Origin of the sequence: Micromonospora sp. NPDC048830 (genome assembly GCF_043198215.1) — a bacterium.
Lineage (GTDB): Bacteria > Actinomycetota > Actinomycetes > Mycobacteriales > Micromonosporaceae > Micromonospora.
In genome coordinates, this window is sequence record NZ_JBICUP010000044.1 from 1 (window position 1) to 50,929 (window position 50,929).

The 50,929-nt window shown below is 70.4% G+C and carries 46 protein-coding genes, 2 tRNA genes and 1 pseudogene; 10 read left to right on the forward strand and 39 right to left on the reverse strand.

Annotated elements, in window-relative coordinates; genetic code table 11:
* The first annotated feature begins 300 nt into the window (after window positions 1–300).
* Both ACGFIZ_RS27800 and ACGFIZ_RS27805 read left to right on the forward strand, forming a co-directional pair.
* The gene (locus tag ACGFIZ_RS27800; protein ID WP_393424088.1) at window positions 301–555 is read left to right on the forward strand and encodes a type II toxin-antitoxin system Phd/YefM family antitoxin; all 255 of its coding nucleotides are present in this window, start codon (window positions 301–303) and stop codon (window positions 553–555) included.
* Window positions 552–926: a type II toxin-antitoxin system VapC family toxin gene (locus ACGFIZ_RS27805; protein ID WP_393424091.1), complete on the forward strand. Its 375-nt coding sequence runs from the start codon at window positions 552–554 to the stop codon at window positions 924–926. Before ACGFIZ_RS27800 ends, ACGFIZ_RS27805 begins: the two co-directional genes overlap by 4 nt.
* 352 nt (window positions 927–1,278) lie before the next feature.
* Here the strand turns inward: ACGFIZ_RS27805 and ACGFIZ_RS27810 are convergent, their stop codons facing one another.
* From ACGFIZ_RS27810 to ACGFIZ_RS27830, 5 genes are all read right to left on the reverse strand, one after another.
* Window positions 1,279–1,842, reverse strand: coding sequence for a dihydrofolate reductase family protein (locus tag ACGFIZ_RS27810; RefSeq protein WP_393424094.1), 564 nt, complete (start codon window positions 1,840–1,842; stop codon window positions 1,279–1,281).
* A gap of 516 nt (window positions 1,843–2,358) precedes the next feature.
* Complete coding sequence (locus ACGFIZ_RS27815; protein WP_393424097.1) at window positions 2,359–2,652, reverse strand: type II toxin-antitoxin system RelE/ParE family toxin; 294 nt, start codon at window positions 2,650–2,652, stop codon at window positions 2,359–2,361.
* 20 nt (window positions 2,653–2,672) lie between these two features.
* On the reverse strand, window positions 2,673–2,957 hold the full coding sequence (locus ACGFIZ_RS27820; RefSeq protein WP_077938803.1) for a type II toxin-antitoxin system Phd/YefM family antitoxin: 285 nt from the start codon (window positions 2,955–2,957) through the stop codon (window positions 2,673–2,675).
* A gap of 258 nt (window positions 2,958–3,215) precedes the next feature.
* Entirely contained in the window at window positions 3,216–4,574 is a 1,359-nt protein-coding gene (locus tag ACGFIZ_RS27825; RefSeq protein ID WP_393424100.1) for a DUF2786 domain-containing protein, read from the reverse strand.
* A 150-nt stretch (window positions 4,575–4,724) separates the two neighbouring features.
* Complete coding sequence (locus ACGFIZ_RS27830) at window positions 4,725–6,062, reverse strand: helicase-associated domain-containing protein (RefSeq protein ID WP_393424103.1); 1,338 nt, start codon at window positions 6,060–6,062, stop codon at window positions 4,725–4,727.
* Between the two features lie 276 nt (window positions 6,063–6,338).
* On the opposite strand from ACGFIZ_RS27830, the gene ACGFIZ_RS27835 reads away from it, so the two are divergent.
* Window positions 6,339–6,593, forward strand: a complete 255-nt coding sequence (locus tag ACGFIZ_RS27835) for a type II toxin-antitoxin system Phd/YefM family antitoxin (RefSeq protein ID WP_393424106.1) — start codon at window positions 6,339–6,341, stop codon at window positions 6,591–6,593.
* Window positions 6,590–6,964, forward strand: coding sequence for a type II toxin-antitoxin system VapC family toxin (locus ACGFIZ_RS27840; RefSeq protein WP_393424109.1), 375 nt, complete (start codon window positions 6,590–6,592; stop codon window positions 6,962–6,964). The genes ACGFIZ_RS27835 and ACGFIZ_RS27840 overlap by 4 nt, the downstream gene beginning before the upstream one ends.
* Window positions 6,965–6,992: 28 nt before the next feature.
* Here ACGFIZ_RS27840 and ACGFIZ_RS27845 read toward each other — a convergent pair.
* The 7 genes and pseudogenes from ACGFIZ_RS27845 to ACGFIZ_RS27875 all read right to left on the reverse strand — a co-directional run.
* Window positions 6,993–7,484 (reverse strand): annotated as a pseudogene (locus tag ACGFIZ_RS27845) (hypothetical protein); the annotation flags it as partial.
* A 50-nt stretch (window positions 7,485–7,534) separates the two neighbouring features.
* A complete protein-coding gene (locus ACGFIZ_RS27850; protein ID WP_393424112.1) occupies window positions 7,535–8,548 on the reverse strand; it encodes a carbohydrate kinase in 1,014 nt (337 codons plus the stop codon).
* A 26-nt stretch (window positions 8,549–8,574) separates the two neighbouring features.
* Window positions 8,575–10,032 (reverse strand): mannitol dehydrogenase family protein, encoded by a 1,458-nt coding sequence (locus ACGFIZ_RS27855; RefSeq protein WP_393424115.1) that lies wholly within the window; start codon window positions 10,030–10,032, stop codon window positions 8,575–8,577.
* A 282-nt stretch (window positions 10,033–10,314) separates the two neighbouring features.
* A complete protein-coding gene (locus ACGFIZ_RS27860) occupies window positions 10,315–11,331 on the reverse strand; it encodes an ABC transporter permease (protein ID WP_393424117.1) in 1,017 nt (338 codons plus the stop codon).
* Window positions 11,328–12,086 (reverse strand): ATP-binding cassette domain-containing protein, encoded by a 759-nt coding sequence (locus ACGFIZ_RS27865; protein ID WP_347670456.1) that lies wholly within the window; start codon window positions 12,084–12,086, stop codon window positions 11,328–11,330. The genes ACGFIZ_RS27860 and ACGFIZ_RS27865 overlap by 4 nt, the downstream gene beginning before the upstream one ends.
* Window positions 12,086–13,060 (reverse strand): sugar ABC transporter substrate-binding protein, encoded by a 975-nt coding sequence (locus ACGFIZ_RS27870; protein WP_393424120.1) that lies wholly within the window; start codon window positions 13,058–13,060, stop codon window positions 12,086–12,088. Before ACGFIZ_RS27870 ends, ACGFIZ_RS27865 begins: the two co-directional genes overlap by 1 nt.
* A gap of 78 nt (window positions 13,061–13,138) precedes the next feature.
* Entirely contained in the window at window positions 13,139–14,128 is a 990-nt protein-coding gene (locus tag ACGFIZ_RS27875) for an alpha/beta hydrolase (RefSeq protein ID WP_393424123.1), read from the reverse strand.
* A gap of 131 nt (window positions 14,129–14,259) precedes the next feature.
* Here ACGFIZ_RS27875 and ACGFIZ_RS27880 point away from each other — a divergent pair, with 131 nt between their 5' ends.
* Window positions 14,260–15,408 (forward strand): helix-turn-helix domain-containing protein, encoded by a 1,149-nt coding sequence (locus ACGFIZ_RS27880; RefSeq protein WP_393424126.1) that lies wholly within the window; start codon window positions 14,260–14,262, stop codon window positions 15,406–15,408.
* A 74-nt stretch (window positions 15,409–15,482) separates the two neighbouring features.
* On the opposite strand, the gene ACGFIZ_RS27885 is transcribed toward ACGFIZ_RS27880, so the two are convergent.
* Entirely contained in the window at window positions 15,483–16,457 is a 975-nt protein-coding gene (locus ACGFIZ_RS27885; RefSeq protein ID WP_393424129.1) for an alpha/beta hydrolase, read from the reverse strand.
* Window positions 16,458–16,498: 41 nt separating this feature from the next.
* Window positions 16,499–16,855, reverse strand: coding sequence for a hypothetical protein (locus tag ACGFIZ_RS27890; protein ID WP_393424132.1), 357 nt, complete (start codon window positions 16,853–16,855; stop codon window positions 16,499–16,501).
* A 275-nt stretch (window positions 16,856–17,130) separates the two neighbouring features.
* Here ACGFIZ_RS27890 and ACGFIZ_RS27895 point away from each other — a divergent pair, with 275 nt between their 5' ends.
* Window positions 17,131–17,505 (forward strand): type II toxin-antitoxin system VapC family toxin, encoded by a 375-nt coding sequence (locus ACGFIZ_RS27895; RefSeq protein WP_393424135.1) that lies wholly within the window; start codon window positions 17,131–17,133, stop codon window positions 17,503–17,505.
* Window positions 17,506–17,694: 189 nt separating this feature from the next.
* Here the strand turns inward: ACGFIZ_RS27895 and ACGFIZ_RS27900 are convergent.
* The 3 genes from ACGFIZ_RS27900 to ACGFIZ_RS27910 all read right to left on the reverse strand — a co-directional run bounded on the left by ACGFIZ_RS27900 (window position 17,695) and on the right by ACGFIZ_RS27910 (window position 20,368).
* Window positions 17,695–17,768, reverse strand: a tRNA-Ile gene (locus ACGFIZ_RS27900).
* Between the two features lie 223 nt (window positions 17,769–17,991).
* Window positions 17,992–20,121: an MMPL family transporter gene (locus tag ACGFIZ_RS27905; RefSeq protein WP_393424138.1), complete on the reverse strand. Its 2,130-nt coding sequence runs from the start codon at window positions 20,119–20,121 to the stop codon at window positions 17,992–17,994.
* Between the two features lie 171 nt (window positions 20,122–20,292).
* Window positions 20,293–20,368 (reverse strand) — tRNA-Asn (locus tag ACGFIZ_RS27910).
* A 288-nt stretch (window positions 20,369–20,656) separates the two neighbouring features.
* Here ACGFIZ_RS27910 and ACGFIZ_RS27915 point away from each other — a divergent pair.
* The gene (locus tag ACGFIZ_RS27915; protein ID WP_393424141.1) at window positions 20,657–21,043 is read left to right on the forward strand and encodes a hypothetical protein; all 387 of its coding nucleotides are present in this window, start codon (window positions 20,657–20,659) and stop codon (window positions 21,041–21,043) included.
* Between the two features lie 231 nt (window positions 21,044–21,274).
* Window positions 21,275–22,084, forward strand: a complete 810-nt coding sequence (locus tag ACGFIZ_RS27920; protein ID WP_393424144.1) for an ROK family protein — start codon at window positions 21,275–21,277, stop codon at window positions 22,082–22,084.
* A 105-nt stretch (window positions 22,085–22,189) separates the two neighbouring features.
* On the opposite strand, the gene ACGFIZ_RS27925 is transcribed toward ACGFIZ_RS27920, so the two are convergent.
* The 18 genes from ACGFIZ_RS27925 to ACGFIZ_RS28010 all read right to left on the reverse strand — a co-directional run bounded on the left by ACGFIZ_RS27925 (window position 22,190) and on the right by ACGFIZ_RS28010 (window position 42,445).
* Window positions 22,190–23,200 (reverse strand): sugar phosphate isomerase/epimerase family protein, encoded by a 1,011-nt coding sequence (locus ACGFIZ_RS27925; protein WP_393424147.1) that lies wholly within the window; start codon window positions 23,198–23,200, stop codon window positions 22,190–22,192.
* Window positions 23,201–23,518: 318 nt separating this feature from the next.
* Window positions 23,519–24,598, reverse strand: a complete 1,080-nt coding sequence (locus ACGFIZ_RS27930; protein ID WP_393424150.1) for a polyprenyl synthetase family protein — start codon at window positions 24,596–24,598, stop codon at window positions 23,519–23,521.
* Window positions 24,599–24,611: 13 nt separating this feature from the next.
* Entirely contained in the window at window positions 24,612–26,021 is a 1,410-nt protein-coding gene (locus tag ACGFIZ_RS27935; protein WP_393424153.1) for an alkaline phosphatase family protein, read from the reverse strand.
* Entirely contained in the window at window positions 26,018–27,202 is a 1,185-nt protein-coding gene (gene eboE, locus ACGFIZ_RS27940; RefSeq protein ID WP_393424156.1) for a metabolite traffic protein EboE, read from the reverse strand. Before eboE ends, ACGFIZ_RS27935 begins: the two co-directional genes overlap by 4 nt.
* Window positions 27,202–28,074 carry a TatD family hydrolase gene (locus tag ACGFIZ_RS27945; protein WP_393424159.1) on the reverse strand — a complete coding sequence of 291 codons (873 nt, stop codon included), beginning with the start codon at window positions 28,072–28,074 and terminating at the stop codon, window positions 27,202–27,204. The genes eboE and ACGFIZ_RS27945 overlap by 1 nt, the downstream gene beginning before the upstream one ends.
* Before the next feature lie 2 nt (window positions 28,075–28,076).
* Entirely contained in the window at window positions 28,077–28,751 is a 675-nt protein-coding gene (locus tag ACGFIZ_RS27950; RefSeq protein ID WP_393424162.1) for an EboA domain-containing protein, read from the reverse strand.
* Between the two features lie 27 nt (window positions 28,752–28,778).
* Window positions 28,779–29,708, reverse strand: a complete 930-nt coding sequence (locus ACGFIZ_RS27955; protein ID WP_393424165.1) for a sugar phosphate isomerase/epimerase family protein — start codon at window positions 29,706–29,708, stop codon at window positions 28,779–28,781.
* The gene (locus ACGFIZ_RS27960) at window positions 29,705–30,550 is read right to left on the reverse strand and encodes an SCO3242 family prenyltransferase (protein ID WP_393424168.1); all 846 of its coding nucleotides are present in this window, start codon (window positions 30,548–30,550) and stop codon (window positions 29,705–29,707) included. Before ACGFIZ_RS27960 ends, ACGFIZ_RS27955 begins: the two co-directional genes overlap by 4 nt.
* Window positions 30,547–31,701 (reverse strand): inositol-3-phosphate synthase, encoded by a 1,155-nt coding sequence (locus ACGFIZ_RS27965; protein WP_393424171.1) that lies wholly within the window; start codon window positions 31,699–31,701, stop codon window positions 30,547–30,549. Before ACGFIZ_RS27965 ends, ACGFIZ_RS27960 begins: the two co-directional genes overlap by 4 nt.
* Window positions 31,702–32,221: 520 nt before the next feature.
* Entirely contained in the window at window positions 32,222–33,448 is a 1,227-nt protein-coding gene (locus tag ACGFIZ_RS27970) for a Gfo/Idh/MocA family protein (RefSeq protein WP_393424174.1), read from the reverse strand.
* Between the two features lie 20 nt (window positions 33,449–33,468).
* Window positions 33,469–34,527 (reverse strand): substrate-binding domain-containing protein, encoded by a 1,059-nt coding sequence (locus ACGFIZ_RS27975; RefSeq protein ID WP_393424177.1) that lies wholly within the window; start codon window positions 34,525–34,527, stop codon window positions 33,469–33,471.
* 125 nt (window positions 34,528–34,652) lie between these two features.
* Window positions 34,653–35,786: an ABC transporter permease gene (locus ACGFIZ_RS27980; protein ID WP_393424180.1), complete on the reverse strand. Its 1,134-nt coding sequence runs from the start codon at window positions 35,784–35,786 to the stop codon at window positions 34,653–34,655.
* Window positions 35,783–37,294, reverse strand: a complete 1,512-nt coding sequence (locus ACGFIZ_RS27985) for a sugar ABC transporter ATP-binding protein (RefSeq protein ID WP_393424216.1) — start codon at window positions 37,292–37,294, stop codon at window positions 35,783–35,785. The genes ACGFIZ_RS27980 and ACGFIZ_RS27985 overlap by 4 nt, the downstream gene beginning before the upstream one ends.
* 189 nt (window positions 37,295–37,483) lie before the next feature.
* Entirely contained in the window at window positions 37,484–38,662 is a 1,179-nt protein-coding gene (locus tag ACGFIZ_RS27990) for an ROK family protein (protein WP_393424183.1), read from the reverse strand.
* Between the two features lie 290 nt (window positions 38,663–38,952).
* Complete coding sequence (locus tag ACGFIZ_RS27995) at window positions 38,953–40,014, reverse strand: YihY/virulence factor BrkB family protein (RefSeq protein WP_393424186.1); 1,062 nt, start codon at window positions 40,012–40,014, stop codon at window positions 38,953–38,955.
* A 63-nt stretch (window positions 40,015–40,077) separates the two neighbouring features.
* Window positions 40,078–40,887 carry an ABC transporter permease gene (locus ACGFIZ_RS28000; RefSeq protein ID WP_393424189.1) on the reverse strand — a complete coding sequence of 270 codons (810 nt, stop codon included), beginning with the start codon at window positions 40,885–40,887 and terminating at the stop codon, window positions 40,078–40,080.
* An 11-nt stretch (window positions 40,888–40,898) separates the two neighbouring features.
* Window positions 40,899–41,696, reverse strand: a complete 798-nt coding sequence (locus ACGFIZ_RS28005) for an ABC transporter permease (RefSeq protein ID WP_393424192.1) — start codon at window positions 41,694–41,696, stop codon at window positions 40,899–40,901.
* Window positions 41,697–41,929: 233 nt separating this feature from the next.
* Window positions 41,930–42,445, reverse strand: coding sequence for a M23 family metallopeptidase (locus ACGFIZ_RS28010; RefSeq protein WP_393424195.1), 516 nt, complete (start codon window positions 42,443–42,445; stop codon window positions 41,930–41,932).
* A gap of 210 nt (window positions 42,446–42,655) precedes the next feature.
* On the opposite strand from ACGFIZ_RS28010, the gene ACGFIZ_RS28015 reads away from it, so the two are divergent.
* The gene (locus ACGFIZ_RS28015; RefSeq protein WP_393424198.1) at window positions 42,656–43,402 is read left to right on the forward strand and encodes a M23 family metallopeptidase; all 747 of its coding nucleotides are present in this window, start codon (window positions 42,656–42,658) and stop codon (window positions 43,400–43,402) included.
* Between the two features lie 181 nt (window positions 43,403–43,583).
* On the opposite strand, the gene ACGFIZ_RS28020 is transcribed toward ACGFIZ_RS28015, so the two are convergent.
* From ACGFIZ_RS28020 to ACGFIZ_RS28035, 4 genes are all read right to left on the reverse strand, one after another.
* Window positions 43,584–44,210 carry a putative toxin-antitoxin system toxin component, PIN family gene (locus ACGFIZ_RS28020; RefSeq protein WP_393424201.1) on the reverse strand — a complete coding sequence of 209 codons (627 nt, stop codon included), beginning with the start codon at window positions 44,208–44,210 and terminating at the stop codon, window positions 43,584–43,586.
* Window positions 44,211–44,254: 44 nt separating this feature from the next.
* A complete protein-coding gene (locus tag ACGFIZ_RS28025; protein WP_393424204.1) occupies window positions 44,255–44,764 on the reverse strand; it encodes a helix-turn-helix domain-containing protein in 510 nt (169 codons plus the stop codon).
* Between the two features lie 108 nt (window positions 44,765–44,872).
* A complete protein-coding gene (locus tag ACGFIZ_RS28030; protein WP_393424207.1) occupies window positions 44,873–45,391 on the reverse strand; it encodes a hypothetical protein in 519 nt (172 codons plus the stop codon).
* Between the two features lie 106 nt (window positions 45,392–45,497).
* Window positions 45,498–49,043 (reverse strand): BTAD domain-containing putative transcriptional regulator, encoded by a 3,546-nt coding sequence (locus tag ACGFIZ_RS28035; protein WP_393424210.1) that lies wholly within the window; start codon window positions 49,041–49,043, stop codon window positions 45,498–45,500.
* Between the two features lie 187 nt (window positions 49,044–49,230).
* Here ACGFIZ_RS28035 and ACGFIZ_RS28040 point away from each other — a divergent pair, with 187 nt between their 5' ends.
* Window positions 49,231–50,703, forward strand: a complete 1,473-nt coding sequence (locus ACGFIZ_RS28040) for an FG-GAP-like repeat-containing protein (RefSeq protein ID WP_393424213.1) — start codon at window positions 49,231–49,233, stop codon at window positions 50,701–50,703.
* Window positions 50,704–50,929: the final 226 nt, after the last annotated feature.

Genomic DNA, 50,929 nt, shown 5'->3' on the forward strand with positions numbered 1-50,929 from the left:
AGTTCCGGGCGGTCGCGACCAGGTACGACAAGCGCGACTACATGTACCGGGCCACCGTCGACATCGCCACGATGAAGATCTGGCTACGCGACCTCGCCCAAGATCGACGAGACACGGCCTAGTTTCGAAGGACCCACGAAGGCAGATCCGCAGCGTGGAAAAGCGCCCTCAACAGGTCGTTTTGCCCAGTTCGCCGCCCTCGGGCAGTGCCCGACACCCCGACTCGACCAGCCGCCTACGGACCCGTGACGACATCCGACCAGGCAGGCTAAGCTGTTAGCTAACCGAGGAGGTTGCGTCATGTCGGCCGACGCCGTGCACTACAACATGCATGATGCCAAGACCCACCTGTCGCGCATCATCGAACGGGTGGAACGCGGCGAGGAAGTCATCATCGACCGGGCAGGCACTCCGGTAGCGAAGGTCGTGCCGCTGGTGCGGCGCGCCAACCGCACCGCAGTCGGCTCTCTCGCCGGTCAGTTGGATCTCTCCGGCGACTGGGACTCACCCCAGACCAACGCCGAGATCGCCGCTGACTTCGGCATCGACGTATGACCCTGCTGCTGGACACTCATGTCGCGCTGTGGGCCATCACGGGCGATGCGACTCTCGGCGACGAGTTTCTCGATCGGCTACGCCACGACCCGGACATCTTCCTCTCCCCGGTCACCCTCTGGGAGATCACCATCAAGCAGCGCGCGGGCAAGCTCGCCGGCCCCCCTGACCTGGCCGAGCGGGTAAGGGACATGGGCTTCCGCGAACTCCCGGTAACCCACGCCCACGCCATCGCCGCCGGCCGCCTGCCACCGCATCACCGCGATCCCTTCGACCGCATGCTGGTGGCACAGGCGACCGCCGAAAGGTTGACTCTGGCCTCACGCGACGCGTCGATAGCGCTGTACGACGTGGATGTCCTGAAGGTGTGAGGGGCGACCCCCACAACTGCTGAACCGGTGCCCCAGGCACGGCGGATCCAGCGCGGACGCACGAAAATTCACCCCTCCCGTCGCGCGATCGGGCCCGGGTCGGCCCTACGGATACCCTCGGCTGAGTGGAGCCAGATCCTCAGGACGCGCAGCCACCTGCGTCTCGCTCGAACGGCATTCATCGCCGATGCCCCGAATGCCGTCGGCAGTGCCAAGCAACCGGGCGCACGGCAAGGCGTGTCTTGTGCCATACACGGTCTGTGATCCGGAACGGGTATCGCAATCGCCTCGAAACACAGCGCACGAGATCCTCGGGCGGCCCGAAGCCCGGGCCGACCCGAGGTTGGGGTACTCAGCGCCTGGTCTCGTACCTGGTCAGGACCACGCCGCCAGGGAACGTCCGGGTCTCCACCAGGGTCAGGTTCACCCAGTTGTCCAGGGCCGCAAAGAACGGCGTGCCGCCACCTACCAGGACCGGATGGGTGACGATCACGTACTCGTCGATCAGCCCGTCCCGCATGGCCACTGCGGCGAGTGTGGCGCCGCCGATGTCCATGGGGCCGCCGTCCTCGGCCTTGAGCCGGGTAATCTCGGTGACCGCGTCGCCGGTGACCAGGCGGGTGTTCCAGTCGACCGTGCTGGTCGTCGAGGAGAAGATCACCTTCGGCATGTCCCGCCAGCGGCGGGCGTACTCGATCTCCGCCGGTGTGGCACCCGGCTGCTGGTCGGCGGTCGGCCAGTGGGAGCTCATCGTCTCCCACAGTTTGCGCCCGTACAGCGCCGTGCCTGTCGCCCCCACCCGGTCGGACCACCACTGGAACAGCTCGTCGCTCGGCACACTCCAGCCGAGGCCGTCGCCGGGCGCAGCGATGTAGCCGTCCAGGCTCAGGTTCATGCCGAAGGTCAGCTTGCGCATGGTGTCAGCCTCCCGTGAGTCGGTACTCGGCGTACAGACCAACACGGCGCGGAGAAATCATCGGTCAGGCCACACCGAGGGCCGGTTCACCACCACGCCACTCAGCGCGCTGATCCCGGCAGGTGCGGATGTCAGCTCGTTCAGCGTTATCGGAGATCCGGTCGCTTGTGCACACGCTCCGCGGACGATGACGGCTCGCGGCTTGTCGAGTTGGCTCGGGTCGGTCCGTGGGTCGATGTCGAACACCACCGCGTCCGCTGGGGCTCCGTCCACACCAAGCCCGGCAGCCCGAGGTAGGACCTGGCAGCCCACGAGGCGGCGGCGAGCGCCTCATGTGGTGATACGCGCCGGCGGCTATCAGCGCGCGAATCTCATGGGCGATACGACCGTGCGGCCGCGAGTCGCGACCCACTGCCACTGAATCCGCCCAGCTCGCCTCGCTGAGGGCCCAGCCAAGGAGTGTCATGCCGTCGCGGCCACAGCGGCGGCATCGCCGGACCCGACCTGGAAGGTGTCCTACGAACCGTAGGCGTCACGCCGGTGGCGGATCGAGTGGATCTCCACGACTCGTTTCGCCTCGTTGATCCGATAGACGATCCGGTACGTGCCGCGCCGGGCGGAATGGAAGCCGTCGAAGGGTTCGTCGAGAGGCTTGCCCACTCGATACGGGTTGATCGCGATCGCTCGCTGGATGGTTTCCGTCGCCGCAACCGCCACCTCCAACGGCAGGTCCTCGTGCAGATTGCGGCGAGCCTGCCGGGAGAACATCACCGTGTATGGGCTGAGCGGTTCGTTGGTGCGGTCGTCCACCCGCTTGCCCCCCGGAGGCATCAGGCTGCCCTGCTTCGACGCCGCTCCAGCTCGGCACGAACCTCGTCCACCGAGAACGTGTCGCCGGCTGCGAAATCCTCCCGCGACTGGCGCAGGTCTGCGAGGGTCTCGTCGTCGGACAGCAGGTCGAGCGTTTCCCGCATCGACTCGTACTCGGCCACCGAGATCAGCATCACGTCGGCCCGGCCGTTACGGGTGATCGTGAAGTGGTCATGCTCCCGGGCGACCCGGTCGGCGAGTTCGGCGATCCGGGCCTTGGCTTCCGTGATCGGAATAGTCTCCATGCCAACCACTTTAGCGACCGGTCGTGATTATGGTCAATCCGAATCCTTATCGCGACCCGGCTCCTGCCCGCTCGTTGAGCGTCCGGGCCAGCAATCGATGCCTCGGAGGACCATGGCTGTCCGGCCCCGCCCCGCCACCCCTTGTCGCCCAGGCTCCCCGACTCTGGCACCGCCGCGGCCGAGCGTCGGTGCCCGAGCAACGTCGGTTGACAGGGCTCTCTTGCCGAGGCCGGTCGACGGGCTCGACACAACAGCCGATTATTCGTGTGCGACCGGTTGCCGCCTGTGCAGTGAAGCCCGGTCGGCCGCGGCCCGGCCCGAGGCCCAGCCCTCCCGGTTGTTGATAGCCGTCGCATGCTCTGTCAGGTCGGGGAACTGCCTCTCGAAGGCATCACGCACCGCGTCGTCACGCGCAGCGAGTACAGGCAGCAGCTGGGCGGCGCCCGCCGACGCGGTCATCTCCCGGTCCACCCCCTCGGTGGCGGCGCTGAGCCGTTCACCGATCCGCGACGCGTACGCCGTAAGGAATGACTGCCGGAACGATCGGGTCGTGTTGCGTCCGTACTTGTCAATGCTCGGCTTGGCCTGCGTCATCGCCCTCGTCGCCTGCACGAGCAGCGAGGTGAACAGCAGTTCGGTCGACTCCAGATCGGCCGGAAAGCCGACGATGGTGGTGAAGCCGAACCGCTTCATCCACACCGCCCGACAACTGTTGGCCTCCGCGACGACCTGCAGCAGCAGCGTCTTCGGCGCCTCGTACGGATTGTCGATGCTCACCCGCCGGGTCACTGGTTGGTCGCGTTCGCCCGACGCAGCGACGAGCAGGGCGTGATCGATGCGATGACGGGCCATCAACTCCTGTGCCTTCGCCGTGAAGGCGTCGGCCTCCTCCGGGAAATCGGTGGACTCCGCCTTGGCCAGCAACGCCCGGACCCGATCGATCATCCGCTGATCGAGGTCGTCAGGCGGTACCACTGCGGCGGACATGGCAGTGCCCGGCATCGGGCCGACCTGCTCGATCGCCGGCAGCGTCGCGAGAAGATGAAGTACCTCGATCATGGTGGCGATCACCCCGGCGCGGTCGAGGGCCTGCCGTTCGCCCCAGGCGGTCACATAGTGGTCGTCGTGCTCCCACCACACCTGCGCGTCGAGGGCAGCCAACTGCGACTGCCACCGCCGATCGACCGTCGCCGTGGAATAGCTGCGCATCTGCGCCGCGATGGCGTCGACCATGAGCCGGCCGTGCCGCGTGGTGTACTCGCGGCGGGCCACCCGTGCCAGCTCGGCCGGCTGCCAGCCGCGCTGCCACGCGTGCTCAACCTCGCGAAGCAGGAAGGCCAACAAGGCCCGGTTGACGACCTGGATGCCGGTAGCACCGCCGGGGCCAGTGGTCAGCAGGGCGCGGCAGCGGTCGAGCTCGGCGGTCTCGTCGCGGTGCTGGGCGTGGACCGCCTGGTCGATGATCTGTTCGGCGATCCGACGCTGGGACGGAACATGTGGCACGCCGAACAGGCTCAGCGGGTCGTCGGGGCCGGACTTCCCGGCGGCCCTTCGACGCTGAGCCGCCTCCGCGGCCTTCCGCTTGGCCTTGTGCCGTTCACGACTGTTCTTGCCCACTGGCCTCTGCCCGGCTCGACGATACGAAACCCACAGAGGCTACCAACCGGGCCGACGGGGCAGCCCACAGCGCGACGACGAGAGCAGCGGGTCGGGCCAATGAGTGGGTACGAGACGCCGTCTCGGTGGAGATCGCCTCGTCAGTCCGGGCTATCGGACTGGTAGGGCATAGCCCAGCGCCTGTAGTGCCCGGCGGAAGGCCGGTTCGTGTTCCGCCGTGACGGCGAGGTGCCGTTCGCCGATCGGGGTGCAGAGCGGCCGGAGCCGGCGGTCGTGGTGGATCAGTGCGGCCAGTGCCGGATCGGCGCATTCGATGAGGCGCACCTGACCCAAGTCACGTAGCCGCCCGACGCGAGCCGTCACGTCGTCGAGCAACACCAACAGGGTGGCGGGCAACTCCGACTGCTCCATACGATCAACCAGGAAGTCGCGGAGCTGTTCGGCGGTGCGACCGGCGGCGACGGCGGCGAGTACGGTGTCCGGGGTGAGCGCCCAGACCCGCTCGGTGGTCCGTTTCGCATAGGCGTCGAGGACGAGGCGGTCGGCCGGGCTCAGCTCACCGGTGGCGACCACATCCAGGTTGGACAAGACCTTCAGGCTACGAATGGGTGCTGCGTCTACCGGCGTCCGGTACGACGCGGTCAGGTCGAGAGCGTACGCCCCGAGCCCGGTCAGTCGCAGCGCCCGCAGTCCGTCGTAGCGGCTCAGGTAATCGAGATCCTCGGCACCCCAGTTGCCGTGGTAGTCATCGCGAGCACCGGCCGGCTCGTCATAGGCGATGTCGACAAGGCCCAACGTGGCCGCGTACTCGAAAATGACCGCGAGGGTGTATCGACCCTCCAGGATCTCCCACTCACCGAATCCGGCATAGCCGAGACTGCCGTACTGAGCGTCGACCAGGTACAACTTCCACAGCGCCCGATCGCTACGCGCGACCGTCGGCGACAGGCCCGCAGCACGCATCGAGGCGAACAGGTCATCCACCTCGACCCAGACACCGGGGCGGCAGGTGGCCAGCGCCGCCGACACCCGCTGCCGCCGGGTCTTCGCCGAGGTCAGCACGTTGGTGGCGCGCTGGCCCTTGATGTGCTCAACCCGGCTCAACTCGTCAAGCACCGCCTTGCCGACCCAGGAACGCCACAGGCCCCTGATGACCTCCGCAGCCGGTTTCCCAAGTGCCGACCGGCCCCGGGTAGTCAGCTGAAGTTTCCCGCCCACCACATCGGCCAGGCCGCCGGCCTGCACGAGCAGCGGCCACGCGTACGCAGCGATCGCCTCGTCCGGGTAGAAGTCGCCGCCCGACAGCGCATCGGCGATCATAGCGACACTGGCCGCAGCCGGGCGTCGGGTCTTGTCACTGCAGCGCAACCGCCCCGAGTCACACAGCCGCAGCACGGCGTGCACATCAGCCAACGCATGACGCTCGGTCGGGCGCAGCTCGCCCGCCTCCGGACAGTGGTCGATCAGTGCGGCCACCGCTTCAGACATGCGGCAATCCTAGTCACCGCCTGCGACAGACAGGCCATCGGCTGATCACGGCGACGGACGGTTCGCACATAAGATCATCTGTGGGCCGGAGGTATGCCGGAGGTACCACCATGCGAACCACACCGCCAACGTCGCTGGCGACCCACTATCACTGAGTTTGCCCAGCTCACGGGCATCGAGCGGTACCCGACGACCCGACCAGACCGGCCGCCTACGGACCCGTGACGACATCGGATTAGGCAGGCTAAGCTGTTAGCTAACCTAGGAGGTTCCGTCATGTCGGCTGAGGCCGTGCACTACAACATGCATGATGCCAAGACCCACCTGTCGCGCATCATCGAACGGGTGGAACGCGGCGAGGAAATCATCATCGACCGGGCAGGCACTCCGGTAGCGAAGGTCGTGCCGCTGGTGCGGCGTGCCAACCGCACCGCAATCGGCTCTCTCGCCGGTCAGTTGGATCTCTCCGGCGACTGGGACTCACCCCAGACCAACGCCGAGATCGCCGCTGACTTCCGCATCGACGTATGACCCTGCTACTGGATACTCATGTCGCGCTGTGGGCCATCACGGGCGATGCGACTCTCGGCGACGAGTTTCTCGATCGGCTACGCCACGACCCGGACATCTTCCTCTCCCCGGTCAGCCTCTGGGAGATCACCATCAAGCAGCGCGCGGGCAAGCTCGCCGGTCCCCCTGACCTGGCCGAGCGGGTAAGGGACATGGGCTTTCGCGAACTCCCGGTGACCCACGCCCACGCCATCGCCGCCGGCCGCCTGCCACCGCATCACCGCGATCCCTTCGACCGCATGCTGGTGGCACAGGCGACCGCCGAAAGGTTGACTCTGGCCTCACGCGACGCGTCGATAGCGCTGTACGACGTGGATGTCCTGAAGGTGTGAGGGGCGACTCCCACAGCCGCTGAACCGCGGCGAAGCGTGCCGGGTCGTTCCGGCCGATCCGGGTCCGCTCGGCCAGCACCACGGTGCGGCCCGCCGCCGCGATCACCGCGCGGCCGGCCGCCGCCAGCGCCGGGTCGGCCGCGCTGAGGCCCCGCACGGAGCAGCCCGAGGGGCAAACAAAGGCCACGTCGACGTACAGCGATGCCCAGGTACGCAGGGCCCACGTGTCCGTGGCCGTCAACGTGTCGCCGCGCAGTCGGCCGCCGACAAGGAACGCGGTGATCGTCCGGCGGGCGGGCAGCCGCGTGATCAGGGCGGGCAAGTTGACCACCACGGTCATGGCGCGGTCGTGGGGCAGCATCGCCACCATCCGTGCGGTGATCGCCCCGGCGTCCACGGCGATGGTGCCACCGTCGGGTATCGCGTCGAGTGCCGCCGCCGCGATCCGGCCGGCGGGGTCTTCGGCGCGGTCCGCGGCGGCGCTGATCCGGGCTGGCGGCCGGGCCCAATGTGTGTTCACCTGACGGGGCGAGACGGCTCGAGCCAGCCCTCGAACAGCTGCGTGGTCGATCAGCTCGCTTCCGAAGTATGGGCTGCGACGTCGCGGTACCTGGGCAGCTCGGCGCCACGGTGGGACACGGTGTAGGCCGCGGCGGCCGCAGCGAGGGCGCCGAGCCGGTGCAGTGCGGCGGGTGGAGTTTCGAGCAGACCGAGGATCAGCCCGGCCATGTAGCTGTCCCCGGCGCCCACCGTGTCGACCACGTTGACCGCGGCCGCCCTGATGCGCACGGTGTGCCCCGGCACGTGGAGCGTGGAGCCGGCGGCGCCGCGCGTCACGGCGACGAGCCGGGGACCGGCGTCGACGATGTGCTCGGCGACCGCGTCAAGCGTGCGGCCGGGATAGAGCCAGTGGGCGTCCTCGGCGCTGAGTTTGACCACGTCGACGAGCGACGCCACGGCCTCGAAGGTCACCCGGGCCGGGACGGGGTCGGCGCCGAGGACCGCAGGGCGGACGTTCGGGTCGAAGGTCAGCGTCGCCCGCCCCCGCAGGTCACGAAGCAGCGCGCGGACCTTCCCGGCACCCGGCTCCAGGAAGGCTGCGATGGAGCCGGTGTGCACGACGGTTGCCTCGTCGGGGATCGCGGCCGGGTCGATGTCCCAGTCGATGTCGAAGGCGTAGCTCGCGTCGCCAGCGGCGTCGACGGTGGCCGTCGCGGTCGCGGTCCGTCCACAGTCGATGCTCGCGGGCAGCACGTCGACGCCGGCGCTGGCCAGGTGCGCCAGCAGGAGCCGGCCGCGGTCGTCGTCGCCGATCCTGGTGAGCAGCGCGGTCGGCACACCGAGCCGGGCGAGGCCCCGGGCGACGTTGGCTGGGCTGCCGCCGGGGACCTCGTCGGTACCGTCGGGACGGACGATGACGTCGATCAGCGCCTCGCCGATCACGAACGCCCGGACGGGGCCCGTCATGCCGCCACCGCCCCGGTGTGCCACAGCGAGCCCGGGCGTGAACTCGACCCGCTCGGGGCCGGCGGCCACCCAGTGGGCCTCGGCACGCGACCACGGGTCCGGTAATGCGGGGGACATGGCATTCCTCTCAGGACGGGTGACGGTCAGGAGACGTCAGCGGACGAGCCGAGGCGGGCCGCGAGGGCGGCGGCGATGCCGCCCGCTCGGATGTCGCGGTAGCTCGCGGCGAACGCGTCGGCGAAGACCGGGCGTTCGGCGAGGTCGCCGAACAGATCGGTGTCGCGCAGGAACCCGATCGGGTCCACCTGCTGGCGTCGCACGGCCGCGGCGACGGCGGCGTTCTGCCGGTCCGGCGCGCCGGGCTCGTTGACGTCTGCGGCGAACACGGCCCAGCCCGCGACGACCAGCGCGGCCATCGGCGCCGGCTGGCCGAGCCGGGCCCGGTCGTGCACGACCGGCAGGAGAAATTTCGGGATCCGGTCGGAGGCGTCGGTGGCCAGCCGGGCCAAGGTGTCGCGGACATACGGGTTGGCGAACCGGTCGAGGAGCGAGCGCTTGTAGGCGGCGAGGTCGATGTCCGGCACCAGCCGCAGCGTCGGGGTGGCCTCCTCGTCCATGTACCGGGTGAGCAGCTCGACCAGCCGGGAGTCGGAGGCGGCCTCGTGGGCCAGACGGTGTCCGAGCAGGTAGCCGGGGTACGCCAGGGCCTGATGGCTCGCGTTGAGTAGCCGCAGCTTCATCAGTTCGTAGGGTGCGACGTCCGCGACGACCTGGACACCGACGCGTTCGAAGGCGGGCCGCCCCAGCGTGAAGTGGTCCTCCAGGACCCACTGGACGAACGGTTCGCACAGCACCGGCCAGGCGTCCTCGACGGCGAACTCCCGGGCGACGTACGCCCGGTCGGCGTCCGTGGTGACCGGCGTGATCCGGTCGACCATGCCGTTGGGGAAGGCGACGGTCTCGTCGATCCAGTCGGCGAGACCTGGGTCGCGCAGCCGCGCGTAGGCGACGAACGCCTTGCGGGCTACGTCGCCGTTGCTGGACAGGTTGTCACACGACATGACGGTGAAGGGCGGGATGCCCCTGGCGCGACGGCGGGCGAGGCCCTCGACGACGTAGCCGAAGACGGTGGCCGGCGCCGCGCCGGGTCGCAGGTCCTGCCGCACGGCGGGGTTCGATCCGTCGAACTCGCCGGTGGTGTCGCTGGTGTTGTAGCCGCCCTCGGTGATCGTCAGCGAGACGATCCGGGTGGCCCGGTCGGTCAACCGTTCCAGCACCCGCTCGGAGTCGTCGGGTCCGAGGAGGTACTCGACGATCGCGCCGATCGTGCGGGCGCTGCTCGACCCGTCCGGCCGGCGCTCGATCAACGTGTAGGTCGTGTCCTGGCCGGCAAGGGCGTCCCGCATGCGCCGGTCGCCGGGCAGCAGGCCGACGCCGCAGATCGCCCAGTCGAGGTTCTCGCCCCGCTCGAACAGCCGGTCCAGGAACATGGCCTGGTGCGACCGGTGGAAATTCCCAACGCCGAAGTGAACAATCCCGACGGAGAGCCCGGATCGGTCGTATCTGGGCCGCCCACATCGCGGATCAACGTGATTTGGCATCGATGCACCTCGATTGGATTTCGAACGGCGCGCCTGGCAGCCGAGTGGATTTGGCTGGCCCCACCCGCTCGGTCGGTAGGCGAGCTGGATGTCGCCGAGAGAGAGGTGTGCTACGGTGCCGCGCCGGCGGATCGCGCGGCGGTACCGCGTTTGGGCGACCGGCTCCGATAGTCGTTGCCGGCGTCACCGCTCGCTGGCCGACAGCTTGGCGTCGCGATGAGCGTCTCGAAGTCGGAGACCTTTGCGAATTTCGAGAAACTGGGTTGTTAGGCGCCTCACCTGTCATCGCCTCCGGTACAACCGCACGCGACGGAGGTGGTCCAAGGCGACTGCACCGACGAGAATCGCGCCGATAATGATGCTGTTGTATGTCGGCGGAACGCGGGTGAGCACGAGGGCATTGTCGATCAGCGACAGCAGTACGCTGCCGATCGCAACTCCTTGGATGCTCCCCAGACCACCCAGCAAGCTGACGCCGCCGATCAGCACAGCAGTGATGACCATGAGAGTTGAGGTAGCGCCACCGGCATTGACCTGGCCGGATCCGACCCGCGATGCATACAAGATGCCGGCAGCCCCCGCCGTGATTGCGGCAGCAGCGTAGACGGCGAAGTCCAAACGGCCAACGGGTAGACCGTTGCCGATCGCAGCACCGCGATTGCCTCCCAGCGCGCGGATGTTCACTCCAAAGGCCGTGTGCTCGAGCAGAAACCAGGTGGCAAGACCAGCGAGCACCGCAAAGATGACCGTGTTCGGGATCCCCGCGACACTGCTCTGGGCCAGAAGCTCGAATTCGTACGGGAGCGGGACCACGTCGAGGCCGTCCGTCAGTTGAGTCGTCACCCCGACCAGGACGTAGAACACTCCAAGAGTCGCAATGATTGGCGGTACGTGCCAGTAAGTGATGACGCAGTAGTTTACCGCGCCGACGACGACACATATGGAGAGCCCGATAAGAATGGCGAGAGGTACCGGAACACCAGAAGCCAGGAGTTTCGCCGTTACGAGTCCCCCGAGCGTGAAGGTGGCGCCCACGGAAAAGTCCAGCCCTCCCCCGATGACGAGCAGGGCGGACCCGCACGCCATGACGAAGTAGATGACGCTGCCTTCGAGGACCTGCAAAATGTTCGAATGCGTCAAGAAAAGGGGCGATCGCAAGGACGCCACAAACCCAATCGCTAGGACGACCAGGAGCAACGACACCTCCTGCCGCGCGAATACGCGACGTAGCCCAAGCAGAGTCGGAGTGGCTTCCTTCATCCGCGCGTCTCCTGCGGCCGTGGGTGCAACGCTGGTCATGCCGGGGCTCCATCCGTGTCCGGACCGATCGCGCCTGTGATCATCCCGATGATTTCCGAGCGGGTCGTGTCAGTGACCCGTCGGGTGCCGACGGTTCTGCCGAGCCGAAGGACGGTAATGCGGTCTGCGCGTTGGAAGACGAAGTCGATGTCGTGGCTCACGCACACAATTGCCTTGCCTTTGGGCTTGAGCTCATCGATGATTTCGCCCACGTGAGCTGTCTCCTGCACACCGAGGGCGGCAGTCGGCTCGTCGAGAAGCATAAGAGGCTTGTCGAGTCGAACGGCCCGAGCGATGGCGATGATCTGCCGTTGGCCACCGGACAAGAGCCCGACGGGAGTGGAAACGTCGGTCACTCGGACCTTGAGATCCGCCAAAACTGTGCTCGCCTCTCGACGCATTCGCTTCCGATCGAGGATACCGAAACGCTTTGGCAGCCGACCGAGGGAAAGGTTCGTCGCGATGTCGAGGCACTCGACAAGAGCCAGGTCCTGATACACGACGGCGATGCCATGATCAGTCAGATGTGACGCGGATCGGCGCTGCGGAAGAGGCTCACCAAGGAAATGAACCTCACCCTCGTCCGCATTGTGGATGCCAGTAATGATCTTGATGGCGGTCGACTTTCCAGCCCCGTTGTCACCGACGATGGCATGCATTTCCCCGGGGAATGCAGTCAGCGACATGTCTACGAGCGCGGAGACGGACCCGAAGAACTTCTGCACGTGGCGCAGTTCCAGCACGGGCTCGCTCATCAGTTCCAACCCTTGTTCAGGTACTCCTGGAGGTTGTCCTTGGTCGCAATGACGTCCGCGACCTCGATAAGGGGCACCTCCTTGCCTCGGGATGCTTGAACGACGCCGTCGACGGCGCGCTTGGCTAGATCGCACAGGTCCTGCAGGTACACGCCGATGGCGTAACCGTCGCGAACCGCTTCGGGACCGCCGTTGGCGTTGTTGATCACGAGCAGGTGAACGCGGTCCTTAAGCCCCCTGGACTTGATGGCGGCGACAGCGCCCTGCGTCATGATTCCGGTGTTCGAAGCGACGATGTCGATGTCTGGATGCGCTGTCAGAAGGCTCGTGACCTCAGGAAGCGCCTTCGAGGCGTCGGCGCCGATGTAGACCTCACCCACAACGGTCACGTTATCGGTGTTCTCCGCAGCCTTCCTAACTCCGTCGATCCAGGACTTACCCACGCCCGTTGGTGCCTCGGCGACGAGGCCGACCACATGCTTCCCCGGAAGGGCGGCGATGGCGTCGACGTATTTTTTGCCAATCACTCCCCAATCGACCCCTGCATTGACGGTCGCTCCGCTCTCCGGGGAGCCATCGCCATACAAGGTGGCTGTGAGGGCACCCGAGTTCTGAGCCTGCTTGAGAACCGGACCGAACGCGCCGGAGGCTGGAAAGGTCACGATCGCGTCCCTGCCGGCGGCGACCGCGTCCTGGATTTGCTGGATCATCACCGTCGCGTCGGCAGGCTTCGACGCCGGAGGGCCGCTCTCTGTGTAGTCGATCCCCTGCGCCTCGGCTTGCTCGCCCATGCAGTCGCTGATCTGCTTCCACACGTTGGTGTCCGGCAACGGGTTGACGAACTGAAGCGTCTTGATGTCTTGAGTCCGCGTCGGGGTGTTTGATTCCTTCTTTGGAGTGGAACACGCTGTCAAAGCGACTCCCATCGCGACAGCTAGGGCCACGATTCCGGTGTGTGGTGTGCTATTCTTCATCTTGCTTTCTCCTGGTTTCCGTGTCGTCCGCCGATCCCTTGTCTGGTTGCGGCGGCATGAGTCGGTTTGGGTGTCGACCTATCGAAAGGCGGCGGTCAACACCTCAGCTTGGTGCTGCCGGGCAACTTGCCCCATCCGCGTCGTGTGGAATGTGTCGAACGAGTGATAGGTGCGCGAGTAGAGGTGAAGGCCCACGGGGACCCCCGCGGAGAGCAGTCGCTGCGCGAAGTGAAGGCCCTCATCGCGCAGTGGGTCGAACTGCGCGATCGCGATAAATGCCGGCGGACACCCGGTCAGATTCTGAGCGGAAGACGGCGAGGCCCAGCGTGGTACCTCGCCGCGATCTCCAAGGTAGTGATGCCACATGACGGGCAACATCGACGCCTTGAGTATCGGCGTATCCGTGTATTCACGTGCCGACACGGTTGTCATGGATGCGTCCAGCACCGGGAAGAGGAGCATCTGCAGGACCAGGCGAACGGAGAACGCTCCGTCGCCGGGAAGTGGCAGGTCAGGGGTCTGGGGCACGCCTTCACGGGAGTCCCGCAGACACAGGACGGTTGCCGCAGCGAGCGCTCCCCCAGCGCTCAGGCCGCCGATTGCCACGCGCTCCCGATCGAACCCGTGCACGTCAGCTTCACGGCCCAGCCAGTCGAGGACTGCCAGGCAGTCCTCGAGCGCCGCCGGGAATCGGGCCTCTGGGGCGAGCCGATAGTCGACCGATACGACTGCACACTTGGCTGCTTCGGCGTACTGGGCGCATCGCTCACGCTCGGTATGGAGTCCACCCATGATGAAGCCTCCACCATGCAGGAACACCAGCACCGGAATTGGGCCGCCCGTTGCCTTTGGCCGGCTCGGGCGGTGCAGAGCGACCGAGAGCTCCGAGCCGTCGGGGCGGCGCAGCTGGATCCGCTCGTAGTCGTCGGCACGTGAGCTTCGGCGTAGCTCGCCGATGATCGTCCGTTCGATCTCCCTCGCTCCTTCTGGGTCGCGAAGGTCGATCTCGGGGAGCAAGGTGGCCAGCGCCGCAAGCTCAGCATCGATTGGCCGCTTCGGCGCCATCATGCGCTCCTTCCACCGGCGCAGGGCACTTCCAGGCGACAGCCCCGGAGCGGCTCTCGGCCGCGCGGGGACGACTGAACGCGATGTCGAGGAAACAGTGGGCACGTCGGGGCTGTCTGCCCTATCATGCCTGCGTGCAGGGCCTTTTGCGCAAGGTCGCGGATCTTGACTCGGACGCTGAGCGGGGCATCCGACTGATCGAGTTCTTCGACCAGCTTGTCGTCCACGGCGCCGATCTCGAGGCGATCGTTCGGGCCACTGCCGTGCTCGCGGAGGGCACGGCAGGGGCGATCGTCGGTCGCCACGGAACGGCGTGCGCTGTGGACGCCGACGGTGAACTCCAAGAGCCGTGCGGTCCCTCGGAGGACGCGATCGTCGCCGAGGTACGCCTCGAGGGCGGCGACATCGGCCGTGTGTGGGTTGAGCGACCGGGGGCGAAGCGTGACTGGGACGACCTGATCGTCGACCGAATGGCGTTGACTGTCGCCGCAAGCCAGAGCCGGTCCAAGCACACGACGACGCCCTCGCCCTTGGGCCTCAGCAACCCCGCGATCGTGCAGGTACTGCTGGACGAAGACGCGACCGAGGTGGATCGTTCGAGGGCGGTACGACTCCTCGGCTTCTCCCCCGGGCAACTCGTCGACGTGATCGCGCTGAGCGCACGTACCGACATGCACCAAGCGATGACCAATATCCGTGCCGAGATGGCCCACGCGACAGGGCGTCACGTCGCAGGCACTGCCCTGTCCAGCACCCTCGGTGCGCTCATCGTCGCGTCGGGGCCGCTGGGGGACGGGATCCTTGGCAAAGACGTCCTGGCGTGCATCGGTGACCCCATGCCGGTTGAGGAGTCCTCCAAAGCGTGGCGCTCGGCTCGTCAGGGCGTACGGTTCGCCTCGCTCGCCGTCCGACAAAACGTAGTGCGTGTGTCGGATCTGGGCTGCTTCCTTCTTCTCTCCGAGCTGCCTCCAGGGATCGTGGCTGCCAATCGCGATGTTGTGGCCATGTCCGAGCTCGCGTCTCTCCGAGACGGCGGCGCGGACATCCAGTTGCTGCGCACGCTCTGCGTGTCCGGATCTGAGCGCGAGACGGCCAAGGCTCTGCACATGCACCACAGCTCCGTCGCTTACCGATTGAGCCGGGTCTCGACGGTATTGCGATTCAACGTCCGGCTTCCTGAGAGCCGGGATCGCCTCGGCCTGGCACTGCTCCTTTGGGGTCTGCATGCCGGCCCGGTTGGGGCTGCCCGAAGTGGGGCATCTGAACGGAACGTTGGCGCCTAGGCGGAGCGGTCCATCCGTCGTGCGTTCGGGACCGCAAGGGCAAGATCGGATCCATCGACAGCGCATGGTGCTGCTCAACCTTGAGGGCCGCTGTCGATGACGTCGGCAAAGTGGAACAGGAACTGCTCCACGGCCGCCGCGGCCACAGGAATTCTCCCGGTCATTGTGATGAACCCATGCGGAAGTCCTGGTGACCGGAGATGTTCCGCTCGGACGCCGCTGAGTCGCAGCCTGGCCGCGTATGCATGGCCCTCGTCGCTCAGCGGGTCAAAACCGGCAGTGACGACGACGGCTGGCGCCACGCGGGATAGATCGGCTTCCACGAGGGGTGCCGCAGTCGGGGTCGCCCACGTTCGCCTGTCCGGGAGGTAACACGCCCAGTACATGGCCATGTCGGCGCGAGTCAGCAGATATCCCTGCGCGTACTGGTCATGGGATGGATGGCCTTGCGTCGGGTCTACCGCCGGATAGATAAGAAGTTGGCCGACCAGCGGGATGCCAAGGTCCCGGCACGCGATTCCCACTGCGGCGGCGAGGTTCCCTCCTGCACTGTCGCCGCTGACACACAAGCGTTCGTCGGGCCAGAGGCCGTGCAGCTTCTGGACTACGCCTAGGCAGTCCAAGAAGGCGGCTGGGTATGGGTGCTCCGGCGCCAAGCGGTAGTCGACGGCGACGATCTTGCACCCCAGGCGATGGCTGAACCAGCGCAGTTCCGGGTCCAAGGTGTCAAGGTTTCCGAGGACCCACCCACCACCGTGGAAGTAGACCATCGTCGTCGCCGGCCTGGATAGCTCGACCGGCTCGTAGATCCGGATCGGTGTTGAGTGGGGAAGTTTGAGAGCATCGTCTCGGACATCGACTTGCCACGACGCGAGGTCGAACGGGCCGCGCATCCGGTCGACCGCCGGATCGAATTTTGTCCTCGCTGCCGCAACAACGCTGTGATAGTCGCTTGTGACGCTGTGGTCGCTTGTGTCGAGGTCGAATATCGGCGCTTGCTCCGCCTCGCGCAGCAGGGCAGCAACATCTGGATTCAGCAGCGAAGGCACCTGGTTCAACCATCCATTCGCAATGGAGACGGAGCCGGCGGTCACGAGCGGGCCTTGAACCCGTCAGGCTTATTGGCGATGGCCCGCTGGATACGGTCGAGTTGGAAGGTGGCGATCACCGCTCCGCCACTCGGACCCATGTCGGTATGGTCGATTCCCCGAGCCTCAGCGGCTTTTCGCATGCAGTCACCGATTGCCTTTCGGGCGGCGTAATCCCGCACCGGACTAACGAAGACCAGCGACTCAGGTTTTCCGCGGTCAGCAGCTGCGGCCGGCTCGGTGTCAGAGTCGTCCTCGAGCCCCGTGCTGCAGACGCCCGGCATTAGTCCCAAAATGCCGCTGATAGCGATTGCCCGCGTCGAGCGCAGTTGAGAGCTGGACATTTCGAGACCCTTCACGGTGGGGAATGGCGCCCATCTCGGCACGCAAGCAGCCTATGAGCCCGGACGGCCAAGCCATACCGCCATATGGAGGACGTTGTGACTTACGTCTCCGCCAAGTGGCGGAAGATGCGGACGCTCGGCCCTGGGAGCCGACACACCGCCAGCGGCCTGGGTAAGGCCCCAGCTTCCACAGCTGCTGCACTTTGGTGCTGCACGTGGCCTGATCTCTCCGGCGACTGGGACTCACCCCAGACCAACGCCGAGATCGCCGCTGACTTCGGCATCGACGTATGACCCTGCTACTGGATACTCATGTCGCACTGTGGGCCATCACGGGCGACGCGACTCTCGCCGACGAGTTCCTCGATCGACTACGCCACGACCCGGACATCTTCCTCTCCCCGGTCAGCCTCTGGGAGATCACCATCAAGCAGCGCGCGGGCAAGCTCGCCGGTCCCCCTGACCTGGCCGAGCGGGTAAGGGACATGGGCTTCCGCGAACTCCCGGTAACCCACGCCCATGCCATCGCCGCCGGCCGCCTGCCACCGCATCACCGCGATCCCTTCGACCGCATGCTGGTGGCACAGGCGACCGCCGAAAGGCTGACTCTGGCCTCACGCGACGCGTCGATAGCGCTGTACGACGTGGATGTCCTGAAGGTGTGAGGGCGACTCCCACAACTGCTGAACCGGTGCCCCGGGCATGCGGATCCAGCGCGGACGTGCGGGAATTCACGCCTCCCGTCGCGCGATCAACGTGGCGGTGGCCTGACCACCACACCCGACCGCCGCAGCGGCTCCCGCTACCCGTACGAACCACAAAACGCAGGTCAACAGCGATGTCAGGACTTGAAGTGGGGCGGGCGGGACTCGAACCCGCGACCGAGGGATTATGAGTCCCCTGCTCTAACCGGCTGAGCTACCGCCCCGCAGCCGCGCCGGATCGTAACCCGCCCGGTGGATCACCGGCCAGAGTGAAACAGCGCCGCGCGCACCCTCGACGTCGCACGATGGCTACGCGAGGATAGCAGTACGCAGCAGCGCCACGCCGTCCCCTTCGTACCCGGTCGGGCCGTTCCTCCGGGCACCCCAACCGGCCCGCCGCAGGCGACCGACAAAGCCGTCAGCCCGCCGACGATCACGACGTCGATCTCAGCGCGCATGCCGGGCCGCCCGTCGCGCCGCGCGGGCCCGCCGGCCCAGCCGGCTCGGCCACCACACCGGCGGCCCGATGTCGTACGACAGGGCGGGCACCAGCAGCGAACGGACGACGACGGTGTCGAGCAGGACCCCGACGGCCACCGCGACGCCCAGCTCGACGAGGACCACCAGCGGCAGCACGGCGAGCGCGGAGAACGTCGCCGCGAGCACGATGCCGGCGGAGGTGATCACGCCGCCGGTGAGGGTGAGGCCGGCGAGCACCCCGGGCCGGGTGCCGCGCCGGACCGACTCCTCCCGGACCCGGCTCATCAGGAAGATGTTGTAGTCGATGCCGAGGGCGACGAGGAAGACGAACGCGAACAGCGGGAACGACTGGTCGACGCCGGGGTAGTCGAGGGCGTACCGGAAGATCAGCCCGCACAGGCCGAGCGTGGCGAGGAACGACAGCACCACGGTCGCGATGAGCAGCACCGGGGCGAGCAGGGCGCGCAGCAGCAGGGCCAGCACGACGGCGATGACCGCGAGCACCACCGGGATGATCACGTTGCGATCCCGGGCGGACGCGTCGGCGGTGTCGACGTTGACCGCGGTGAAGCCGCCGACCACCGACTGGGAGTCGGGCACCCGGTGCACCGCCTTTCGCAGCTTCCGCACGGTCCGCTCGGCGCCGACGCTGTCGGGCCGGTCGGTCAGGGTGGCCTCCAGCTGGACCCGGCCGCCGACGACCGCGGGTGGGGCGTTCGCCTCGGGCGGTGCGGCCGAGCCACGCCCGGCGACCGGCCGGACGGACGCCACCCCGGGCACCGCCTCGGCGACCCGGGCGACCTGCTGGGCCGTCTCCTGACTGGTGAAGATGGTGGCCGGGCTGCCCGCGCCGGCCGGGTAGTGCCGGGAGATCGCCTCCTGCCCGGCGACGGAGTCGGTGCGCGTGGTGAACAGCTCGCTCTGGCCCAGGGTGGTGACGTGCAGCTGGGTCAGGCCGACGGTGAGCACGGCCAGGGCGGCGGCGGTGACCAGCCAGACCGGCCGGGCGCGGCGGGCGACGAAGCCCGCCACCCGGCTCCAGATCCCGTGCTCGGCGCGGGGGTCGGCCCGGTCCGCCTCCGGCCGGCGGGGCCAGAACGCCCAGCGCCCGCCGAGGAGCAGCAGCGCGGGCAGGAAGGTGAGCATCACCAGCAGCGTGGCGGCGATGCCGACGGCCGCGACCGGGCCGAGCGCCCGGTTGGAGTTCAGGCTGGACAGCAGCAGGCAGAGCAGGCTGACGATGACGGTGCCGCCGGAGCCGACGATCGCCGGGGCGGCGGCCCGCCATGCGGCCCGCAGCGCGTCCCAGGCGCGCCGGTGCCGGTGCAGTTCCTCCCGGTACCGGGCGATGAGCAGCAGCGCGTAGTCGGTGCCGGCGCCGAAGACGAGGACGGTGAGGATGCCCTGCGCCTGCCCGTTCAGGGTGACGACGTCGGCGTCGGCGAGGACGTAGACGAGCAGGGCCGCCAGGGCATACGACATCCCGGCGGCGAGCAGCGGGAGGATCCACAGCACGGGGCTGCGGTAGACGACCAGCAGGATGACCAGCACCACGAGCAGGGTGACGAGCAGCAGCGGCCCGTCGATGGCCCGGAACACCTCGATCAGGTCGGCGAGCAGGCCGGCGGGGCCGGCGACGTGCACGGCCAGGCCGCCGGTGTCGGCGCCGGCGACGGCCCGCAGCTCGTCGACCACGCGGCCGATCCGTTCCCCCTCGGCGTCGTCGATCGGCACGACGACCTGGAGCGCCTGGCCGTCCCGGCTGGGTACCGGCGGCGGGATCGGCGGCACCACGCCCCGTACCCCGGCGAGGCGCGCGGCGTCGGCGGCGACCCGCCGTCGGTCCGCCTCCGTGATCCCGGTGGCCCGCTCGTAGACGACCAGGGCGGGAGTGGTCCGCCGTTCGGCGAACCCGGCGGCGAGGTCCTGCGCCCGGGTCGCTTCGGCGTCGGCGGGCAGGAAGGCGGTGTTGTCGTTGGTGGCGACCTCGCCCAGTCGCCCGGAGTACGGCCCGGCCACCACGCCGACGACCAGCCAGGCGACCACGACCAACGCCGCGATCAGCGTGGCGGCTCCCCGGCCCCGTCCCGTCGCCATTCGGCCATGGTGCCGCTGGAAGCCGCCCGAGGTGTGCGGAAGGGCTTCTTGTTAACGCTTCCGGTAGAGAGACGCCCCCGGGGCGTGGCGGCCGAGCGGTAAACGAGCTGAGGGAGACCCACGGAAGCAACTACGCCCGCCGGTGTGACCGACGGGCGTTGGATGGGGGAGTGGCTCCCCCGTTTGGACTCGAACCAAAAACCTGCCGGTTAACAGCCGGCTGCTCTGCCAATTGAGCTACGGGGGACCGCATGACGCCCGGCTCCGGATCTCTCCGGCACCCGGCGACGGGACAAGAGTACAGGACTCCCGGGGGGTTCGCGCCAGGGGGTTGTCGACGGGCCGGCCCTGTGGCGAACGCGGGGCGAAACGCCGAGAAAGCAGACAAATCGCCATCCCGGCCCAACCAGGCATGAGCGCGGAGCAGGATGGGTAGTTAGCTGCCAACGCAGGACTTAGGCGCGAACGGGTCGCCGCCGACGGGGCTCCTTCCCCCGGAAGCGGCGACGGCGCGTCAGGTACGGAAGGAGCCGCCATGCGCGGAAAGATCATGTTTCTAGGCGGGCTGGCTGCGGGATTCGTCCTGGGCGCCCGTGCCGGTCGGGAGAAGTACGAGGAGTTGGTCGTCCGGGGCCGCAAGGTGCTCGACCACCCGACCGTCCAGGAGGCGGCGGGTGTCGCACAGGCCCAGGCGAACCGGCTCTACAGCGAGGGCAAGGACAAGCTGAGCCAGACGAAGCTGGGCGAGAAGCTCGGCGCCAACGGCAAGCAGGGCCTGACCCCCGCCGACAGCGCGTACGCGGGCACGCCGGCCGCGGTCGGCAGCAAGACCGGCGGCAGCGCGTCGGGCACGAGCTCGACCGGGTCACCCTCGGGCAGCACCAAGCCGTCCGGCCCGAACAACAACAGCAGCACGCTCTGACCGACCGTACGCGACGGGCCGGCCGCCTTCGGGCGACCGGCCCGTCGCCGTGCTGGGGTTGGCCCGGCGCCGTGCTGGGGTTGGCCCGGCGCCGTGTCGGGATCGGCCCGCCGGCCGGGACCCGCCGTCGCCGCGCCGGCACCGATCCGGCCCTGCGTGGCGACGAGGAGATGCCGGGGCCTCACCGACCGTCGAACTTTCGCCAATTTGGAGCAAAAGTTAGGGCGACCCGTGGCATTCTCCAGCGAGGGATCGAAGGACCCGGACCCGGCCGACTCGATCTCGTTCGCCTGGGACTTCGACGGCAACGGCACCGTCGGCTGGCACGGATTCGGCGTCCGCGACGTGCTCGCCGCCGAGTTGGGCTGCCCGGTGCTGGTCGACAACGACGCGAACGTGATGGCGCTGGGCGAGCAGCACGCCGGCACCGGCCGCGCCTTCGACGACTTCCTCTACCTCAAGCTCGGCACCGCCATCGGCTGCGGCATGGTGCTCGGCGGGACGCTGCACCGGGGCGCCACCAGCGGCGCCGGCGGCATCGCCCACCTGCGCCTCGGCGAGGGCGACGGCGAGGGCGACGGCGACGGCCCGCTCTGCGGGTGCGGCGAGAGCGGCTGCCTGGAGGCGTACTGCGGGGACGACGCCCTGGTCCGGGAGGCCCTGGCCGCCGCCGAGGCCGGACGGTCGCCCGCGCTCGCGGCCCGGGTGGCCGAGGCCGGCGGGCTCACCGTGGCCGACGTGGCGCGCGCCACCACCGCGGGCGATCCGGCCGCGCAGGCCCTGGTACGCGGGGCCGCGCGCCAGGTCGCCCACGTCCTGGTCGGCCTGGTGAACTTCGTCAACCCGGGCATCGTGATCATCGGCGGGACGGCGCCGGGCGTGGGGCCGACGATGCTCGCCGAGATCCGGTCCGTCGTCTACCGCCGGTCGCCCCCGCTGGCCACCGGCAGCCTGCCGATCGTCCTGTCCGACCTCGGCGACCGGGCCGGCGTGGTGGGCGCGGCCCGCCTCGCCAGCGACCACGTCTTCGGCGCCCCCTGACCCGCGGGCCGGGCCCCGGGCGGGGCGCGGACGGCCCGGGCCGCGCCGGGGCGGAGTACCGGGCGCGGGTCGGCCACGGTTCGGCCGGCCCGCGCCCGTTCGGGCTCAGTCCCGGCTGCTGCTGAACGCAGCGTCGAAGGCGGCGGCCGGGGCGTCGAAGGCGAGCCGCCGGACGAACCGCAGCGCCTCGGGCGCCCCGACCAGGCGGTCCATCCCGGCGTCCTCCCACTCGATGGAGATCGGGCCGGCGTACCCGATGGCGTTGAGCGCCCGGAAGCAGTCCTCCCACGGCACGTCGCCGTGGCCGGTGGAGACGAAGTCCCAGCCGCGGCGCATGTCGGCCCAGGGCAGGTGGGAGGCAAGCCGGCCGCGCCGGCCGTCGCCGGTACGCACCTTCGCGTCCTTGCAGTCGACGTGGTAGATCCGGTCGGCGAAGTCGAAGATGAAGTTCACCGGGTCCAGTTCCTGCCAGACGAAGTGCGACGGGTCCCAGTTCAGCCCGAACGCGGGCCGGTGCCCGATCGCCTCCAGCGTCCGCTTGGTCGTCCAGTAGTCGTACGCGATCTCGCTGGGGTGGACCTCGTGGGCGAAGCGGACGCCCACCTCGTCGAACACGTCGAGGATCGGGTTCCAGCGGTCGGCGAAGTCCTGATAGCCGCGCTCGATCATCGACGGCGGGACCGGCGGGAACATCGCCAGGGTGTGCCAGATCGACGAGCCGGTGAAGCCGACCACCGTGTCGACGCCGAGCCTCGCCGCGGCCCGGGCGGTGTCCTTGATCTCCTCGGCGGCCCGGCGGCGTACGCCCTCCGGCTCGCCGTCGCCCCAGATCCGGGCCGGCAGGATGTCCTGGTGCCGCTCGTCGATCGGGTGGTCGCAGACGGCCTGGCCGACGAGGTGGTTGGAGATGGCGAAGACCTGCAGGTTGTGCTTCGCCAGGGTCTCCCGCTTCCGGTCGACGTACGACTCGTCGGCGAGCGCCTTGTCGACCTCGAAGTGGTCGCCCCAGCAGGCGATCTCCAGCCCGTCGTAGCCCCACTCGGCGGCGAGCCGGCAGACCTCGTCGAACGGTAGGTCGGCCCACTGGCCGGTGAAGAGCGTGATGGGTCGCGCCATTGTCCTTCTCCCCTGTCGTGCGTGGTGGGGGATTCCGTCTGCGGGACCGGGGCGAGGGTGACCGGGTGTGGTGCCGGTACGCGGCGGACCGTCGGTGCCCCGGCGGGCGCATCCGCGCCTGAACCCAGCGGGTTGCGCCTCCCGCCGGGTCACCGGCCACCGCACAGGGTCGCCGCCCCCACTCTATTCCGCCCCGGACCCCGCACGGAAGCCCCGCACCCCCTCCCCGCGATCTTGCACTTTCGGCCCCCGGTTCGCGGCCTTCGCCCGGATTGCCGGGGCACCAACTGCACGACCGCGGGAGGTCGGAGTCCTGGCTCAGGTCGTGCGGTGCACGGTGCGGGCGGCGAGGTCGGCCAGCGCCCTGCGGGCCGCGGGGGTGAGCGGGGCGTCGGACAGCACCCGCAGCGCGGCCTCGGCGCGTACCCGGATCATCCGCTCGATCTCCTCCCGGGCACCGGTGGCCTCGATGATGCCGCGCAGCTCGGCCGCGCCGTCGGCGTCCAGGGACGGGTTGCCGAACAGCTCCCGCAGCCGGGCGCCCTGCGCCCGGTCCGCCGCCGCCCTGGCCAGCGCCATCATCACCGTCGGCTTGCCCTCGCGCAGGTCGTCCAGGACGGGCTTGCCGGTGACGTTCGGGTCGCCGAAGACGCCGAGCACGTCGTCGCGGAGCTGGAACGCGTCCCCGAGCGGGTCGCCGAACTCGGCCAGCGTCGCCAGCAGCTCGGCCGGCGCGCCGGCCAGGGCCGCGCCGATCTGCAGCGGCCGGGTCACCGTGTACCGGGCGGCCTTGAGCCGGATCACGGTGAGCGCGCTGGCCACCGAGCCGTCGCCCACCCCGGAGACCAGGTCCAGGTACTCCCCCGCGATCACCTCCGTGCGCATCGTGGCGAACACCGCGTACCCCCGGTGCACGTCGTCCCGGCTCAGCCCGCACTCGTGGAACATCTGGTCCGACCAGGCCGCGCAGAGGTCCCCGCAGAGCAGCGCGGTGTTGCGCCCGTACGCCTCGGGGTCGCCCCGCCAGGCGGAGCGGGCGTGCAGGTCGGCGAAGAGCCGGTGCACCGTGGGCCCGCCCCGCCGCTGGTCGCTGCGGTCGAGGATGTCGTCGTGGATCAGGGCGAACGCGTGGAACAGCTCCAGCGCCGCCGAGGCGATCACGATGGGTGTGTCGCCCCCGCCGGCGTCCTCCCCGCCGGCGCCCCGCCAGCCCCAGTAGCAGAACTGCGGGCGCAGCCGCTTGCCGCCGGCCAGGACGAACCGGTGCAGGGCGGTGAACACCCCCCGGGGCGTCCCGTCCGGCCACTGCAGCGCCTGCCGGTCGAGGAAGGCGGCCAGCTCGGCGTCGACCCGGGTACGCAGGCCGCTCGCGTCGGTGGGTGCGACCGTCGCCGTCATGTGTCCTCCCTGGTCACTCCGTCGACAACCGAGCGTCCGCCGAAGCCAGGCCGGCCAGCTCCAGCAGCAGCGCCTTGACGTCGGTGGCGGCCACCGCGTCCCGCGCCGGGCCCGGGTCGGAGCAGAGCAGCACGGGGGCGTCGGCCGGGCCGGTCGGCAGCCGGCCGTGCGACCCGCGCACCGCCCGGGCGCCCGCGTCCAGCCCCACCACGCTCATCAGGTACCGCATGCCCAGCTTCTTGCGGGCCAGCGCGACGGCGGCCCGCCGCTTCGCCGCGCCCGGGGCGGCCGGGTCGAAGAACAGCTCCGCCGGGTCGTACCCGGGCTTGCGGTGGATCTCGACGAGGCGGGCGAAGTCGGGGGCGCGGGAGTCGTCGAGCCAGTAGTAGTACGTGAACCAGGCGTCCGGCTCGGCCACCAGCACCAGTTCCCCCGAGCGCGGGTGGTCCAGCCCGTACGCAGCCTTGCCGTCGGCGTCCAGCACCTCTGCCACCCCGGGCAGCCCGGCGCACAGCTTCGCCACGGCCGGCACGTCGGCCGGGTCGCGCACGTAGACGTGGGCCACCTGGTGGTCGGCGACCGCGAACGCCCGGGACGTCCACGGGTCCAGGTACTCCATGCCGTCCTGGGTGTGCACCCGCAGCAGCCCCTCGGCGCGCAGCAGCCGGTTGACGTCCACCGGGCGGGAGACGTCGGTGATGCCGTACTCGGACAGCGCGACCACCGTGACGTCGGCGGCGCGGGCGGCGTCCAGCAGCGGCCCGAGCACCCCGTCCAGCTCGGCCGCCGCGGCGGCGGCCTGCGGCGAGGACGGCCCGAAGCGTTGCAGGTCGTAGTCCAGGTGCGGGACGTAGACCAGGGTGAGGTCCGGGGCGTGGTCGGCGAGGATCGCCTCGGCGGCCTTGCAGATCCACGCCGACGAGGGCAGTCCCGCCCCCGGCCCCCAGTACGTGAACAGCGGGAACGTGCCGAACCGCTCGGTCAGGGTGTCGTGCAGCTCCGGCGGGTCGGTGTAGCAGTCCGGCTCCTTGCGGCCGTCGGCGTAGTACACGGGGCGGGGCGTGACGGTCCAGTCGACGTCCGCGCCCATGGCGTACCACCAGCAGACGTTGGCCACCGTGTAGCCGGGCTCGACCCGGCGGGCCGCCTGCCACAGCTTCTCCCCGCCGACCAGGGCGTTGTGCTGCCGCCAGAGCAGCACCTCGCCGAGGTCGCGGAAGTACCAGCCGTTGCCGACGATCCCGTGCCCGCTCGGCCGCTCCCCGGTGAGGAACGTCGACTGCGCCGAGCAGGTCACCGCCGGCAGCACCGTGCCGAGGGAGGCGGTGAACCCGCCCTCGGCCACCGCGCGCAGCCGGGGCATGTGCGCCAGCAGGCGCGGGGTCAGCCCGACCACGTCCAGCACCACCAGTCGGCGGCTCATGCGCTCACTCCTGTCCCGACCGGCGCGAGGCCGATTGTGATCAACTCGTCCCGGGCGAAGGCCAGCTCGGCCGCGATCCCGGTGGCCAGCTCCGCGTCGTCGCGGGGCCGCCGCGCCTCCGGCAGCACCCCCCACGTGTACGTCTCGACGTCCAGGTGGTCGCAGCCGGCGACCGGCCCGGCGAACAGCGCGCCCAGCGCGGCGCGCAGCACCGGCAGCGTGGCGGTCAGCGGCGGCTCGGGCGGAGCGTGCAGCGGCACGTGGTAGTGCACCCGCAGCGGGCCGGGCAGGCGGGCGTCCAGCGCCGCGTCCAGGTCGTCGGCGGCGTGCGCCGGGGCGGCCGGGTCGGCGGCGTGCGCGCAGCCGGCGCCCCGGGCCTGGTGCAGGAAGCGCGGCTCCACCCAGCGGCGCAGCGCGTCCGTCGCCCCGGCCGGCGCCTCGATCGCGGCGGAGACCTGCACCTTCACCACCGGCAGGCCGGCGGCGGCCAGCCGGGCCAGCGCGGCGGCCGGCTTCTCCCAGGCGCAGGCCAGGTGCGCCAGGTCCAGGCAGATCCCGAGCCGGCCCGGGTCGGCCCCGCCGAGCAGGGCGGCGGCCTGGGCGGTGCTCTCCACCACGCAGCCCGGCTCCGGCTCGAACCCGACCCGGATTGGGCGGCCGGTGTCCCGCTCGACGCCGGCCAGCCCGGCGGCCAGCTCGTCGAGCCGCCGCCGCGCCGCGTCGGCCCGGCCGGCGTCCCACGGGTCGCGCCAGGCCAGCGGCAGGGTGGAGACCGAGCCGCGGGCCGCGTCGTCGGGCAGCAGGTCGGCCAGCACCCGGGCCAGGTCCAGGGTGTACGCCATCCGCTGCGGCGTCGTCCAGTCGGGGTGGTACACGGCGTGCTTGACCACCGGCGCCTGGAACGCGGCGTACGGGAAGCCGTTGAGCGTCACCACCTCCAGGCCGCGCGCGGTCAGCTCGGCGCGCAGCCGGCGGCGCGACGCCGGGTCGGCGGCGAGCGCGGCGGCCACCGGGGCGGCCAGCCACAGCCCGAGCCCGAGCAGGTCACCGCCGAGGGCCCGGCGCACCGGCAGCGCGTACGTGTCCAGCTGGGCGAGGATGCCGGCGAGGTCCTCGGCGGGGTGGACGTTGGTGCAGTAGCCGAGGTGGACGGTCTGGCCGTCGGCGTGTCGCAGCCGCATCAGCTGCCGCCGCGCAGGATCGAGTTGCCCTCGAACGTGCGGCCGACCGCCCCGGCCGTGCCGTCCGCGTCGGCCACGCCCGTCAGGTCGAGCCGGCCGGACTGGCCGTAGCACTCGACGGGGTTGCGCCACAGCACCCGGTCGACGTCGTCGTTGGTGAAGCCGGCGGCCAGCATCGCCTCGCCGGTGGCCCGGGTGAGCATCGGGTCGGAGCGCCCCCAGTCGGCCGCCGAGTTCACCAGCATCCGCTCGGTCCCGTACGCCTTGAGCAGCTCCACCATCCGGGGCGGGGACATCTTGGTGTCGGGGTAGATGGAGAAGCCCAGCCAGCAGCCGGTGTCCCGGACCAGCTTCACGGTGACCTCGTTGAGGTGGTCGAGCACCACCCGCCCCGGCTCGATGCCGGACTCGGCGACCACGGCCAGGCTGCGCTCGACGCCCCGGGCCTTGTCCCGGTGCGGGGTGTGCACCAGCGCCGGCAGGTCGTGCGCGACGGCCAGGGCGAGCTGGGCGGCGAACGCCTCGTCCTCCTCCGGCGTCATCGAGTCGTACCCGATCTCGCCGACCGCCACCACGCCGTCCTTGTCCAGGTACCGGGGCAGCAGGTCGAGCACCGGGCGGCAGCGGGGGTCGTTGGCCTCCTTCGGGTTCAGCGCGATCGTGGCGTGGTGCCGGACGCCGAACTGCCCGGCCCGGAACGGTTCCCAGCCGACCAGCGAGTCGAAGTAGTCGGCGAAGCTGGCCGGGCTGGTGCGCGGCTGGCCGAGCCAGAACGCCGGCTCGACGATCGCCCGGACCCCGGCGGCGGCCATCCGCTCGTAGTCGTCCGTGGTGCGGGAGGTCATGTGGATGTGCGGATCGAAGATGCGCATGGTCACGCCTTTCCGGTGGCGGGGCGGGCGGCCGGGCCGACGCCGCTGGCGCCGCCGGGGTCGCCGGGGTCGCCGGCGTCGCCGGCGCCGGCGGTGAGCCGGTCGAGGAGGTCGGCGGCGTCGGCCGGGATCGTGCGCCCGGCGGCGTGCCGCTCGGCCGCCAGGCCGGCGAGCATCGCGGCCAGCTCGCCGTCGGCGCGGGCGTCCAGGTCGTGCACGGCGGCCAGCGGGACGCCGGTGAAGACGCACTTGAGCACGGCCTGCCGCCAGGCGGCCGGGTCGAGGTGCCGGGCGTACGGGCCGAGGGCGGCGGCGAGCAGCCGGGTGTCGTTGGTCCGGACCGCGTCGTGCAGCAGCGACACGCCGGCCGCCCCGATCGGCAGCAGCGGCAGGGCCCGCAGCACGGCCCGCTTCTCGGCGGCGTCGCCGTGCCGGTACAGGTCGGCGGCGTGCCCGGCGTGGCCGGCGGGAAGCGCGGCCAGCAGCAGCGCCCGGGCGGCCTCGTCGGCCGTCCAGCCGGGCGCGTCGGGCAGCGGGTGCCGGCCGCAGCGGCGGGCCGCGGCGGCGAACCACCGCGCGATCGTCGCCGGCTCGGCCGCGACGCGCTCCCGCGCCGCGTCCAGCCACTCCGGGTCGGGTACGCCCCGCAGCGCGGCGCGTAGTCGTTCGGGTGTCATCCCGTCTCCCTTCGTGGGTCGGTGCGGTCAGCCGCCGTGCTCCCCGGCCCGCGCGGGCACGGGAACGACACGACCGGCCTCCGCCGTGGCGGCGGCTCTGGCTGCCGTCGCGGCGGCGGCGCGGAGGAAGTCGAGGGACCGGGCGGCCACGCCCGGGGCGGCGTGCGAGTGCCGGGGCAGCTCCACGGCGACCAGCCCCCGGTAGCCGGCGTCGGCGAGCGCCCGCAGCACCGGCGGGAAGTCGATCTCGCCCTGGCCGAACTCCAGGTGCTCGTGCACGCCCCGGCGCATGTCGTCGATCTGCACGTTGACCAGGTGCTCGGCGACCGAGCAGACGCAGTCGGGCACGTCGACGGGCTCCAGGCAACGGCAGTGCCCGATGTCGAGGGTGATGCCGAAGACCGCCGGGTCGCCCAGCGCGGCCCGCAGCCGCCGCCAGCCGGCGATGTCCTCGACCAGCATCCCGGGCTCCGGCTCGAAGCCGAGCGGCACGCCCGCCGCGTCGGCCGCGTCGCAGACCACGGCGCAGCCGGCGACCAGCCGGTCCCAGGCGACGTCCGGCGCGACCCCGGCGGGGCGTACGCCGGCCCAGAACGACACCGCCTCGGCGCCGAGGTCCGCGCCGACCGAGACGGCCCGGCGCAGGAACTCGATCCGCCGGGCGGGATCGTCGTGCAGCAGCGTCGGGGCGTGCTTGTGCCACGGGTCGAGCAGGTACCGGGCCCCGGTCTCGACGACGACCGCGAGGCCGAGCGCGTCGAGCCGGCGCCGCAGGGCGGCGGTGCGGCGGGCCAGCCCGGGGGCGAACGGGTCGAGGTGGTCGTGGTCCAGGGTGAGCGCCACGCCCCGGTAGCCGAGGTCGGCCAGGACGGCGAGCGCGTCGTCGAGCCGGTGGTTGGCGAAGCCGTTGGTGCCGTACCCGAAGCGCAGCCCCAGCGCGGCGGGGTCGGCGGTCATGTCGGGGCCACCTTCCGGGCCAGCAGCCGGGCCAGCGGCGCGGCGGCGGCGACCGCGACGCCGAGCAGCCCGGCCCCGGCTCGGGCGGTGAGCGCGCCCTGCAGCGCCGGCAGGCCGGTGATGCCGGCGCCGACGGCGGCGCGGACCCGCCCGGCCGACGGGTCGGCGAGCACCCGGGCCTGCGCGCCGCCGTACCGGGCCAGGTAGCCGGCGGTCAGGGCGACCGGGGCGGCGGCGGGGCGGGGACCGACCGCGGCGGCGGCGACCAGGGCGGTCCCGGCGAGCGTGGTACGCGGCAGCCGCCGGTCGGCGCCGGAGACCTCGCGGCGGGACAGCTCGGTGACCGTCCAGGTGTGCGCGGCGACGGTGGCCGCCGCGGGCACGGCCCGCCACAGCCGGCCGCCGGACGCGCCGAGCAGCACGTCCAGCCCCCGGCACACCGCCATCACGGCGGGACCGGCGGCGGTGTTCTTGGCCGCGAGGTCGTACCCCCAGACGGCGGCGGCCAGGGGGACGGCGACGGCGGCGGCGCGCCGGCCGCCCGCGGCGGTGGCCAGCGCGACCCCGGCGGCGGTGAGGCCGGCGGCGAGGCCGAACGCGGCGGGCGGGCTGACCCGGCCGCCGGGGATCGGCCGCTCCGGGCGCTCGACGGCGTCCAGCCGCCGGTCGGCCCAGTCGTTGGCGGCCATCCCGCCCCAGTAGAGCAGCACCGACGCGGCGGCCAGGCCGGGCGTGCGCCGGCCGAGCGCCCCGGCCGCCGCCGCGCCGGCCAGCACGTCCCCCGGTACGGAGAGCGCGGCGGGCGCCCGGACCAGCTCGGCCAGGTCGCGGAGCGTGGTCATGCCGCACCGCCCGCGTCGGCGTGCAGCGCTGCGGTGAAGCGGGTCAGCCGGTCCCACTGCTCGACCAGCGAGTGGGTCGGCGCGCCGAGCGGGTCCTTGAAGAAGAACGCGAGGTCGATCAGCGGCCCGCGCCGGCCGGCGGCGTGCGCGGCGGCGGTGAGCCGGGCCAGGTCGAGCACGAGCGGGGCCGCGAGGGCGGAGTCGCAGCCGTGCCAGGTGAACTCCATCCGCATCCCGGTGCCGAGGAATCCGGCGAAGGTGACCAGATCCCAGGCGGTCTTGAAGTCGCCCAGCTCCTCGACGTAGTCGATGCGGGTGTGGCCCTGCGGGACGTAGCCGAGGATCTCGCCGACGACCCGGTCCTTGCTGCGCACCTTGGCGGCGTTGGCATCCGGGTCGGCCAGGTTCGCGCCGTCGCCGCCGCCGAGCAGGTTCGTCCCGGACCAGGAGCGCACGGTCAGGTGGCGCATCGCGAACATCGGGGCGAGCACCGACTTGACCAGGGTCTCCCCGGTCTTGCCGTCGTGGCCCGCGTACGGCAGGCCGTGGCGGTCCGCCAGCGCCTCCAGCGCCGGCAGCCGGGCCCCGGTGGACGGCGTGAAGTCCACGTACGGGCAGCCCGCCACGAACGCCGCGTACGCGTACAGCGAGCTGGACGGCAGCACCTCGTCGGGGCCGGCGAGCGCGGCGGCGAGGGCGTCCGGGTCGGCGTGCGCGGGGTGCGGGGCGGGCACCGGCTCGGTGGCGGAGACGTTGACCACCACCACCCGGCCCAGCCGGTGCCGGGCCCGAAACGCCGTGAGGTCGGCGACGGTGGTGGCGGCCCGGTCGGCCTGGCTCCCGTCGGCGGGCGCGGGGCGCACCTCGTCGTCGACGGCGGCCAGCTCCGCGCCGAGCGCGGCGACCAGCCGGGCGGGCAGCACCCCGGCGTCGGCGAGCGCTTCGGCCCGCTTCGCCAGCGGCGTGGCCACCGGGTCGTGGCCGCCGAAGACGAGATCGGCGAAGGACGGCAGGGCGGGGCCCCGCAGCTCGGGCAGCTCGGTGACGCAGCCGGTCGGGCCGGTCAGCCCGGCCCGCAGGGCGAGCGCCCCGACGACGCTGGTGGTCGCGACCGAGCCGCGCGCCCCCACCAGCCAGACACCCGTACGCATGGTGCTCCTTTCCTGGTCGGCGGGACCGGCCGTGCCGCAGTCGATGCATTCCGAGGTATTGCGCCCCGCCCGTCCCCCGGTCACCCCGTCCGGCGCCGAAGGCGGCGTCGACGACGCCGGACGGAGTCCCCTGAGGACGGGGACGGACGGGGCTGGCAGGCAGGGGCGGTCGGCGTCCCGTCCCTGCCTCCCCCGCAACCTCGGTGCGCGGCCGCCCGGCGTCGACCGGAGGGCCGGTAGTGCCCGGTCGTCCGGCCGGAGCCGGGTGACCGGTGGTGCGCGGTCGTCCGGCCGGAGCCCAGGTGACCGGTGGTGCTCGGCCCTCCGGTGCGGCCGGGGAATCCCGGTCCGGCCGCACCGGACGACCGTCCTGCTGTCGTGCGCGCCGGGCGGGGCCCGGCCACACGCCCTCCGGAGCCGACCTCGTCCCCGCCGCGGGGCGCAACCGCGGCGGGTCCCTCGCCGGTCGGTCCGGAAAGCCTCTCGGGCAGCGGCGCCTACCGCGCCGCCGCCGGCCGGGTCACGCCGCCACCGCCTCCAGCGTCGGCTCGACATCGGCCCACGAGGAGCCCAGCTCGGCGGAGCGGGCCACGGCGTCCAGCACCAACTGGACCTGGAGCCCGTCGGCGAACGAGGGCGCCGGGTCGGTGCCGGCGGCGATCGCCTCGACGAAGTCCCGCGCCTGGTGGGTGAAGGTGTGCTCGTAGCCGATGATGTGGCCCGGCGGCCACCAGGCCGACATGTACGGGTGCTCGCCCTCGGTCACCAGGATGCGGGTGAAGCCCTGCTCGGCGGCGGGCCGCGTCGCGTCGTAGAACTCCAGCTCGTTCATGCGTTCCAGGTCGAAGACCACGGTGCCGAGCGAGCCGTTGATCTCCACCCGCAGCCCGTTCTTGCGCCCGGTGGCGAACCGGGTCGCCTCGTACGTGGCCAGTGCCCCGCCATCGAGCCGGGCGACGAAGACCGCCGCGTCGTCCACGGTCACGAGACCGGTGGCCGGCCCGTGCCCGTCGACCGAGCCGTGGCCGTCGACGTGCGCGCTCAGGCCGCTCGACCCGCCCGGCAGCGGGCGCTCCTTGACGAAGGTCTCGGTGATCGCGCTGACCCCGCTGACCCGCTGACCCGTGACGTACTGGGTCAGGTCGATGATGTGCGCGCCGATGTCCCCCAGCGCCCCGGAGCCCGCCTTGTCCCTCTGCAACCGCCAGACCAGCGGGAACTGCGGGTCGACGATCCAGTCCTGGAGGTAGGCCGCCCGGACGTGCCGGATGGTGCCGAGCCTTCCCTCGGCGACCAGTTGGCGCATCAGGGTGACCGCGGGGACCCGGCGGTAGGTGAAGCCGCACATGGCCCGTACCCCGGACTCCCGCGCGGTGGCCGCGGCGGCGGCCATCGCTCGGGCCTCGGCCACCGTGTTGGCCAGCGGCTTCTCGCAGAGGACGTGCTTGCCGGCGGCCAGCGCGGCAATCGCGATCTCGGCGTGGCTGTCCCCCGGTGTGCAGATGTCGACCACGTCGATCTCGTCGGACTCGACGAGCCGCCGCCAGTCTGTGGTGTACGCGTCCCAGCCGAGTCGGTCGGCGGCGTCGGCCACCTTCCCGGTGTCCCGGCCGCAGATCAGCGCCATCCGGACCCGCGCCGGCAGGTCGTACACCCGGTTCACGGTGCGCCACGCCTGCGAGTGCGCGGCGCCCATGAACGCGTAGCCGACCATGCCGACCCGCAGGTGCCTGTCGTGAGTGGACAAGGTGGGTCTCCCCCCGTGTGTCAGAACCCGAGCTTGAGGTAGTTGCTCGCGTTCTCCTTGGTGATCGTCTCGGAGGCCAGCACGATCTCCTTGGGCACCTGGAGCTCCACCAGGTCGGACATGCCCTTGCCCTGGCCGATGAGCCGGGCGAGCGAGATCGCGGAGGAGGCCATCGAGGGGCTGTAGGTGACCGTGGCCTTCAGCACCGTGTTGTCGGCCTGGATGTCCTCCATCGCCTTCTTCGAGCCGGCGCCGCCGACCATGAAGAACTCCTTGCGGCCGGTCTGGTTGACCGCGGCGAGCACGCCGATGCCCTGGTCGTCGTCGTGGTTCCAGAGGGCGTCGAGCTTCGGCAGCGCCTGGAACAGGCCCGTGGCGGCCTGCTGGCCGGAGTCGGCGGTGAACTCCGCCGGCCGCCGGTTGGCCACCTTCAGCCCGTACGAGGCGAGGGTGTCGGCGAAGCCCTTCGACCGCTCCTGGGTCAACTCCAGCGAGTCGATGCCGGGAATCTCGCCGATGACCGGGTTGCTGACCCCCTTGGCCTTGAGCTGCTCGGCGACGTAGGTGGCGGCGGCCACGCCCATGCCGTAGTTGTCGCCCTTGATCTGGAGCCGGTAGGCCCGCGCGTCCGGGAACGCACGGTCCAGGTTGACCACCGGGATGCCGGCCTTCATGGCCTCCAGGCCGAACGCGTTGAGCTCCTTGCCGTCGTGCGGCAGCAGCACGATGACGTCGGGCTTCTGGGAGAGCAGGGTGGACAACGCCGCCCGCTGGGCCGCCGCGTCCGCGCCGGCCTCGACCGACTTGAACTCCACGTCGGAGTACGCGCCGGCCTGCGCCTTCGCGTTGTTGGTGATGGCGGCGATCCAGCCGTGGTCGGCGGCCGGGGCGGAGAAGCCGACGGTCACCTTCTTGCCGGGCGCGGCGTTGCCGCCGGTGGCGGTCTCGGCCGCCTTGGTCTGCGCCGCGGTCGGCGCCGCCTCGTTGCTGGTGCACGCGGTGAGCAGTGCACCGGCGCCGAGCGCGGCCCCGCCGAACAGCAGCCGGCGGCGCGACAGGTCCCGACTGTGCTGGGTCATTACGACCTCCTGGTGCGCGATGGTGGGGGAAAGAGGGTGTGGGGGGCCCGGCCACCGTCGGAGCGACGGCGACCGGGGTGCTGCTTCTGGGTTCTGGCGGTGCGGGTGGTGGTGGTACGGACCGGTCAGGTGGTGGTGAACCGGTTGCGGTTGAAGAACTGGGCCAGGCTGCGGAACGTGAACTGCTGGACCAGGACGGCGGCCACGATGATTCCGCCCTTGACCATGTTCTGGGCCTCGGTGGACAGGCCGTTGATGGCGAAAAGGTTGGTGATGGTGGAGAAGATGACGACCCCGAGCAGGGAGCCGACGATCGTCCCCCGCCCGCCGCTGAGCAGCGTCCCGCCGATGATCGCGGCGGCGATCGCGTCCAGCTCGTACAGGTTGGCCATCGCCGCCTGGGCGGAGGTGGCCTGCGCGGTCAGCATGATCGCGGCGATGCCGCAGCAGAGGCCGGAGAGCGCGTAGAGCAGGACGGTGTGCCGCCGGACGTTGATGCCGGCGAGCCGGGCCGCCTCCGGGTTGCCGCCGACGGCGACGGTACGCCGGCCGAACGTCGTCCGGTTCAGCAGCACCCAGCCGGCCACCACCACGGCGGCGAGGATGTAGACCAGCAGCGGGATGCCGAGCACGTTGCTGCTGGCGATGTCGTTGATCGTGGCGTTGTCGGACACCTGGGTCTGCTTGTCGGAGATCTCGGCGGCCAGGCCCCGGGCCGCGACCATCATGGCCAGCGTGGCGATGAACGGCACCAGCCGGCCGTACGAGATGAGCAGGCCGTTGACCAGGCCGACCGCCACGCCGACGGTGAGCGCGCTGAAGATCATGCCGCCCGCGCCGTAGCTCTGGGTGGCGACCGTGGTGCACCAGACGCCGGCCAGCGCCACGATCGCGCCCACGGACAGGTCGATGCCGCCGCCGATGATCACGAAGGTCATGCCGACGGTGACCACGCCGACCACCGAGGCGAGCTTGAGGATGGTGAGGATGTTGTTCCACACCCAGCTCGAGTCGCCGTACAGGTCGGGGCGGGTGGCGATGCCGATCAGGACCAGCACCACCAGCACGCCGATCAGGCCGAGGTTCCGCCGGGCGCCCTCGCCGTTGTCGCCGCGCCACCAGGAGAGCCCGGCTCCCCGGGCCTCGGCGGCGTGGCCCTTGCCGGCCGCCGCGGCGGTCGCGGCCGGCTCCACGGGCGGGGACTGCGCCGGCATCGACGCCGGCCGGTCCGGTGTGGCGGTGGGAGAGGGGTCGGTCATGCGGGTGCGCCTTCCATCAGTGACCCCGCCATGACGAGGTCGAGCACCGTGTTCTCGTCCAGTTCGCCGGCGGGCGCCTCGCGCACCATCCGGCCCTCGCGCATCACCAGCACCCGGTCGGCCAGGCCGAGCACCTCGGGGACCTCGCTGGAGACGAGCAGCACCCCGACGCCCCGGGCGGCCAGTTCCCGGATCACCTGGTACAGCTCGGCGCGGGCGCCGACGTCGACGCCCCGGGTGGGCTCGTCGAGCAGCAGCAGCCGGGTGTCGCCGAGCAGCCAGCGCCCGACCACCACCTTCTGCTGGTTGCCCCCGGAGAGGGTGCGCACCGGCCGGCGCACGTCGCGGGGGCGCAGCTCCAGGGAGTCGGCGATCCGGCCCGCCTCGGCCCGCTCCCGGCCCGCGTCGGTGAAGCCGAGGCGGGCGTACCGGCCGAAGGTGGCCAGGGTGACGTTGCAGTAGATGGGCTCGCCGAGCAGCAGCGCCTGGCTCTTGCGCTCCTCCGGGGCCATCCCCATGCCGGCCCGCACCGCCGCGCCGACGCTGCCCGGGCGCAGCGCGCGCCCGCTCATCGTGACCGCCCCGGCGTCCGCCCGGCGGGCGCCGTAGATGGTCTCCAGCAGCTCGGAGCGGCCGGAGCCGACCAGGCCGGCGATCCCGACGATCTCACCCGCCCGCACGGACAGCGAGACGTCGGCGAACTCGCCGGCCCGGGTCAGCCCCTCGACCCGCAGCAGTTCGGCGCCGTCGCCGTCGCCGGCCGGGCGATCCGGGAAGACGTACTCGATGGTGCGCCCCGTCATCCGCGCGACCAGGTCGCGGGTCGGGGTGTCGCGCGCCGGCAGGTTCGCCGCCGTGGTCCGGCCGTCCTTGAGTACGGTCACCCGGTCGCCGATCTCGCGGATCTCCTCCATGCGGTGGGAGATGTAGATGACGGCGATGCCCTGCGCGGTCAGCTCGCGGATGATCCGGAACAGGTTGCCGACCTCGTCGTGGGCCAGCACCGCGCTCGGCTCGTCCATGATGATCAGCCGGGCCTCGTGGGACAGCGCCCGGGCCATGCTGACGATCTGCTTGCCGGCAGCCGGCAGCGCCCGCACCATCCGCCCGGGCGGGATCTCGCCGTGGCCGAGCCGGCGCAGGATCTCCCGGGTCCGGCGGGCCATGTGGCCGCGGCGGACGAAGCCCGCCCGGCGCGGCTCGTGCCCGAGGAAGGCGTTCTCCGCGACCGACAGGTCCTCCACCAGGTCGAGTTCCTGGTAGATCGTGGCGATGCCGGCGCGCATGGCGGCCTGCGGGTTGGCGAACTCGGCGGTCCGGCCGCGCCACTCGATGTGCCCGGAGTCGGGGCGGTGCACCCCGGAGAGCACCTTGATCAGGGTGGACTTGCCGGCGCCGTTCTGCCCGAGCAGGCAGTGCACCTCGCCGGCCCGCACCTCCAGCTGCACCCCGTCCAGGGCCCGTACGCCGGGGAAGGTCTTCACCACGTCGGTCAGCCGCAGCACCACCTCGCCGGCGACGGCGTCGGCGGGCGCCTCGACCAGGGGCGCCGTCTCGGCGGTGGTGTTCTCGTTCTCCGTCACTGCGCCTCCTCGGTTCGCGACTGCGGGGCTCGCAAACCCGGCTCACTCCTCGCGCTCACGATGCCTCCTCGGTTCGCGACTGCGGGGCTCGCAAACCCGGCTCACTCCTCGCGCTCACGATGCCTCCGCGAAGGCCACGTCGCTGGCGAGCACGGCCGCCCCGGCGACCCCGGCGCGCGGGCCCAGCTCGGACAGCACGACCGGCAGGTTTCCGGTGGCCAGCGGCAGCGACCGGCGGTAGACCACACTGCGGATCTCGGCGAGCAGGATGTGCCCGAGCTGGGCCAGCCCGCCGCCGATCACGATCATGGACGGGTTGGTGAAGCTGACCAGGCCGGCCAGCACCCCGCCGACCCGGCGGCCACCGTCGCGGATGAGCTGGATGCAGGTCACGTCGCCCTCGACGGCGCCCTCGGCGACGTCGCGCGCGGTGACCACGCCCTTGGTGGCGAGCCGCTCGGCCAGCGCCGGGGATGTCCCGCTGCGGGCGTTGGCATTCGCCTCCCGCGCCAGCGCGGCGCCGCTGAACAGCGCCTCCAGGCAGCCCACGTTGCCGCAGGAGCACATCGGACCGTGCGAGTCGACCTGGATGTGGCCGATGTCCCCGGCGCAGCCGTCGGTGCCCCGGTAGACGTCGCCGCTGAGGTAGATCCCGCACCCTATGCCGGTGCCGATCTTGACGAAGAGGAAGTCGTCCACGGAGTGGGCGACGCCGCCGTGCCGCTCGCCGATCGCCATGATGTTCACGTCGTTGTCGACCACCGCCGGGCAGCCGTGCTCGCGGGTCAGCAGCTCGCGCACGGGGAACCGGTCCCAGCCCGGCATGATCGGCGGCGAGACCGGTACGCCGTCGCGGAAGCTGACCGGACCGGGCACGCCGATGCCGACGGCGTGCAGCCGCTCGTACGCCCCGTCGACGCGGGCCTTGTGCAGCAGCTCGTTGACCCGCTGGAGGGTCACCTTCGGGCCGTTGCGGATGTCGGCCGGCTCCGCGTACGCGGCGACCGGCTCCAGCCGCGCGTTGACCACCTCGACGTCGATCGAGCTGGCGCCGAGGTCGACCGCCGCGAAACGCAGGCTCGGGTCCAGCTCGACGAGGGTGGACCGGCGCCCGCCCCGGGACGCCGCGAGGCCGGCCTCGGCGACGTAGCCGAGGCTGACCAGTCGCTCCAGTTCGGCCAGCAGCCGGGGACGCGGCATCTGCAACCGGTCCCCCAGCTCCGCGCGGGACATCGCCCCCTCGTCGCGGAGCACCCGCAGCAGCCGCAGGTGCAGGGGTTCCACGGTCCGCACCGGAACTCACCTCCGCATCGGAGTCGGTCGCGCGTCACATCGACGTAACCGCGATGTGTTGTGTCCGACACAGTAGGAGCCTTCCGCCTCACCTGTCCAGAGCTTCGGCCGATTTGATCCAAACTTTTGTCCGGATGAACAAAAGCCTAGAGTTGATCAAGAAAAGTCGAGGGCTGGACGGCGAGCCGGGCCACGCCGGGACGAGCCTCCCCGGACGCCTGCCACGCGAGCCGCCCCGCCTCGCGCGAAGCGAGACGGGGCGGCGGGCGGGACCGGGCCGGGTCGGCCCGTCAGCGCTCGCGCTTCTTCCTGAGCTTGCGGTCGTCGCGCAGCTCGACGTACGGCTCGTCCTCGGCGGGGTGCCCGGCGGCGATCGCCCGGCCGCGCTCCAACTCGGCGTCGAACTCCGCACCGAGCAGGATCGCGAGGTTGGTCAACCACAGCCAGACCAGGAAGATGATCACACCGGCCACCGCGCCGTACGTCTTGTTGTAGGAGGCGAAGTTGGCCACGTACAGGGCGAACAGGCCGGAGGCCAGCAACCAGATCACCACGGCCAGCACCCCGCCGGCGCTGACCCAGCGGAAGCCGCCGTGGCGGGCGTTCGGCGAGGCCCAGTAGAGGATCGAGAACACCAGGCTCACCAGGACCACCAGCACCGGCCACTTGACGATGTTCCACACCGTGACCGCGGTCGAGCCGATCCCGATGGCGCCCCCCGCCTCCTGGGCCAGCCGGCCGGTGAACACCACGATCACCGCGCTGACCAGCAGCAGCACCCCGACGGCCGCCGTCACCCCGAGCCGGATCGGCAGCGTCTTCCACACCGGCCGCCCCTCCGGCACGTCGTAGATGACGTTGGAGGCGCGCATGAACGCCGCGATGTACCCGGAGGCGGACCAGAACGCGCCGAGCAGACCGAGCACGGCGGCGAGGCTGGCCAGCCCGCCGGAGTGACTCGCCTGGTCGATCGCGCTGATGACGATCTGGCGGATGCTGCCCGCCGGCGCGGCCTGGTTGACGGTGCTCTTGACCCCCTCGGTGGCGCTCGGGCCGAGCAGGCCCAGGATCGAGATGAGCACCAGCAGCCCGGGGAAGATCGACAGCACCCCGTAGTACGTCAGGGCCGCCGCCCAGTCGGTCAGGCTGTCGTCCTGGAACTCCCGTCCGGTGCGGCGCAGCGCCGCCTTCCAGCCGGCGCCCGACAGGTGCGCGGGGCTCTCCGGCCCCTCGTCCGGGCCGACCGGCCGGCGGCCGGCGCCGCCCCGGTCCTGCGGATCCCGGCGGTCCGGGTCGCGGCCCTCGCCGCCCCGGTCGGGCCCGCCGCGCGCGGACGTCTCGTCGGAGGCCATGGCCCCTCCCTCGTGGTCGCGATGTCCTGTCGGACATGCCCGGCGAGAGGTGGCACTAACCAGTCACTTGTACAGCAGGCGCCCCATCCGGCGCGACGCCACGAGCAGCCCGAGACCGATCGCCAGCAGCAGGTACGCCACGTCGACCAGCCAGGACCAGCCGCCGCCGTCCAGGGCGACGCCCCGGATCAGGTGGACCGAGCGGTACAGCGGCGTCACCTCCACCAGCCACCGGAGCACGGCCGGATACGCCGTCGCCGGCACGAACGTGCCGGAGAACAGGAACAGGGTGAACTGGGCCGAGCCCATCAGGTCGAAATCCTGCCAACTGCGCAGGAACGTGGCCAGCGCCATGCCCAGCGCCCCGAAGGCGAAACCGACCAGCACGGCCGCCGGGAGCGCGACCAGCGCCCGCACCGGCGTGGTCAGGTCCATCGCCACCATGACCGCCAGGAACGCGGCGGAGTAGGCGCTGCCCCGGCCCATCGCCCAGGCCAACTCGCCGAGGGCGATCTCGAACGGCCGTACCGGGGTGGCGATCACCCCGTCGTACAGCTTCATGTACTTCATCTTGCCGAAGAAGTTGAAGGTGGTCTCCGCCAGCGCGCCCGTCATCGCCGAGGACGCCAGCATCGCCGGGGCCACGAACGCCGCGTACGACACGACCTGGCCGCCGGGGAGGGTGAGGTCGCCGACGAGCGTGCCGACCCCGACGCCGATGGAGAACAGGTACAGCACCGGCTCCACGAAGCCGGAGAGCAGCAGCAGCCAGTAGACGCGCTTCAGCGCCGCCACGTTACGCTCGGTCACCGAGGCCGCCCGGCGGGACGCGGCGGAGACGTCGACCAGCCGGGGCAGGACGAGACTGACCACAGGCACCCCTCCTAAACGACGAGCCGACGACGGAACGCGCGGTGGGCCAGCAGCACGCCGACGAACGCCCAGGCGGCCAGGTAGAGCAGGTGACCGGCCACCGACCACTGCGGCGCGGACCCGAGGGTGGCCGCCCGGCACAGGTCGACGGCGTGCCACAACGGCGTCGCGTACGCCAGCCAGCGCAGCGCCCCCGGCAGCGACTCCACCGGGAAGAACACCCCGGCGAACAGCGTCATCGGGATCACCCCGAAGCGGAACAGCATGGCCAGCCAACTGTCGCTGCTCACCGACGCCGTGTACGCGAACGTCGGCGCGGCGACGGCCAGGCCGAGCAGCGCCACCACCACCGGCACGACCAGCGCCCACGGCGAGCGCAGGGCCCCGAACAGCGCCGTCACCAGCAGGAACGCGGCGACCGTGGTGAGCACCCGGAACAGCACGAACAGCAGGTGGCCGGCCAGGATGTCGCCCACCCGCGGCGGCGCGGAACTCTGCGCCAGGTAGATCTTGGTCCACTGGAAGTTGCCGAACACCGGCCAGGTCGAGTCGCCGATCGCCACCTGCAGCGCGGTGGAGGCGATCAGGCCGGGCACGATCCAGTCCAGGTAGCGCACCCCGCCGACGCCCTGCTGGATGTAGGCCCCCACGCCGATGCCGAAGCCGACCATGGTCAGCACCGGCAGCAGGAACGACGAGAACACCCCCGCCCGCCAGGTGCGCCGGTAGCCGACCAGGAAGTAGTTCAACACGGCCAGCGCGGGCACCCTGGGCAGCGGCCGGGCCCGCTCCTGCCGCGCCACGCTCACGCTCACCACCCCGTCCCGCGCTCGGCGTCCCTCCGGCCTTCCTACCCCAGGGGTACGACAGACCGCGGCCACCCTACGATCCACCGCCGCGCTTGTCGCGCCGTTTTGGATCGTCGCCGGACGGAAGCTGCCGGACGGTCCGGCGACTGCCCGACGGGCAGGACGACGGCCCTCCGGATTCAACCGGAGGGCCGTCGCCCACGCCTCGGGAACCGGGACGGTCGATCGGTGGATCAGCAGCCGACGGTACGGGTGTAGTTCTGCGTCCCCCAGTAGAGGGCCAGGTTGCCGTTGAACCGCACCTTGATGTCGCTGCCGTTCAGCCGCTGCTCGTAGTGCAGGTGCGAGCCGCTGGAGCCGCCGCTGTTGCCCACGTAGCCGATGGTGGTGCCGTAGTCGACGGACTGGTTGACGGAGACGTTGAACCCGCTGAGGTGGGCGTAGTAGGTGGTGTACCCGTTGCCGTGGTTGATTCGCACGTACCGGCCGTAGCTGGTGTCGCCGAGGTTGGCGACCACGTCCACGGTGCCCGGGGCGCTGGCCTTGACCGGATCGCCGTGGTCGTCGGCCCGGTTGAAGTCGATCGCGTACGGCGGGCTGTGGGTGGCGCGGGTCTGACCGGACCACGTCTGGTTGCACGGGAACGGCACCCGGAACGTCGGCGCGGCGGCGGCGGGCGACGCCGGAACCAGGAACGCGGCGGTCGCCAGCACGGCGATGCCGAGGAAATTCGTCAGGCGCGAACCCATCCCAACCTCCACAGTGGAAATCCTCGATCTTTCGCTGGATGATGCCAGAAAGTTCAGGCGATCAAAAGACGGTCATCGATCGACTCCGGCGGGAGCCGGCCGCCCGCCGGCCACCTCGGCGAGCAATCCAGCGATTAATCTGGATGCCTCGATACAAGTAGTCTCAGCACCCCGCCATGAACTCGTCACCGCACGGATGAGGAGCCGACGATGAGCGAGATCCTGCCCCCCTGCTGTGGCGACGCGACCGGCCAACCACCGACCGGACTCAGCCGCCGTACGCTGCTGCGCGGCACCGCGTGGGCCACCGGCGCCCTCGCCGTCGGCGGTGTCGTCGGGCTGCCCGGGACCGCCCACGCGGCACCGGTGATCTACAACCCGTTCGCCGCCTACCCGATCACCGGGACCTGGCAGGACCACCTGAACTACGGGTCGCTCGGCGGGATCGACTTCGGAATGGGGGTCGGCACCGCCCTGCCGGCCTGCGGCGCCGGCACGATCCAGAACATCCCCGACAACGGAACGGGCGGGCACACGGTCACGATCTACCACGCGGACGGGTACCGCAGCCAGTACATGCACCTGTCACAGTTCCTGCTGGCCTACGGGACCGCGGTCGGCGCCGGGACGATCGTGGGACGGTCGGGCGGTGCCGTGAGCGCCCCCGGGTCGGGCAGCTCCACCGGCCCGCACCTGCACTGGCACATGATCAACCCGAGCGGGGTACGCATCAACCCGCTGACCTACATCAGCCAGAACCCGGGCGGTGGCCTGCCCAAGACGACCACCGAGTACGACGGCGTCCCCGGTCCGGCCTTCTACCAGCGGATGCAGAACTGGCTGCGGATCACCGCCGGCTACACGGGCCCCATCGACGGCGTACCGGGGCCGAACACGTGGAAGGCGGGCAGCGGCTCTGCTCCGGCTGGGGCTACACCGGGCCGATCGACGGGGTGATGGGGCCCAACTCGTGGCAGGCCTTCGCCCGGTTCCTCAACCAGGACCAGTGGGACTGACTGTCGAACCCATGCCGCTGCGACACGACGGCGGTCCAGGCACGAGCCTCCTGGACCGCCGGAACGGGACCGCCCGCGTCAGCACCGACGATTGGTGTGGGTAGAACGAGCAACCGTGGGTGCTACGGCTTGACCAGGCGAGATGCCGGCATCTCTGGAGAACGCGGGCGGATCTTCGTTGCTGCTAGATGACCTTGGATGTGCTTGACGAACCTGGGGGCGCCGCCATTGCCGAGGCATGCGAGCAGCTCCTCAACGCCCAGTTGGGGCTTCCCGGCCGAACGGCCTGTTTCGGCGCTCTGCCTCGTGACGACCTCCACCATCAGGGTAGGGGCGAGGTCGTACTGCAAGCATAGAAAGCGGTCGGGCTTCAGGACTTCGATGTTGAAGGGTTCTACCGCCGCCCGCGGGAAGTGCCTCAGGTTGTTCGTCACAATGACGTCTGCCCGACCTGCAACGGCGGCTGCCAGAACATGCCGGTCGCCCATATCGTTCGTCATGCCGTCGACGAGAGATTCGTAGCCCGTGACCAGAGCATCCTCAAAGGCTTGGTTCATGCATGCGAACATGGCGTCAAGCCGCCCCGGATCGATGTCCGGGCGTAGCCGCAGGATCGTACGCCGCGTCTCTGCGAGGACGTCCTGGCTCCAGAGTGGACGGTAGAAGTCGGCCTCTGCGACCCGCAAAAGAGTGTCACGGAGTGCGTTCGGAACCAGGACGTTCGCATCGAGCAGGGCGGAGAACGGCACCAATCGAGCCTAAGCGCTGGTAATGCTTGGCGGAAGCTCCGGCTTCACGTTCTGTTGTCGCCGCCTTCCTCAAGGTCATCGGCCGACTGATCGTAGAGTCCCATGTCGAGGCTCTCCAGCGTCATACGCTGAAGCAACTGCCGCCGCTCTTGCCGCCGCTGCTCTTGATACTTCAGCACGTCAGCAAGCTTGATGCGACGGTGACTGTTAGGCCGCTCGTACGGTATCTTGCCGTCATCCAGCAGCTTGGTCAGAGTGGGCCGTGACACCCCGAGCATGTCTGCGGCTTGCTGCGTGGTGAGCGTTGTGTGTTGCGGAGCGATAGTAACGGCGTAGCCACTGGCCAACGCCTCGAGCGCCTTGACCAAGATGTCGTGAAGGCCGTCGGGCAGCGGCTTGGAACTGAGTCCGTCTGCGCTCACCAGGCGCGCTCGCGCCTCCGGTACCTGCTGACCACGGTCGCGTAGGACCTGGAGCAGGTCTACGACTTCCGCACTGTTGGCGGCATCGGGCAGGATCGTCTGCTCATCCATGACGCGGGCTGCGGCTGTCATGGCCCCAGCATCCTTCCAATTCGCAAGAAACGCAACGCAGTCAGGGGTTACTAGCCGTCATGTTGAATACGGGCAAAACGGCCACTGGCCGCTTGATAGGCTCGTAATTCAGTGGAGCAGGGCCAAGAGTGCGTACGCCCACAGCAGCAGTCCGGCGCCCACGCCGACGACCAGGCCCGCCGGCACGGCCGAGGCGAGCGCGGTGACCAGCCCGGCGAGCGCGACCAGGCACATCGTGCCGCCGAGCAGCCGTAGCCGGGGGTCCTTGAGCACCGGGGTGAGCGGGAAGAGGTGCAGCCCGACCACGGCGCAGACCAGCACCGGGGCGTACCCGCCGAACCCGGCCGCCGCGAGCAGCGCCGCGCCGAGCCCGGTGGCGGCGAACTCGGCGAGCACGATCAGCACGTACCGGCGGTCGGCCGCAGGGTTCCGGACCGCGTCGGCCGCCGGTCGGCTGCGTGCCGCGACGACGCCGCCGACGGCTGCCGTGGCCAGCGCACCCAGGCTGGCGACGACCAGCAACGTCCGCAGCGGCTGGTCGGCCGCCGGCACGCTGAACGAGATCGCGGCGAAGATGCCGAGGTAGAGCGCGGTCAGCCCGGCCTGGCGCCGGGGAACGACGAGCACAGGGGTCTCCTAAAGACGGCGTTGGCGAGGTGGCTCCCGAAGGCCCTGGCGAATGTGGGACGTACAGGCCGGCAAACTGCCCCGAGGCAGGCTGAACGAAGAGATCTCATTGATTCTGATGAGTTCCGGCCCAGCGGGGCGATGGGCTGCCCGACGGTCCGGCAGCGGATACCGAGCCCGGAGCGGTGGACACTGCCGCGTCGGGCGACGACACCACCCATGGCTGCGGGCGATGCTCTTGCTGGGAGATCAGCACCACGAGCCGCGCCTGAAGATCGGCGCAGTCGCGAATCCGGCCGGGCAGGTTGGCTGCATTCAGGACCTCGCCGGCCACATGACAGCTCTTGGCGGCGTTGTCCAGATCGCCCAACGCGATCGCGGCCTTCGCCTGCAATAGAAGGGCGTCACCATGCAGCGCCCGGTAGGTGTTCCCGGCGGCAAGGTCGCCCGCCCTGCCAGCAGTGAGGTAGGCCTTCTCGGCGTCGCCGGTGAGGAGGAGCGTCTCGGCGATGCCCACACAGGCCTGCGCTTCGAAGTACCGGTAGCTGTTCTTGCTACTGATTGCGAGGGACTCGGAAAACCGGTCTTGCGCGTCGCTGACCGCCCGGCTACCCAGCAGCGCGAATCCGAGTGTGTTCAGCGTGGCCGCTTGGGCGCGCAGATTGCGCAGCCGTAGCGCGAGTTGCAGGGCATCAGACGCACTGTGTACGGCCGCCACCCACTCGCCCTTCTGAGCGTGGAGCTGGCTGAGCTCATCCAAGACGGACAGCTCCGCCGTGGTCGATCCGGTATGGCGGTAGTAGGCGAGCGCCGCGTTGAGGTGCTCGAGAGCGACGTCGAAGTCCTCGAGCTGCCGCAGAATCATGCCCAGGTTGCTCCGGTTCGCCATGGCCGAGGCGCGTCGCGCGGTACCCTCGTTCATCTGCATGGCTGCTTGGAGGTAACCGACCGCCTCGGTAAGCTCGCCGCGCTCGTGGCACAAGGTGGCCAGATCGTTGAGAGTGACCGCGCGGATGTGGTCGAACTCGGGTCCAACGCCGATGTCCAGCGCCCGCTGGTACAACTGCTGTGCCTCATCCGGCCGCCCCAACTCGGACTGGACCAAGCCGAGATTGTGCGAAAGATATGCCTCCCCGACAAGCCAGCCTGCCCGGCGGGCCGCGGATATGCCCCGACGGTACGCGTCCGCAGCCCGATGGTGCTCGCCAGCCGCCCAGTGAGCCTGCCCGATGGTCTGGTGCATTGCGGCCTGCGCTTGGATGTCGGCGGCAGCCTCTGCGGCGCTCAGGCCGGCGCGTCCGGTCACCAGCCAGGGCACCACGTCTCCGCAAACGAAGAAGTATCCCCGGAGTTGGTCGGCCAGTTGCCAGGATCGGGCGCGGTGCTCACCGCACGCTGCGCCCTCGACCACGGCAACCAGGTTGCCGATCTCCTCGTTCAGCCATGTCATCGCGGCGTCGACGTCCGGGAACTGGGTTCCGTCCACGTCAAGGCCGACGGGCAGCCGCACCATGTCGGCATAGACCAGTTGCATGGCTGCCGCGGCCCGGGCGACATACCAGCGGTACAGGCGATCCAGCGCCGCTGAGCGATCGACCGGAATCTGCTCCGTCTCGGCGAAGCGGACCGCGTACAGGCGCAGTAGATCGTGATATCGGTAGTGCCGCGAACCGCTTGGCTGCAACAGGTTCTCCGCGACAAGCGTGTCCAAGGCACGATGCGCGAGCCGCTCCTCAAAGCTCAGTAGCGCAGCGACTGCGGCAGCCGAGACGACTTCGCCTGGGATCAGCGCGGCGGACTGGAAGACCTCGGCTGGCAACGGCGCCAGGCTGCGGAAGCTCAGCTCGAAGCTCGCCATCACGGACTCCCCATCCATGCCGAACGGGTCCGTCCCGGAGTACTGGTCCACAAGCTGATCGAGGAGGCCCGCGAGCGTGACTTCCTGCCAGGCAGCCAACCGGCTTGCGATGACCCGCAACGCGATGGGTAACCGGCCGCACACGTCAGCAAGCGCCTCGGCGTGCCCGCGCTCGTTCTGAACTCGGGTCGTCCCGATGCGGCTCTTCAGAAAGTCCAGCGCCTCACCCACGCTGAAAACCGGCAGGTTCAGATTAAGCGCACTGTCCAAGCCGTCGCAGCGGTTGCGGCTGGTGACCAGAACCGCGTTGCCGCCCGGGCCGGGCAAGAGCGGGCGGACCTGCGCCGCGCTGTGCGCGTTGTCGAGCACGACGAGAATCCGCCGACCGCTCTGGACGGTACGAAAGAGCGCGGCGGCCTCGTCATCGTCCTCGGGAACGGCGCGCCCCTCGACGCCGAGTCCTCGCAGCAGGCGGGCGAGTGCATACGCGACCGGGACCGGCCGGTCATCGGCGCCCCGCAGGTCGATGTAGAGCTGGCCGTCCGGGAACTCCCGCCGTAGGGCCCAGGCCGCCTTCAGGGCGAGGCTGGTCTTGCCGACGCCCGCCATGCCGGAGACCACGCAGACGGTCACCTGCTCGCTTTCGGGCCCACGCGATGAGTAGCGAATCGTCTGTTCAAGCAGTTGCAGCTCGGTGGCGCGACCGCAGAAGTCCTTTGGCGGCGCTGGCGCCTGCCAGGGTTGCGCCCCGCTCGCGCCCCCGGCTACCACCCGTGCACGCCGCTCTAACCGCCCGCTGAGAACGGCTTGTCTCGCCTCCAGCAGCTCGGCACCGGGATCGATACCCAACTGCTCGGCCAACCTGCGTCGGATGCCGTCGAACACTTGGAGGGCACCGGCTTGTTGACCCGTCGCCGCGAGCGCCATGATCAGCTGTGCGTGCAGCGACTCGTGCCACGAATGCCGCTCCGCCAGCCGTCGCAGCAACGGGAGAATCTGCTGCTGCCTCCGTACCGCTTGACCCAGTCGTGCCAGCCGGACGGCGATCTCTACCCGTTCCTCGACCAGAGCCGTGACCAGTGGGTCACCGTCCAGCTCCGCCACGTCCTCGACGGGGTCGTCCCCCTGCCACATTTCGAGCGCGGCGGTGAGCAGATCGAAGGCACGCTGCGGTGGAAGGGTGGATGATCGCACCTCGAGCAGCCGGGAACGGTAGGCGACCAGGTCCAGCCCATCGCCGTCTGTCTGCAACAGGTAGCCGGCGGACAGCAGGGCCAGCATCGGGGGTACGTGGGGGGACTGTCCCGGCTCCAGCAGCCGACGGAGTCGACTGATATGGGTCTGCACTACGTTCGCGGCCGACGGCGGCGGTCGATCAGCCCACAACAGTTGGATCAGCTCGTCCCGTCGGACGGGCCGCCCGGGGGTCAATGCGAGCCGGGCCAGCACGATGCGGTGCCGTCCTGCGCCCAGGTTGATCGGCTGGCCCCCGCGGGTCACGGCCAGAGGCCCGAGGACGGAGATCCGCACCGGGCCGGTCGGCTCGCTCGGAGCCTGCGGCGCACGCCGAACAAGGTTCTCCAGACGGACGCGATGCTGGCGAGTCAGATCGAGGGCGTCGGTCAACGCCGTGAGCGAGCGCGTCCGTGGCCGTCGGCTACGCCCCTGCTCGAGGTCCCGGACGGTGCCGACACTGACTCCGGCCCGCTCGGCGAGCGCCTCCTGGGTCAGGCCTTTGCGCATCCGCGCGTCCCGCAGCAACCAGCCGAGGTCCTCGTCTCTCCGTTCTTCCATCGCTGACCTCGGATGCCTTCCGTGTCCTGGAGGGCCCCAGCCTAGTACGGGCGAGCTACGGGAACCGCCCCTACAGTCCACTGTCAGACACGTGATCGAAGCTCTCCGTAAGGCGGAGCGCGGAGCCCGCCGCAAGAATCGGGGAGGAAGCGTCATCATGCACAAATCCGCTCGGCGAGGTTGGTGGTTGCCCACCAACCTGCTTCTATCGCTGCTTTTGGCTGGCAATGTGACGGGTGCGCCCGTGGCAGCCTCAGCGGCGCCCGGCACTCCATTGACCGACGTCACGGCGCTGACCGGAGAGCCCGCGCCCGGCAACCCGCCACTGCGCGAATACCCGGCCCTGGAACCCGAGGCGACGTCGACTGCGGTCAGCACGACACCCGTGCCCTGCGACGACAACGGTGCCGACAAGGCCGTGACCCGAACCGAGGCGGTCACCCGCGCGCGCAGCTGGCTGATGGTTGGCGGTGTCCCCTACAGCCAGAGCCGGTGTTACCGGAACCAGTACGGTGACTACCGCACCGACTGCTCAGGGTTCGTCGCGATGGCCTGGGGTCTCGGCGGATCCGGCAGCGCCTTCTGGACCGGCAACCTTGACACGCGTTCGCACACGATCGCACGCAGCGACCTGAAGCCGGGAGACGCCCTGCTCCGGCACACCGGAGACCCCAGCGAGAATCATGTGGCGCTTTTCGTGCGGTGGTCCGATGCCGCACATACCGCGCCCGTGGTCATCGAGCAGACTGGCAGCGCGGACACCATCGAGCGCGGGTGGTCGGCCAGCTACGCGAGCCTGTACACGCCGGTTCGGTACGACAAGATCGTGGACTCGGTGGTGGCTCCCGATTTGTTCGGGGTTTCGGGCGACTTCACTGGTGACGGTAAGGATGATGTCATCGCTCGTAGTGGTAGTGGCGAGCTGTGGTTGTACCCAGGGACGGGCCAGGCGATCACGGATCAGGTGCTGACGTATCGAGTACGGGTCGGCGTGGGGTGGGACTTCCTGAACCTGGTGATCAGCGGGGACTTCACGGGGGACGGTAAGTCGGACATCGTCGCTCGCAGCGGTAGTGGCGAACTGTGGTTGTACCCGGGCACGGGAAAGGCGATCACGGATCAGGTGCTGACGTACCGGGTACGCATCGGCACCGGTTGGGACTGGATGGACGCGATCACCGCGGGTGACTTCACCGCCGACGGCGTGTCGGATCTGGTCGGCCGGACGCCCGACGGCCAGTTGTGGCTGTACGCAGGCACGGGTTCGGCAACCCAGGACAACGTGGTCCGGCCCAAAATTCGGATCGGCACCGACTGGAACATCATGGCGGGCTTGACCACGGGTGATTTCACGCGCGATGGCAAGGACGACGTGGTTGCACGAGACCACAATGGTGTCCTGTGGTTGTATGCGGGAACGGGCAATGCGATCACGGATCAGGTGCTGACGTACCGGGTACGCATCGGCACCGGTTGGGACTGGATGGACGCGATCACCGCGGGTGACTTCACCGCCGACGGCGTGTCGGATCTGGTCGGCCGGACGCCCGACGGCCAGTTGTGGCTGTACGCAGGCACGGGTTCGGCAACCCAGGACAACGTGGTCCGGCCCAAAATTCGGATCGGCACCGGCTGGAACATGATGAACGTCATCACTTAAGCAGTTGTCGGGGTTGGTATGCCCGCACGGCCCGACATGACTGAACCAAGCATCTCGACGCTGGAGACCACTCCGGCGTCGAGATGTTCTGGTATTTCGGGGCCTGTCCGATTTTCTGTGTAACGTCCTACCCTGTCTAACTATCGGACATCGACGGGGATGCGGCCCGGGAAGAAGATTTCCAGTGAGTTCAGGGCCTGCTTCCAGCCGTGTACGCCGGCGCCTT

Bases quoted from the DNA above. Each gene is read 5' to 3' on its own strand.
- ACGFIZ_RS27800 (WP_393424088.1), top strand. From the start codon at position 301: ATGTCGGCCGACGCCGTGCACTACAACATGCATGATGCCAAGACCCAC.
- ACGFIZ_RS27805 (WP_393424091.1), top strand. From the start codon at position 552: ATGACCCTGCTGCTGGACACTCATGTCGCGCTGTGGGCCATCACGGGC.
- ACGFIZ_RS27810 (WP_393424094.1), bottom strand. From the start codon at position 1,842: ATGCGCAAGCTGACCTTCGGCATGAACCTGAGCCTGGACGGCTACATC.
- ACGFIZ_RS27820 (WP_077938803.1), bottom strand. From the start codon at position 2,957: ATGGAGACTATTCCGATCACGGAAGCCAAGGCCCGGATCGCCGAACTC.
- ACGFIZ_RS27830 (WP_393424103.1), bottom strand. From the start codon at position 6,062: ATGTCTGAAGCGGTGGCCGCACTGATCGACCACTGTCCGGAGGCGGGC.
- ACGFIZ_RS27835 (WP_393424106.1), top strand. From the start codon at position 6,339: ATGTCGGCTGAGGCCGTGCACTACAACATGCATGATGCCAAGACCCAC.
- ACGFIZ_RS27840 (WP_393424109.1), top strand. From the start codon at position 6,590: ATGACCCTGCTACTGGATACTCATGTCGCGCTGTGGGCCATCACGGGC.
- ACGFIZ_RS27850 (WP_393424112.1), bottom strand. From the start codon at position 8,548: ATGTCCCCCGCATTACCGGACCCGTGGTCGCGTGCCGAGGCCCACTGG.
- ACGFIZ_RS27855 (WP_393424115.1), bottom strand. From the start codon at position 10,032: ATGCCAAATCACGTTGATCCGCGATGTGGGCGGCCCAGATACGACCGA.
- ACGFIZ_RS27860 (WP_393424117.1), bottom strand. From the start codon at position 11,331: ATGACCAGCGTTGCACCCACGGCCGCAGGAGACGCGCGGATGAAGGAA.
- ACGFIZ_RS27865 (WP_347670456.1), bottom strand. From the start codon at position 12,086: ATGAGCGAGCCCGTGCTGGAACTGCGCCACGTGCAGAAGTTCTTCGGG.
- ACGFIZ_RS27870 (WP_393424120.1), bottom strand. From the start codon at position 13,060: ATGAAGAATAGCACACCACACACCGGAATCGTGGCCCTAGCTGTCGCG.
- ACGFIZ_RS27875 (WP_393424123.1), bottom strand. From the start codon at position 14,128: ATGATGGCGCCGAAGCGGCCAATCGATGCTGAGCTTGCGGCGCTGGCC.
- ACGFIZ_RS27895 (WP_393424135.1), top strand. From the start codon at position 17,131: ATGACCCTGCTACTGGATACTCATGTCGCACTGTGGGCCATCACGGGC.
- ACGFIZ_RS27905 (WP_393424138.1), bottom strand. From the start codon at position 20,121: ATGGCGACGGGACGGGGCCGGGGAGCCGCCACGCTGATCGCGGCGTTG.
- ACGFIZ_RS27915 (WP_393424141.1), top strand. From the start codon at position 20,657: ATGCGCGGAAAGATCATGTTTCTAGGCGGGCTGGCTGCGGGATTCGTC.
- ACGFIZ_RS27925 (WP_393424147.1), bottom strand. From the start codon at position 23,200: ATGGCGCGACCCATCACGCTCTTCACCGGCCAGTGGGCCGACCTACCG.
- ACGFIZ_RS27930 (WP_393424150.1), bottom strand. From the start codon at position 24,598: ATGACGGCGACGGTCGCACCCACCGACGCGAGCGGCCTGCGTACCCGG.
- ACGFIZ_RS27935 (WP_393424153.1), bottom strand. From the start codon at position 26,021: ATGAGCCGCCGACTGGTGGTGCTGGACGTGGTCGGGCTGACCCCGCGC.
- eboE (WP_393424156.1), bottom strand. From the start codon at position 27,202: ATGCGGCTGCGACACGCCGACGGCCAGACCGTCCACCTCGGCTACTGC.
- ACGFIZ_RS27945 (WP_393424159.1), bottom strand. From the start codon at position 28,074: ATGCGCATCTTCGATCCGCACATCCACATGACCTCCCGCACCACGGAC.
- ACGFIZ_RS27950 (WP_393424162.1), bottom strand. From the start codon at position 28,751: ATGACACCCGAACGACTACGCGCCGCGCTGCGGGGCGTACCCGACCCG.
- ACGFIZ_RS27955 (WP_393424165.1), bottom strand. From the start codon at position 29,708: ATGACCGCCGACCCCGCCGCGCTGGGGCTGCGCTTCGGGTACGGCACC.
- ACGFIZ_RS27960 (WP_393424168.1), bottom strand. From the start codon at position 30,550: ATGACCACGCTCCGCGACCTGGCCGAGCTGGTCCGGGCGCCCGCCGCG.
- ACGFIZ_RS27965 (WP_393424171.1), bottom strand. From the start codon at position 31,701: ATGCGTACGGGTGTCTGGCTGGTGGGGGCGCGCGGCTCGGTCGCGACC.
- ACGFIZ_RS27975 (WP_393424177.1), bottom strand. From the start codon at position 34,527: ATGACCCAGCACAGTCGGGACCTGTCGCGCCGCCGGCTGCTGTTCGGC.
- ACGFIZ_RS27980 (WP_393424180.1), bottom strand. From the start codon at position 35,786: ATGACCGACCCCTCTCCCACCGCCACACCGGACCGGCCGGCGTCGATG.
- ACGFIZ_RS27995 (WP_393424186.1), bottom strand. From the start codon at position 40,014: ATGGCCTCCGACGAGACGTCCGCGCGCGGCGGGCCCGACCGGGGCGGC.
- ACGFIZ_RS28010 (WP_393424195.1), bottom strand. From the start codon at position 42,445: ATGGGTTCGCGCCTGACGAATTTCCTCGGCATCGCCGTGCTGGCGACC.
- ACGFIZ_RS28015 (WP_393424198.1), top strand. From the start codon at position 42,656: ATGAGCGAGATCCTGCCCCCCTGCTGTGGCGACGCGACCGGCCAACCA.
- ACGFIZ_RS28025 (WP_393424204.1), bottom strand. From the start codon at position 44,764: ATGACAGCCGCAGCCCGCGTCATGGATGAGCAGACGATCCTGCCCGAT.
- ACGFIZ_RS28035 (WP_393424210.1), bottom strand. From the start codon at position 49,043: ATGGAAGAACGGAGAGACGAGGACCTCGGCTGGTTGCTGCGGGACGCG.